General features: G+C 55.7%; 56 protein-coding genes, 1 pseudogene and 1 other annotated feature (1 of these 58 running past the window's edge). Of the genes and pseudogenes, 12 read left to right on the plus strand and 45 right to left on the minus strand.

Going from position 1 to position 57004, the window contains the following annotated elements:
- Positions 1 to 45 precede the first annotated feature (45 nt).
- The 3 genes from ACTHO6_RS15110 to ACTHO6_RS15120 all read right to left on the minus strand — a co-directional run bounded on the left by ACTHO6_RS15110 (position 46) and on the right by ACTHO6_RS15120 (position 4435).
- Positions 46 to 1344 carry a nucleotide sugar dehydrogenase gene (locus tag ACTHO6_RS15110; protein ID WP_440242621.1) on the minus strand — a complete coding sequence of 433 codons (1299 nt, stop codon included), beginning with the start codon at positions 1342 to 1344 and terminating at the stop codon, positions 46 to 48.
- Between the two features lie 300 nt (positions 1345 to 1644).
- Positions 1645 to 2055, minus strand: a complete 411-nt coding sequence (locus tag ACTHO6_RS15115; RefSeq protein WP_440242622.1) for a DUF350 domain-containing protein — start codon at positions 2053 to 2055, stop codon at positions 1645 to 1647.
- A gap of 22 nt (positions 2056 to 2077) precedes the next feature.
- Entirely contained in the window at positions 2078 to 4435 is a 2358-nt protein-coding gene (locus ACTHO6_RS15120) for an endonuclease MutS2 (RefSeq protein WP_440242623.1), read from the minus strand.
- A gap of 197 nt (positions 4436 to 4632) precedes the next feature.
- Between ACTHO6_RS15120 and ACTHO6_RS15125 the strand changes: the two genes are divergently transcribed.
- Positions 4633 to 5007, plus strand: coding sequence for a phage holin family protein (locus ACTHO6_RS15125; protein WP_440242624.1), 375 nt, complete (start codon positions 4633 to 4635; stop codon positions 5005 to 5007).
- 139 nt (positions 5008 to 5146) lie between these two features.
- Here ACTHO6_RS15125 and zapA read toward each other — a convergent pair whose 3' ends face one another.
- From zapA to pheS, 3 genes are all read right to left on the minus strand, one after another.
- The gene (gene zapA / locus ACTHO6_RS15130; protein WP_005829271.1) at positions 5147 to 5422 is read right to left on the minus strand and encodes a cell division protein ZapA; all 276 of its coding nucleotides are present in this window, start codon (positions 5420 to 5422) and stop codon (positions 5147 to 5149) included.
- A gap of 81 nt (positions 5423 to 5503) precedes the next feature.
- Positions 5504 to 7927: a phenylalanine--tRNA ligase subunit beta gene (gene pheT, locus ACTHO6_RS15135; RefSeq protein WP_440242625.1), complete on the minus strand. Its 2424-nt coding sequence runs from the start codon at positions 7925 to 7927 to the stop codon at positions 5504 to 5506.
- Positions 7928 to 7942: 15 nt separating this feature from the next.
- Positions 7943 to 8977: a phenylalanine--tRNA ligase subunit alpha gene (gene pheS / locus ACTHO6_RS15140; RefSeq protein ID WP_440242626.1), complete on the minus strand. Its 1035-nt coding sequence runs from the start codon at positions 8975 to 8977 to the stop codon at positions 7943 to 7945.
- A gap of 538 nt (positions 8978 to 9515) precedes the next feature.
- Between pheS and ACTHO6_RS15145 the strand changes: the two genes are divergently transcribed.
- A complete protein-coding gene (locus ACTHO6_RS15145; protein ID WP_440242627.1) occupies positions 9516 to 10235 on the plus strand; it encodes a DUF2225 domain-containing protein in 720 nt (239 codons plus the stop codon).
- Positions 10236 to 10305: 70 nt separating this feature from the next.
- Here the strand turns inward: ACTHO6_RS15145 and ACTHO6_RS15150 are convergent, their stop codons facing one another.
- The gene (locus ACTHO6_RS15150; protein WP_440242628.1) at positions 10306 to 10848 is read right to left on the minus strand and encodes an NADPH-dependent FMN reductase; all 543 of its coding nucleotides are present in this window, start codon (positions 10846 to 10848) and stop codon (positions 10306 to 10308) included.
- A gap of 142 nt (positions 10849 to 10990) precedes the next feature.
- Between ACTHO6_RS15150 and ACTHO6_RS15155 the strand changes: the two are divergent.
- Positions 10991 to 11107, plus strand: a pseudogene (locus tag ACTHO6_RS15155) (LysR family transcriptional regulator); the annotation flags it as partial.
- Positions 11108 to 11164: 57 nt separating this feature from the next.
- Here ACTHO6_RS15155 and rlmB read toward each other — a convergent pair.
- Both rlmB and ACTHO6_RS15165 read right to left on the minus strand, forming a co-directional pair.
- Positions 11165 to 11980, minus strand: coding sequence for a 23S rRNA (guanosine(2251)-2'-O)-methyltransferase RlmB (gene rlmB, locus ACTHO6_RS15160; RefSeq protein ID WP_440242629.1), 816 nt, complete (start codon positions 11978 to 11980; stop codon positions 11165 to 11167).
- A gap of 2 nt (positions 11981 to 11982) precedes the next feature.
- Positions 11983 to 12636, minus strand: a complete 654-nt coding sequence (locus ACTHO6_RS15165; RefSeq protein ID WP_440242630.1) for a potassium channel family protein — start codon at positions 12634 to 12636, stop codon at positions 11983 to 11985.
- A gap of 187 nt (positions 12637 to 12823) precedes the next feature.
- On the opposite strand from ACTHO6_RS15165, the gene sspI reads away from it, so the two are divergent.
- Positions 12824 to 13060, plus strand: coding sequence for a small acid-soluble spore protein SspI (sspI, locus tag ACTHO6_RS15170; protein WP_440242631.1), 237 nt, complete (start codon positions 12824 to 12826; stop codon positions 13058 to 13060).
- Positions 13061 to 13101: 41 nt separating this feature from the next.
- Here the strand turns inward: sspI and ACTHO6_RS15175 are convergent, their stop codons facing one another.
- From ACTHO6_RS15175 to ACTHO6_RS15215, 9 genes are all read right to left on the minus strand, one after another.
- On the minus strand, positions 13102 to 14253 hold the full coding sequence (locus ACTHO6_RS15175; RefSeq protein WP_440242632.1) for a GerAB/ArcD/ProY family transporter: 1152 nt from the start codon (positions 14251 to 14253) through the stop codon (positions 13102 to 13104).
- A gap of 12 nt (positions 14254 to 14265) precedes the next feature.
- Positions 14266 to 15414: a Ger(x)C family spore germination protein gene (locus ACTHO6_RS15180; RefSeq protein WP_440242633.1), complete on the minus strand. Its 1149-nt coding sequence runs from the start codon at positions 15412 to 15414 to the stop codon at positions 14266 to 14268.
- On the minus strand, positions 15407 to 16567 hold the full coding sequence (locus ACTHO6_RS15185) for a GerAB/ArcD/ProY family transporter (RefSeq protein ID WP_440242634.1): 1161 nt from the start codon (positions 16565 to 16567) through the stop codon (positions 15407 to 15409). Before ACTHO6_RS15185 ends, ACTHO6_RS15180 begins: the two co-directional genes overlap by 8 nt.
- Positions 16564 to 18099 carry a spore germination protein gene (locus ACTHO6_RS15190; protein ID WP_440242635.1) on the minus strand — a complete coding sequence of 512 codons (1536 nt, stop codon included), beginning with the start codon at positions 18097 to 18099 and terminating at the stop codon, positions 16564 to 16566. The genes ACTHO6_RS15185 and ACTHO6_RS15190 overlap by 4 nt, the downstream gene beginning before the upstream one ends.
- A 142-nt stretch (positions 18100 to 18241) precedes the next feature.
- Entirely contained in the window at positions 18242 to 19525 is a 1284-nt protein-coding gene (gene kynU / locus ACTHO6_RS15195; protein ID WP_440242636.1) for a kynureninase, read from the minus strand.
- A 166-nt stretch (positions 19526 to 19691) separates the two neighbouring features.
- Positions 19692 to 20057 carry a DUF1294 domain-containing protein gene (locus ACTHO6_RS15200; protein ID WP_440242637.1) on the minus strand — a complete coding sequence of 122 codons (366 nt, stop codon included), beginning with the start codon at positions 20055 to 20057 and terminating at the stop codon, positions 19692 to 19694.
- A gap of 3 nt (positions 20058 to 20060) precedes the next feature.
- Positions 20061 to 20678 carry a DedA family protein gene (locus tag ACTHO6_RS15205; RefSeq protein ID WP_440242638.1) on the minus strand — a complete coding sequence of 206 codons (618 nt, stop codon included), beginning with the start codon at positions 20676 to 20678 and terminating at the stop codon, positions 20061 to 20063.
- A 198-nt stretch (positions 20679 to 20876) separates the two neighbouring features.
- Positions 20877 to 22655, minus strand: a complete 1779-nt coding sequence (locus ACTHO6_RS15210; protein ID WP_440242639.1) for a B12-binding domain-containing radical SAM protein — start codon at positions 22653 to 22655, stop codon at positions 20877 to 20879.
- A 127-nt stretch (positions 22656 to 22782) separates the two neighbouring features.
- Positions 22783 to 23289, minus strand: a complete 507-nt coding sequence (locus ACTHO6_RS15215) for a MogA/MoaB family molybdenum cofactor biosynthesis protein (RefSeq protein ID WP_440242640.1) — start codon at positions 23287 to 23289, stop codon at positions 22783 to 22785.
- A 178-nt stretch (positions 23290 to 23467) separates the two neighbouring features.
- Here ACTHO6_RS15215 and ACTHO6_RS15220 point away from each other — a divergent pair, with 178 nt between their 5' ends.
- Positions 23468 to 24910, plus strand: coding sequence for a PLP-dependent aminotransferase family protein (locus tag ACTHO6_RS15220; RefSeq protein ID WP_440242641.1), 1443 nt, complete (start codon positions 23468 to 23470; stop codon positions 24908 to 24910).
- A gap of 149 nt (positions 24911 to 25059) precedes the next feature.
- Here ACTHO6_RS15220 and leuB read toward each other — a convergent pair whose 3' ends face one another.
- The 15 genes from leuB to ACTHO6_RS15295 form a co-directional block, all read right to left on the minus strand.
- Complete coding sequence (leuB, locus tag ACTHO6_RS15225) at positions 25060 to 26157, minus strand: 3-isopropylmalate dehydrogenase (RefSeq protein WP_440242642.1); 1098 nt, start codon at positions 26155 to 26157, stop codon at positions 25060 to 25062.
- 46 nt (positions 26158 to 26203) lie between these two features.
- Positions 26204 to 27739, minus strand: coding sequence for a 2-isopropylmalate synthase (locus ACTHO6_RS15230; RefSeq protein ID WP_440242643.1), 1536 nt, complete (start codon positions 27737 to 27739; stop codon positions 26204 to 26206).
- A gap of 52 nt (positions 27740 to 27791) precedes the next feature.
- Positions 27792 to 28814: a ketol-acid reductoisomerase gene (ilvC, locus tag ACTHO6_RS15235; protein ID WP_440242644.1), complete on the minus strand. Its 1023-nt coding sequence runs from the start codon at positions 28812 to 28814 to the stop codon at positions 27792 to 27794.
- Positions 28815 to 28871: 57 nt separating this feature from the next.
- A complete protein-coding gene (gene ilvN / locus ACTHO6_RS15240; RefSeq protein WP_440242645.1) occupies positions 28872 to 29378 on the minus strand; it encodes an acetolactate synthase small subunit in 507 nt (168 codons plus the stop codon).
- 1 nt (position 29379) lies between these two features.
- Positions 29380 to 31116, minus strand: coding sequence for a biosynthetic-type acetolactate synthase large subunit (ilvB, locus tag ACTHO6_RS15245; RefSeq protein WP_440242646.1), 1737 nt, complete (start codon positions 31114 to 31116; stop codon positions 29380 to 29382).
- Positions 31117 to 31719: 603 nt separating this feature from the next.
- Positions 31720 to 32871, minus strand: a complete 1152-nt coding sequence (sat, locus tag ACTHO6_RS15250; protein WP_440242647.1) for a sulfate adenylyltransferase — start codon at positions 32869 to 32871, stop codon at positions 31720 to 31722.
- A gap of 23 nt (positions 32872 to 32894) precedes the next feature.
- Positions 32895 to 33596, minus strand: a complete 702-nt coding sequence (locus tag ACTHO6_RS15255) for a phosphoadenylyl-sulfate reductase (RefSeq protein ID WP_440242648.1) — start codon at positions 33594 to 33596, stop codon at positions 32895 to 32897.
- Positions 33597 to 33743: 147 nt separating this feature from the next.
- Positions 33744 to 34103 (minus strand): 50S ribosomal protein L20, encoded by a 360-nt coding sequence (rplT, locus tag ACTHO6_RS15260; protein ID WP_440242649.1) that lies wholly within the window; start codon positions 34101 to 34103, stop codon positions 33744 to 33746.
- 91 nt (positions 34104 to 34194) lie between these two features.
- Positions 34195 to 34392, minus strand: coding sequence for a 50S ribosomal protein L35 (gene rpmI / locus ACTHO6_RS15265; protein ID WP_436709985.1), 198 nt, complete (start codon positions 34390 to 34392; stop codon positions 34195 to 34197).
- A gap of 30 nt (positions 34393 to 34422) precedes the next feature.
- Complete coding sequence (gene infC, locus ACTHO6_RS15270) at positions 34423 to 34926, minus strand: translation initiation factor IF-3 (protein ID WP_005829338.1); 504 nt, start codon at positions 34924 to 34926, stop codon at positions 34423 to 34425.
- A gap of 262 nt (positions 34927 to 35188) precedes the next feature.
- Positions 35189 to 36214: a GTP 3',8-cyclase MoaA gene (gene moaA, locus ACTHO6_RS15275; RefSeq protein WP_440242650.1), complete on the minus strand. Its 1026-nt coding sequence runs from the start codon at positions 36212 to 36214 to the stop codon at positions 35189 to 35191.
- 193 nt (positions 36215 to 36407) lie between these two features.
- The gene (thrS, locus tag ACTHO6_RS15280) at positions 36408 to 38321 is read right to left on the minus strand and encodes a threonine--tRNA ligase (RefSeq protein ID WP_440242651.1); all 1914 of its coding nucleotides are present in this window, start codon (positions 38319 to 38321) and stop codon (positions 36408 to 36410) included.
- 56 nt (positions 38322 to 38377) lie between these two features.
- Positions 38378 to 38639, minus strand: a binding site (T-box leader).
- A 28-nt stretch (positions 38640 to 38667) separates the two neighbouring features.
- Positions 38668 to 39588 (minus strand): sporulation protein YtxC, encoded by a 921-nt coding sequence (gene ytxC, locus ACTHO6_RS15285; protein WP_440242652.1) that lies wholly within the window; start codon positions 39586 to 39588, stop codon positions 38668 to 38670.
- A 182-nt stretch (positions 39589 to 39770) separates the two neighbouring features.
- Positions 39771 to 40877, minus strand: coding sequence for a cyclic dehypoxanthinyl futalosine synthase (gene mqnC / locus ACTHO6_RS15290; RefSeq protein WP_440242653.1), 1107 nt, complete (start codon positions 40875 to 40877; stop codon positions 39771 to 39773).
- Between the two features lie 152 nt (positions 40878 to 41029).
- Positions 41030 to 41248: a hypothetical protein gene (locus ACTHO6_RS15295; protein ID WP_440242654.1), complete on the minus strand. Its 219-nt coding sequence runs from the start codon at positions 41246 to 41248 to the stop codon at positions 41030 to 41032.
- Positions 41249 to 41555: 307 nt separating this feature from the next.
- Between ACTHO6_RS15295 and ACTHO6_RS15300 the strand changes: the two genes are divergently transcribed.
- Positions 41556 to 42122 (plus strand): YqaA family protein, encoded by a 567-nt coding sequence (locus ACTHO6_RS15300; protein ID WP_440242655.1) that lies wholly within the window; start codon positions 41556 to 41558, stop codon positions 42120 to 42122.
- A gap of 71 nt (positions 42123 to 42193) precedes the next feature.
- Here ACTHO6_RS15300 and ACTHO6_RS15305 read toward each other — a convergent pair whose 3' ends face one another.
- From ACTHO6_RS15305 to ACTHO6_RS15315, 3 genes are read right to left on the minus strand one after another with little or no spacing between them, the layout of a single operon-like run.
- On the minus strand, positions 42194 to 44005 hold the full coding sequence (locus ACTHO6_RS15305; RefSeq protein ID WP_440242656.1) for an acyl-CoA dehydrogenase family protein: 1812 nt from the start codon (positions 44003 to 44005) through the stop codon (positions 42194 to 42196).
- Positions 44002 to 45567 (minus strand): class I adenylate-forming enzyme family protein, encoded by a 1566-nt coding sequence (locus ACTHO6_RS15310; protein WP_440242657.1) that lies wholly within the window; start codon positions 45565 to 45567, stop codon positions 44002 to 44004. Before ACTHO6_RS15310 ends, ACTHO6_RS15305 begins: the two co-directional genes overlap by 4 nt.
- Positions 45564 to 45980, minus strand: coding sequence for a MerR family transcriptional regulator (locus ACTHO6_RS15315; RefSeq protein ID WP_440242658.1), 417 nt, complete (start codon positions 45978 to 45980; stop codon positions 45564 to 45566). The genes ACTHO6_RS15310 and ACTHO6_RS15315 overlap by 4 nt, the downstream gene beginning before the upstream one ends.
- 179 nt (positions 45981 to 46159) lie before the next feature.
- On the opposite strand from ACTHO6_RS15315, the gene ACTHO6_RS15320 reads away from it, so the two are divergent.
- From ACTHO6_RS15320 to ACTHO6_RS15330, 3 genes are all read left to right on the plus strand, one after another.
- Positions 46160 to 46582, plus strand: a complete 423-nt coding sequence (locus ACTHO6_RS15320; RefSeq protein WP_440242659.1) for a cell wall hydrolase — start codon at positions 46160 to 46162, stop codon at positions 46580 to 46582.
- A 26-nt stretch (positions 46583 to 46608) separates the two neighbouring features.
- Positions 46609 to 47028 (plus strand): spore coat protein GerQ, encoded by a 420-nt coding sequence (gene gerQ, locus ACTHO6_RS15325; RefSeq protein ID WP_429776733.1) that lies wholly within the window; start codon positions 46609 to 46611, stop codon positions 47026 to 47028.
- A gap of 123 nt (positions 47029 to 47151) precedes the next feature.
- Positions 47152 to 47466: a hypothetical protein gene (locus ACTHO6_RS15330; protein ID WP_440242660.1), complete on the plus strand. Its 315-nt coding sequence runs from the start codon at positions 47152 to 47154 to the stop codon at positions 47464 to 47466.
- Between the two features lie 48 nt (positions 47467 to 47514).
- On the opposite strand, the gene ACTHO6_RS15335 is transcribed toward ACTHO6_RS15330, so the two are convergent.
- The 5 genes from ACTHO6_RS15335 to ACTHO6_RS15355 form a co-directional block, all read right to left on the minus strand.
- On the minus strand, positions 47515 to 48663 hold the full coding sequence (locus ACTHO6_RS15335; RefSeq protein ID WP_440242674.1) for a DUF2087 domain-containing protein: 1149 nt from the start codon (positions 48661 to 48663) through the stop codon (positions 47515 to 47517).
- Between the two features lie 736 nt (positions 48664 to 49399).
- Positions 49400 to 49855 (minus strand): PilZ domain-containing protein, encoded by a 456-nt coding sequence (locus ACTHO6_RS15340; RefSeq protein ID WP_440242661.1) that lies wholly within the window; start codon positions 49853 to 49855, stop codon positions 49400 to 49402.
- Positions 49856 to 49870: 15 nt separating this feature from the next.
- Entirely contained in the window at positions 49871 to 50065 is a 195-nt protein-coding gene (locus ACTHO6_RS15345) for a hypothetical protein (RefSeq protein ID WP_440242662.1), read from the minus strand.
- Between the two features lie 336 nt (positions 50066 to 50401).
- Positions 50402 to 51844, minus strand: coding sequence for an MDR family MFS transporter (locus ACTHO6_RS15350; protein WP_440242663.1), 1443 nt, complete (start codon positions 51842 to 51844; stop codon positions 50402 to 50404).
- Between the two features lie 197 nt (positions 51845 to 52041).
- Positions 52042 to 52665 (minus strand): NUDIX hydrolase, encoded by a 624-nt coding sequence (locus tag ACTHO6_RS15355; RefSeq protein WP_440242664.1) that lies wholly within the window; start codon positions 52663 to 52665, stop codon positions 52042 to 52044.
- Positions 52666 to 52848: 183 nt separating this feature from the next.
- Here ACTHO6_RS15355 and ACTHO6_RS15360 point away from each other — a divergent pair, with 183 nt between their 5' ends.
- Positions 52849 to 53367: a DUF3231 family protein gene (locus tag ACTHO6_RS15360; protein ID WP_440242665.1), complete on the plus strand. Its 519-nt coding sequence runs from the start codon at positions 52849 to 52851 to the stop codon at positions 53365 to 53367.
- A 129-nt stretch (positions 53368 to 53496) separates the two neighbouring features.
- Here ACTHO6_RS15360 and ACTHO6_RS15365 read toward each other — a convergent pair whose 3' ends face one another.
- On the minus strand, positions 53497 to 54570 hold the full coding sequence (locus ACTHO6_RS15365; protein WP_440242666.1) for a branched-chain amino acid aminotransferase: 1074 nt from the start codon (positions 54568 to 54570) through the stop codon (positions 53497 to 53499).
- On the minus strand, positions 54509 to 54826 hold the full coding sequence (locus ACTHO6_RS15370) for a hypothetical protein (RefSeq protein WP_440242667.1): 318 nt from the start codon (positions 54824 to 54826) through the stop codon (positions 54509 to 54511). The genes ACTHO6_RS15365 and ACTHO6_RS15370 overlap by 62 nt, the downstream gene beginning before the upstream one ends.
- Positions 54827 to 54964: 138 nt before the next feature.
- Between ACTHO6_RS15370 and ACTHO6_RS15375 the strand changes: the two genes are divergently transcribed.
- A complete protein-coding gene (locus ACTHO6_RS15375) occupies positions 54965 to 55168 on the plus strand; it encodes a hypothetical protein (RefSeq protein ID WP_440242668.1) in 204 nt (67 codons plus the stop codon).
- Positions 55169 to 55323: 155 nt separating this feature from the next.
- Entirely contained in the window at positions 55324 to 55776 is a 453-nt protein-coding gene (locus tag ACTHO6_RS15380; protein ID WP_440242669.1) for a hypothetical protein, read from the plus strand.
- Between the two features lie 29 nt (positions 55777 to 55805).
- Here ACTHO6_RS15380 and ACTHO6_RS15385 read toward each other — a convergent pair whose 3' ends face one another.
- Both ACTHO6_RS15385 and ACTHO6_RS15390 read right to left on the minus strand, forming a co-directional pair.
- Entirely contained in the window at positions 55806 to 56879 is a 1074-nt protein-coding gene (locus ACTHO6_RS15385) for a DmpA family aminopeptidase (protein ID WP_440242670.1), read from the minus strand.
- 30 nt (positions 56880 to 56909) lie between these two features.
- Positions 56910 to 57004 carry the 3' portion of a dipeptidase gene (locus ACTHO6_RS15390; RefSeq protein WP_440242671.1) on the minus strand. It continues 841 nt past the right edge of the window, so the window shows 95 of its 936 coding nt (coding positions 842–936); its start codon lies beyond the right edge, outside the window — the gene reads right to left on this strand; its stop codon occupies positions 56910 to 56912.

The raw sequence follows: 57004 nt of genomic DNA on the forward strand, positions 1-57004 counted from the left end.
GTGTTATACATGAAAACAGCAAAACGAGCAAAAAGATTCCCCCGCTTAAATGCGCACAACGGTAGCGTGGCTGACCGAGTCGCGCGGAATGCGGTTTTTCGTATCGAACAAAATCGGGGAATCGGCCATTTGCGCCGCTACCTCATCCCAGTTTACGTCGGCGAATGGCTGTTGCACAGCCGTCAAAATCAGGGCGTCTGCGTCGCGAACCGCTGCCTCCAGGCTGTCTTGTTTGTGCGCGTATGCCGTCGGTACCGCCGGGTCGTACGAGCGCACCTCGACTCCTTTGGCGAGCAGCAGCCGGATGATGTCATGCACGGGGCTGACGCGGTCGTCGTTGGAGAAGTCCTTCATCGCAAGGCCCAATACCGCTACGCGGCTGCCAGCGAGCGTCTTGCCTTTTTCCTGCAGCGCTTTTTCCAGCATGCCGATCAGCACTTCCGGCACAGCGTCGTTGGTCTTTCGCGCCTGCTGCAAGATCGGCAGCGACACGCCCAGTTCGCGCGCTTTTGGCTGCAAGTAATACAGCGCATTCGGCAGGCAGAAGCCGCCGACACCAGGACCAGGGGTCAACAGGTTCACGCGCTTGTGCGTATTGGCAACCTGAATCAGCTCAAAGGTATCGATTCCGAACGCCTCGGCAAAGCGGGCGAATTCCTGGACCATCGCGATATTGACGTCGCGCTGGATGTTTTCGATGACTTTGGCGGTTTCGACGACGCGAATGTCCGAGATCGTAATTTCTGTTTCGCTGATAAAGGACAGCAGCTCTTTTCCTTTCTCGGCGCTTTCCGCGTTGATGCCGCCAAGCACGAGCGGCATGTGGATAAACTCTTCAAAAGCCCGTCCTTCAGCAATCCGCTCGGAGCAGTACGTCAAATAAAAATCGACGCCCGCCACAAGGCCGCTCACCTCTTCGAGAATCGGCTGCAGCACTTCTTCCGTGGTTCCTGGGACGACCGTGCTGCGAATCATAATCGTATCGCCCTTTTTCAGCACGCGGCCGAGCGATTGGGCACAGCTTTTCAACGGTCCGAGATCCGGGTCGCCGTTTTGCACCGGCAAACCGACGGTCACAATATAATGATCGACTTCCGCAGCTGCTTCCTCATAAGAGGTAGTCGCACGGAAACGCTTTGCTTCCAGTTGTTCTTTGAGAATCTCCGGCAAGGTCTTCCCCTGATAGGACTCCAAATGGTGGGAACGCGCCGCATTGATTTCGTCCACGACGTGAGGCAAGGCGTCAATGCCGACGACGTTTGCTCCTTTCATGGCATAGGTAAGAGCAAGCGGCAAGCCAACAAACCCTAATCCCACTACAGCTACGCGCACAGGCTGAGTCATTGCGTATCTCCTCTTTCACGTTCTCTAAGGTAAGGTCCGTGCAACCGTACTGTTGCGCGGCCAACTTGCAAATTGCTTACGACAGATAATAAATGCCCGCAGCGATAAAAACTACGCACAATCCTATGAGGACCTTGTACAACGTCTCCAAGGCTGCTCCTCCCCATGATGTAGATGATCCGGCTTTGGCCCTGTCCAAAAGGGCACGGGACCGCACCGTCCGGGAAAAACGTGCGGAACGCTCTGCCAAAACCTAATTATACTCCCGATTGAAATATCGTTCAACAAGGGGTTGTTTCCTTACCTGGACAGGCTCGCCCCGATAATATACGAAAAACCGATGGACAGGACCATTGCGATGAAGCCGATCGCCCTGTTGTCTTTGGCAATTTCCTCATCCACCTTGAACGAGGGCGTCATGAATTCAAAAATAAAGTAAGCGATCAGAAGCAAGCCAAAGCCGAATGTCCCCCAGATCAAAGCCTGCCCCAACGAAAGATTCGCCTGAATCGAATAGCGGAAAATATTGGCGATGCCAAAAATTTTTCCGCCCGTTGCCATCGCGACGGCCATGTTTCCGCGCTTCAACTCTACCCACACCCGATAGCGCGTCACCAGCTCGAAAATCGCCAAAAACAAAATCATCGCCAGTCCGGTAACGGTAAAGTAAGCGGCAGTTGCAAAATAGGGATTGTGCAAAAGGCCTGCCATGAAATCTCCTCCCGCGCTCTCTCTATTTCAGTTCGACAATGGTCGCGCCAACGCCGCCTTCCCCTTGTCCGCCCAGGCGGAAGGATTTGACGTTGCGGTGGCGTCGCAAATATTCATGCACACCTTTGCGCAAAACGCCCGTGCCGTGTCCGTGAATGATGGAAACCGAGTGCAGTCCGGCCAAAAGCGCATCATCGAGAAACTGGTCAATTTCCCGGATGGCGTCCTCCACGTTGTATCCGCGCAGGTCGAGGTCCATTTTGATGCTGGCCGTTCTGCGCTTGACAGAAGTGTACGGCGCGGCTTGCGGCTTCTGTGCCATCGCGTTTTGCACGTTCATGTCTTCGCGTCTGACCTTCATTTTCATGATCCCGATCTGGACGAGGAATTCGTCGTTGTTGACCTTTTCCAGCACGGTTCCTTTTTGGCCGAAGCTGGTGACCATGACTTCATCGCCCACCTTGATCTGGGTGGCGCGAACAGCCTTGGCCGGCTTTTTCACCTTTTCCTTCTCCAGCTCAAGCACGGCATTGCCGAGTCGTTTTTTCGCCTCGATCAGCCGGTGCTCCTTGATCTCCACACCTTCGTCTCTCATCTCGCGCAGCTCGCGAATGATCGTCTCGGCCTCTTCTTTTGCCAACTGCACGGCGATTCGCGCCTCGGCCTCGGCCCGCTCCAAAAGCTTGTTTTTCTCCTCGGCAAACCGGGCGCGTTCCTCCTCCAGCTGACGGCGCAATTCCTCCGCTTCTTTTCTCGCCGCCGCCGCTGCCTGTCTGTCCGCTTCGGCCGATTTGCGATTGCGCTCCAGTGACGCGATCATGCTCTCCACCTGGTTGTCTTCCTCGCTGATGGAACCGCGCGCTACCTCGATGATCGCCTCAGGCAGTCCCAGTCGTCTGGCAATGGCAAAAGCGTTGGAGCGTCCCGGCACGCCGACGAGCAACCGATACGTCGGTCGCAGCGTTTGCACGTCGAACTCCACGCTGGCGTTGATGACTTCCGGCCTCTCGTAGGCATACGCCTTCAGTTCGCTGTAGTGCGTAGTAGCGACCAGTCTGGCCCCGGAATCAATCACGTGGTCGATGATCGCCATGGCGAGCGCAGCCCCCTCTGTCGGGTCGGTCCCCGCTCCCAGCTCGTCGAACAGCACGAGGCTCTTCTCGTCCATCTTTTCCAGGATCGAGATGATATTCGTCATATGGCTGGAAAACGTGGACAGGCTTTGTTCGATGGACTGCTCATCTCCGATATCGGCGAACACGGAAGAAAACACGGTCATCTCGCTCTCTTCCTCCGCCGGGATGTGCAGACCCGACATGGCCATCAGCGACAAAAGCCCGATTGTTTTCAGCGAAACGGTTTTCCCGCCCGTATTCGGACCTGTCACGACAATCGCCTGGTACTCTCCGCCCAGCTCGACGTCGACGGGAACGACCACTTCGCGCGGGATCAGCGGATGGCGCGCTTTTTTCAGCTGCAAATAGCCGCGGTCGTTCAGCTTGGGACAGACGGCTTTCATGCTCCAGGCAAGCTGGGCCTTGGCAAACATGAAGTCAAGCTCGGCCAGCGCGTCGATATTCTCGACGAGCGCTTCCACGGCAAAAGCGACCTGCTCGGTGAGCACGTACAAAATCCGCTCGATCTCGCGCTCTTCCCTAAGCCGCAATTCGCGCAGCTTGTTGTTCATCGATACGATCACTTCCGGCTCGATGAACAACGTTGCTCCGGAAGCGGACTGATCGTGGACGATCCCGCCGAACACGTGGCGGTATTCCTGCTTCACGGGAATGACAAAGCGATCGCCGCGAATCGTGACGATGCTTTCCATCAGCATTTTTTGGTAAGAGGAGGAGCGCGTGATCTGATCCAGCTTTTCCCGGATGCGCGACTCCACCTGCCTGATTTCCTGGCGAACCTGGCGCAGCTCCATGCTGGCGCTGTCCATCACCTCTCCGTTTTCGTCCAGACAGCGGCGAATTTCCATTTCCAGCTCACGCAAGCCTTCGATGCGCTCGGCCTGCTGCTTGATGAGCGACAGGTCGTGGTCCTCGCACAAGTCCAGCAAAAACGTCTTCAACCGGCGCCCCGCCATGACTGTGCTGGCGATGTCCAAAAGCTCCATCGGCGCGAGCATCGCATTCAGCCTGGCTCGCTGCACGGAAGCGCGGATATCGCGAATGCCGCCCAGCGGAACGCTTCCTTTCAACCGCAGGACAGTGGCAGCCTCCTCGGTCTGTTGCTGGGCGATTTTGACTTCGTCCAGCCGCACGAAGGGGGTCAGTTTCGCTGCTTTTTCTTTTCCATAGGAGCAAGACGCCTTGTCCACTAACAAGGCGATGATTTTATCGTATTCCAGTGTTTTCACTACCCGTTGTTCCACTGTATCCTCCTTGTTTCCTCAGCGGCGACCGTCGTCAGCGCGGAAGCGGACAACGATCTGAACTTCAATCGCTACGATTTCTTCATTATATCATGTCAACCGGCCCAAGGATAATTTTACACGCGCCCGCTTTGGCATAGTTCAGCCCTGAAAAAGCCAGAATGAAACTGAACCCATTAAAAAAAGGAGGAGTCTACATGACGATCATGCGTCATCTCGTCCGCTTTGTCGTCGCCGCCGTCGTTCTGATGTTCGTCGGCTTTCTGGTACCCGGGTTTTCCGTAAGCAGCTTCTGGACTGCTTTTCTTGCCGCCGTTGTCATTGCCCTGTTGGGCTGGGTTGTTGAAGCCATGTTCGGAGATCGTATTTCCCCATACAATCGCGGAATCATCGGCTTCCTCGTCAGCGCTGTCGTGATCTACGTGACACAGTTTATCGTCTCCGGTTTCCATGTCACCGTCATCGGAGCGCTGCTGGCGTCTTTGGTCATCGGGATCATCGACTTGTTCATCCCGATCAAGACGCATATGGACATGCGCAATGGAGATGCCGGAAACCGCCAAGAGAGCTAAGCTTGCTGGAAGCGAAAAGAGCCACCCCGTCCTAGGCGGGCTGGCTCTTTTTCAGCTTGACTACTCCGTTGCCCCTCCTTTTTGGTCCAAGCTTTTGCCGTACAACGCGAAAAGAGAGGCCAGCGCCCCTCTTTTCTCCTTAATCTATCGGCTTGTCATTTGCATCTTCCTGAAGGATCTTCAGCAGTTCTTCGTACTCCTGCCGCAAGCGGAAGTATTCATCCGCAATGTTTACCGCAGAGAGTACGGCAATTTTAGCCGTGTCCAGTCGATGGTTGCCGTTCGCGATTTCGTTCATCTTGTCATCAACGAAACCGGCCACCATGCGTATGTGATTGACACTTGCCTTGCCACTGAGCCGGTATTGTTGGCCGAAGATATCCACCGTCAAACGATTTTTCCCATCACCTTGCACGAGGGGTTCCTCCCTACTGCGACCTTTGCTCTACTGTATCCTTTTTAGGTTACTGAAAATGTCAGAGTTCGTCAAGCCATCTTACATCCGCAGTTCGGCACCCGTCCGGTTTTTCAACGCTTCGACGACAGCGGTTGTCACCTGCTGGATTTCTTCATCCTGCAAGGTGCGCTCCGCGTGACGGAACACGAGCGCGAACGCCATGCTCTTCTTGTCCTGGGCGATCCGCTCGCCTGTGTACACATCGAACAGGGTCAGCGATTCCAGCAGCTCCCCTGCCGCTTCGCGAATGGTCGCTTCCAACGCCCCCGCAGGCACGCTGCGATCCACGACCAGCGCCAGGTCGCGGGTGACGGCCGGGAACTTCGGCAGTTGGCTGTAGTGTCCGACCTCGGCAGCCGCCTCGATCAGCGCGGCCACATCCAATTGGAACACATACGTTTCGGATAGGTCGTACGCTTTTTCCGTAACGGGGTGAACTTGCCCCAGATAGCCCAGCCGTTGGTCGCCTGCCCATACTTCCGCTGTACGGCCCGGATGCATGCCGGCAATGTCCGCTGCCGCTTTGTACTGCGCGGTGCGGATGCCGAGGCGAACCAGGAGCGAATCGACGATCCCTTTCACCTGGTAAAAATCGACAGGCTGTTTGGCTCCCATCCAGTTTTGCGGCAGCAGTTGCCCTGTCAGCGCACCCGCCACGTACAGACGCTCTTCCGGAAGCTGCGTTAGCGATTCTTCGGAAGTCAAGAACACGCGGCCCAGCTCAAAAATGGCGACGTCGTGATTTTGGCGGTTTTTATTGTACGCGACGGTTTCCAGCAGGCTAGGAACGAGGCTGGTGCGCAATGTGCTGCGCTCCTCGCTCATCGGCATCAACAGCGACACCGGATTGACCTTCTCCTGGTGCAAACCGGCTACTGCCTCCACGCGGTCCGGGTGTACCAGCGCATAGGAGATCGCCTCGTTCAAGCCGATGCCGATCAGGTGGTGACGAATCGTGCGGCGCAGCTTTTGCTCGTGCGTCAGTTGACCTTGCGTCGTCGTGCCGGCTGGCAGACTGGTCGGGATGTTATCGTAGCCGTACAGACGCGCGACTTCCTCCACCAGATCCTCCGGCAGCGTAATGTCGCCGCGTCTGGTCGGCACCGTAACGGTCCAGCTGTCGCCTGCTTGTGTGAACGGGAATTGCAAGCGCGTAAAAATCGGAGAAACGTCTGCGGCGGACAGGCTCGTTCCCAGGTGCTGATTGATTTTGTCCAAGGTCACCGATACGACTGCTGGCTTCGCTTCGCTTACGACTGCGGAGCGGACGCCCTTGGACACAGTGGCCCCGGACAACTGCTGGATCAAAGCCGCAGCGCGCTCTCCTGCTTCCTGCACGCGCGCCTGATCGACGCCTTTTTCCCAGCGGACGCAGCCTTCCGTGCGCATGCCCAGTGTGCGTGCTGTACGGCGTACTGTTTTTGGCGTAAACCAGGCGGCTTCGAGGATGATCTCGCTCGTTTCATTCGTAATCTCGGAGTTGGCGCCGCCCATCACTCCTGCAATCGCCAAGCCTTTTGCCGGGTCGGCGATCAAAAGCGTCTGCTCATCCAGCTCGCGCTCCTGGTCATCCAACGTAACGAGCTTTTCCCCAGCGTTCGCCAGGCGGACGACAATCGTGCGGTCCTGAACTTTCGCCGCGTCAAATGCGTGCAGCGGCTGCCCGTACTCCAGCAAAACGTAGTTGGTGACGTCGACCACGTTGTTGATCGGACGAATGCCTGCTGCCATCAGGCGGTTTTTCAACCATTGCGGGGAAGACGCGATTTTGGCATTCGTGAAGTGACGGCCGTGGTACTGGTAGCATTCGTTTTCGGCAGCGATCGTGACTTGCAGCGGGTTCTCGCCGCCGTCTTCCGTCAGTTCGATTTGCGGCAGCACCACTTCCTTGCCCAAGATAGCGGCCACCTCGTAGGCAACGCCGAGCATGCTCAGGCAGTCCGAGCGGTTTGGCGTCAGCCCCAGCTCCAGCACGTAGTCGTCCAGGCCGAGGTAGGAGATTGCATCCATCCCGATTTCCGCATCGTCCGGCAGTACCATGATCCCTTCCTGCTGGTCTTTTGCCAGCAGCTTGTCGTTTAGGCCCAGTTCTTTTGCCGAGCAGATCATGCCTTGGGATTCCACGCCGCGCAGCTTGGAGCGCTTGATGTTCAAGCCCCCGGGCAGCTTTGCGCCGATCGTCGCTACGAGCACCTTTTGCCCTTTGTCCACGTTGGGCGCACCGCAGACGATTTGCAGGTCTTCGCCTTGCCCGACATCGACCACGCAGACGCTCAGACGATCCGCGTCCGGGTGCTTGCTGCGTTCCTTGACATATCCGATCACGACACCGGAAACACCAGCGTTGCGCGATTCTACCGCGTCTACCTCAATCCCGCTGCGAGTCAGCTTCTCAGCCAGCTCCTGGGGCGTCGTTCCACTCAGATCGACGTATTCGGATAACCATTGATACGATACCTTCATCTTTGCCTCTCCTCTCTAGCCTCGGTTGAACTGACGCAGGAAACGAACGTCGTTGGTATAAAAATGGCGGATATCCTCCACTCCGTATTTGAGCATCGCGATGCGCTCTACCCCCATGCCAAAGGCAAAGCCGCTGACTTCTTCCGGATTGTAGCCGGCCATTTCCAGCACGCGCGGATGCACCATGCCGGAGCCCAAAATCTCGATCCAGCCCGTTTGCTTGCACACGCGGCAACCGTGACCGCCGCAGTTGAAGCATTGCAGATCGACCTCCGCGCTAGGCTCGGTAAACGGGAAGAAGCTCGGACGCAGGCGGATTTGCTGGTTCGCCCCGAACATTTGGCGGGCAAATGTCAGCAGAATCCCCTTCAGATCGCTCATGCCGATGCCTTTGTCGATCACCAGACCCTCGATCTGCGTGAACTGGTGGGAGTGGGTCGCGTCGTCATCGTCGCGGCGATACACTTTTCCGGGACAGATGATCTTCACCGGTGTCTTGCCTTCTTTTTTCAGCATCGTGCGCGCCTGGACCGGAGACGTATGGGTGCGCATCAAAATTTCGTCGGTCACGTAAAACGTATCCTGCATGTCGCGCGCCGGATGGTCTTTGGGCAGGTTGAGCATTTCGAAGTTGAAGTGGTCCATCTCCACCTCTGGTCCTTCTGCCACCTCGAAGCCCAAGCCGATGAAAATGTCTTCGATCTCCTCGATGATGCGGGAGAGCGGATGCATCGTTCCGGCAGGCACCGGACGCCCTGGCAAGGTGACGTCTACCGTCTGGGACGACAGCTTCGCATGCAGCGCCGCTTCCTCCATCGCCTGCTGTTTGGCGGAAAAAGCGGACTCCAGCGCTTCCCGCACTTCGTTGACCAGTTGGCCGACGACCGGGCGCTCTTCGGGGGACAGACTGCCCATTCCGCGCAGCAGTTCGGTCAGTTCGCCCTTTTTCCCCAAATATTTGACGCGCAAATCCTGAAGTTGTGCAGCTTCCGTCACCTGGCTGATTTGCCCCAGGGCGGACTCCTTCATTTCTTGCAACCGAGTTTGCACTTCGTATCGCTCCTTTGTTTCTGTGGATTCGAAAACGCGGGCTGCGCCAAGCATGGGCATAGCCTTCGTTGTCTTTTGACCGGATAAGAATTTTTTTTATTCTTATCTGGATAAAAAGAAAAACCCGCCCCCAAAAGGGACGAGTTACTTTTTTTCTCGCGGTACCACCCTTGTTAGACAGACAGCTCGCCTCGTGACAAAACGGTACCCCTATCACGAAGAACGCGCAAGACTTCTGTCTCACTTCCGTTCATTGGTAACGGGAATGACCCGGCTGCTCCTACTGCGCCAAAAGCGGTTCAGAGTGCGGCTTTGGAGGGAATTCGGCAGCTATCGTGCTAAAGATGCTTGCAGTCTGTGGCACCTTCTCCCTGAAAAACAGATAGGACCTGCGTACTAGTCTCCGTCATCGCTTTGGGTTATAATCGAGATGTAAACGATTATAGCGCACCAAGAGAAAGTTTTCAATTCTCCAAATGGTACATATCGCGCGTTCGTCCTAGTTCGATTTTCGCAAATCCGAAAGGGGACTTTTGACATGATCGAAAAGGTTACCGCCCTTTATGATAAGACATGCATCTGTCGCCATTGCCAAACGGCCTTCTCTACCAAACGGATCAGAAGCGGCGCTCTTACCATGATTCACCGCGACAGTGACTTCTATACGACGTTCAAGGAGCAGTCGCTGAATCCGATCTTGTATACCGTCAACGTATGCCCGGCATGCGGCTTTGCCTTCACCGATCCGTTCACAAGCAAGCTCGCTCCGTGGCAAAAACAGGCGGTCGCGGAGCATATCTCCTCGAAGTGGAAGCCAAAAGACTTCGGCTCGATTCGCAAAGTGCCGGAAGCGATTGTCAGCTACAAGCTGGCGATTTACGCCGCCGAGTTGACGGATCAGCCGCACTCGGTCAAAGCCGGCCTGTACTTGCGGCTCGCCTGGCTGTATCGCTACCAGGACAATCTCCCGGAAGAGCTGCGCTTCATCGCGATGGCGGTCGACGAGTATGAGAAGTCGTACATCCACTCTGATTATGCGCGCGGCGACAAGGAAATGTCTGAGGTCAGACTGCTGTACCTGATCGGCGAGCTGTATCGCCGTCTGGAAAAATTCGATCGGGCCATCCGCTATTTCGGCAAGGCGCTCGCCTTTCGCCATCAGACGATCGAGAGCGGCATCATCCGCATGGCGCAGGACCAGTGGCAGTTGGCGCGCGAGGAATCCAAAGCGAAAAAAAGCGAGCAAAAGATCGGCTGACAAAAAGAGCAGGCATTTCAACCACGTTGAGATGCCTGTTTTCTGTCGCGAGCTGGTGCAGCAGCGGCATTTATCGTAACGTTTTTAACGCGCCGCTCCACGCAATCACTTCATCCAGCATCGCGTTTATTTTCTCCACATGCAATTCTGCCGGTTTGAATGTTTGAAAATTTTCGAAATCGGCAAAGAGCGAAAACGTTGGATGCGCACGGACGTCGGCCACGAGCAGCTCACCCAAAATTCCCCGCAAATGCTCGGCGGCGCGCGCTCCGCCCGTGGAGCCATAGCTGACGATGCCGGCAGCCTTATGGTTCCATTCGTTGCGTGCGGAATCCAGGGCATTTTTCAAAGCGCCCGTAATGCTGTGATTGTATTCCGCGACGATAAATACGAATCCGTCCAGGCTGGACAGCTTGTTGGCCCAAGCGGCCAAGCCAGGCTCCTGGCCCGTGCCTTCTCCGAAAAAAGGCAGTCGAAACTCGGCGATGTCGACGATTTCGTACGTGGCGTCTCCCCGCGCGTCGGCAATTTCCTTGACCCAATTCCCTACCTGCGGACTTACCCTTCCTTGACGCGTGCTGCCCAAAATAATCCCAATGCGCAACGATGTCATCCCAACATCCTCCCATCCATTCTGATTCGTTCGCTCCACCAAAACCAGCCTATGCGCGCAGGCAAGGCCCCAAGAACCAAATCAAGCAAGTAGCGACATTCGTGTTGTATGCCTGTATGCTTTATTTTACAATCACTTACATCCCGCTTGCCAGCGCCATTTTCAGCTTGTTTGGCACGAGAAGCGGTACCTCTCCCACGCCGCACACAAGTTTCGCGACTTTCTCATCACCTATTTTGCCGAATCGGCGGAAGCGGGCCAGCACGCTCCAAAAAACAGGGACACGGGATGTTGGCCCCGTATCCCTCGTTGGGTGTTACCGCCTTCTGCTGCGCTGCGCCTCATACACAAAAATTCCCGCCGCCACTGCGGCATTCAACGACTCCGCTTTGCCGTACAGCGGAATGTGTACGAACTGGTCGGCGCACGCCAGCATCTCTTTGGACACGCCTCGCCCCTCGTTGCCGATGACGAGCGCGATCTTGCCGGAGTAGTCCGCCTGATCGTAGGAGACGCTGTCTTGCGCCAGAGAAGAGACGAGGACACGACCGCCGCGCCGCTTCCACTCGCCTGCCGTAGCAACGAGCTCGCGCGAAAAGACAGGCAGGCGGAACATCGCGCCCATGGTGGCCCGCACGACTTTTCCGTTGTAGATGTCGACGCTGCCTTTGCCCAGCACGACCCCATCTGCGCCGGCGGCCTCTGCCGTGCGCAAAATCGTGCCCAGATTGCCCGGGTCCTGAATCTCGTCGAGAAACAGGAGCAGGGCCTTGTCTTTTTCAGCCAGCCTGCTTATCCATTCATCCCAGTCGCTTGCCGTCTTTTTCACTTCCGCCACAATTCCTTGCGGCGACTTTGTTTCCGAGAGCTTGGCCAAAACAGCAGCAGATGCCGCTATCACCTGTGTCGCCTGGGGGTCGTTAGCCAATGCCCGTTGGCAGGCAGGATCGAGGCTTCGCTCCTGATCGTACAGGATGGTCGTCACTTCTGCCCCGCTTTTCAGCGCTTCCTCCACCAGGTGCGCGCCTTCGACCAGGTAACGCCCCTGCTCCTCCCGGCCTTTTTTCTCAAGCAGCTGGTACAGTCTTTTCACCAGCGGATTTTGAACCGAAGTAATGATTTCATGTGCCATGGTTATGCCCGCTCCTCAAATGCTTTCAAATCTTTGTTGTTTCCGATGACCACCAGAACGTCTCCGTGCTGGATCACTTCATCCGGGCTCGGGGCGATATTGAATTTGTCCCCGCTTTTGATCGCGATGACGTTGACCTCGTACTTTCTGCGGATGTCCAGCTGCCTCAGGTTTTGCCCCACCAGCTTGGACGACGCAACCACCTCGGCCACGCTGTAGTCCTCCGCCAGCTCGATAAAGTCGAGAACATTGGCCGAAATGAGGTTGTGCGCCACGCGGACGCCCATATCCCGCTCCGGGAAAACGACCCGGTCCGCCCCGACTTTGTACAGGACTTGTCCGTGCCGCTCATTTTGCGCCTTTGCGACGATTTTTTTCACGCCCAGCTCCTTGAGCGTCAAGACAGTGAGGATGCTCGCCTGAATGTCTACCCCGATCGCCACGACGACCACGTCGAAGTTGCGGATGCCGATTTCCTTCAACGCGCGCTCATCTGTGGAATCAGCCGCTACGGCGTGGGTGACGTACTGAATATTTTCGTTGATGCGCTCTTCGTTTTCGTCGATGCCCATCACTTCGTAATCCATCTCGTACAACGTCCGCGCCACGCTGGAGCCAAAGCGTCCCATTCCGATAATGGCAAACTGTTTTGACATGGTGATCTTCTCCTTCGTTCCTATCTCGACTATCATGCATTATAGCACTAGACCACGCCGCTTTGCACAGACGAAACCAAAAGATCCGTACAGGGAAATTCCCCGCGACAAAGGGAGTATGAGCAATCCGGCCGAGACAAATACTAACGGATGAATTCATTCTCACAAGAGAGGTGCTGGCTACGGTATGAACATTGCCTCGCTCAATTTGCGTCAAGCGATCATGTACAAAATGCAAGGCTCGGATTCGGCAGCGGTAGAAGAGACGATCACCGATGCGATCGCAAGCGGCCAGGAAAAAACCTTGCCTGGTCTGGGGGTCCTGTTTGAAGTGTTGTGGCAAAACAGCGATGCGTCCGCCCGCCAGGAGATGGTCCAGACAATCGCTTCCCATCTGCCCGCCCAAGCGGAAAAGCCGATGTAACGGCAAAACCAATCGAACGAAAGCAAAAGGGAGAGACGAGGCTACGTCCCTCCTTTTTTGTGTTCGGCCACCTGATGCGAAGAGTGCGAGCGAATCCAGTGAATCACAGCCAGCAAAATTGGAAAAAGCACGGTTGGCAAATAGCTGAAATACGTCAGCTTCTGGGTATAAGCAAAAAATTCGACGATGTTTTGCGGCCACAGCGAGACGTAAAACAGCGGGACGATGAACACGAGCGCAATGATGCGCTGAAACCGGATTCCCTTCTTCAGCCACAGCCGCGTGGCGTAAATCATGGAGTAGTACATATTGCCGAACGTCGTAAAAACCGACGCCATCCAGATGGTGAGAAAAGCGGACTCCATCCGTTCCAGAAACCAGCCGGTGCGTTGCGCCGTCTTGACCATATCCAGCGTCGGCCAGATCAGATGCTGCAACTCTTCGTAGCCAAATACCACAATGCCCGCTGCGGCAGTAAGCACATACGACACAAGCGTGAACGCAAAGCCGCTCCAGGTCGCCAGCGAAATGCGCGCTCCCGGCATGGCCAGCCCGAAGTAGATCATCATCAGTTCGAACCCCGAATATACCGTAAACGTTCCGATCGCGGTACTGACAACTCCCTGCCATGAATCGATGTGCAACGGTAGCAGATTGTACCAGCTCGCGCTACTGATCGTCACGTACGGAATGATGAGGATCGGAACAAACATGATGGGAAACAAAAGCTCATTGACCCTGACCAGCACCTCGACTTCGTGCATGCACAAAAACAGGACGATCGAGAACAGCGTCAGCAAAATGACCTCAAGAGGCGTTTCCAGCAACACAGACGTGACAATTACCTCGCCGAACCCGCGCGCGACCATCCCCGTATTCAAAAATTGAAACAAGAGGTACAAAAGAACCCATGGCGCATGGATCATTTTGCCTAATCGCTGATGACGCCGGCCGCCAAAGACGAGCGGACCGTATTCCACAAAGGTGAGCCCCGGATACTGTCTGCCGAGGTAGCTGATCGCCATAAGCGGGAAGACCGTAATCACTCCGGACAGGAGAGGACCCAGCCAGCCCACCTCCTGTAGTTCCGTGCTGGCTGTACGCGGCAAGGAAAGAATGCCCACGCCGATCATCGAGCTAATGAGGATCGCGATAAGTTGCCATGTACTGATGTTGCCCCTTTGGTTTTCCATCTTCATCGGCTCCTATTGCATTTCCATCCCTAGACGGCGAATTTTGATCGTGTAGTCCACACCGATCGGAAACTGTTTAAAATCCTTCACCCAGTCGTGCGTCTCCCAGTAATCCCGGTAATGGTGCGCCCGGAGTGCGAGTCCGAGCTTCAAGATGTCGCTGTTGTATTCTTTTTGCAGCTGGTATATCAGCTTTTTCGCCCGGTCATCCATCTCTTTTTTAATCAGCCGCTGCATGTTCTGAATGAATGCTTCCGGGGACATTTTCGTGTTGACGGTCAATTCGACGATATCGCCCTGCAACTCACAGAAAAACGTCGCGGCATGCACCCCTTTGCTTTTGCTGCTTTTCAGCTCCAGTCTCGTCTTGACAAAATGGGGGCGGAATGTCACGTAGCCGTTCTCCGTATTCGGCAGCGGAATGACGACATCGCCTCCGCGCTCTTCGTTTCTCAGCTGCAAAAACGACCACGACTGCACTTCGTTAAGCGTGCCTACCATTTTGTGACCGCGAAAGACAGCCACCCCTCGCCAGCGCACCTCTGTCGCACTCGCCTGGACGTAGTTGAGAAACGCTTGCATCGTTTTGTTGGAGGTCTGGTTGAAGTAATCGCCCAGCGTCTGATCGGGAATCGTTCCCATTTTGGCTCCGTTTTCGATCAGGTCCATCAGAAACACGACGGGAATTTGCGCCAGCTGGGGCTTGATTTTGAGCAAGGTGGCCGCTTCCCCCTTCACGACGATCGGCCACATTAAGCGACGGATTTGCGGCTCCCGGCGAAAGCTGTCCATAATATCGCCGATGCCTTTTCTCGCTACTTCTTCACTGACGGCAAGCACACGGGTATGGCCCAAAAACAGCTTCTGGTTCAGTCGGCTTTGCAGATTGTTGTTGGCATCGAGAATCGTCCGCCCCGTTACGCTCATGATTTTGACCGCATCGGCATTCCCGCCGCCGCCCTGTCCGCTGCTTCCGGCGATTTTGATCGGGATGGGAATTTGCACCGTCAATCGGTACAATTCTTTTTCTTCGCCCTCCACCATATCTACCGCAATGGCCAGTACGGAAGTGCGCTCCTCCAGTTCTCTTCTGTCCCAGCAGCCCGTCAAAAGAGCGACGCACACGCCCAGCACTGCCAAGCCAAGCCATCCTTTAGCCATCTGCATTCCTCTCCTTTTGTGTTCGCCCCAAGCCCCGGAGAAACAGGATCGTCAGATAGAGGAAGGGAACCCCCAGATTGAGGATGAGGCTGTACATGCCCAAATAGGAGCTGATCCGAAACATTTCGACGGTGTTTTGCGGCCACAGCGCGACAAAGTACAGCGGGATGAACAGGATGGCCGAGAGGATTCGCTGAAAGGCCATCCCGCGGTTGAACAACTGGCGCAACCCGTATATGACAGCGTAATACGCATTGGCCACCGTCGTAAAAACAGCGGTTACCCAAACCGCCAGGAAAGCCGATTCCAGCCTTTCCAGGATCAGTCCGGGCACTTGTGTCGTCTTGACCAGCTCCAAAGTCGGCCAGGCCACCCGTTGCAGTTCCTCGTAGCCGAATACGACAATGCCCGCCACGACAATCAGCGTGTAGATGACCATCGTGATGGCGATTCCGTAAAAACCCGCCTTCACCTTGCCCTTGTTTTCACGCGCGTAGGCGAAAAAAATCAGCATGATCTCGTAGCCGGAAAACGAGTAGATCGCTTCGTAAGCCCCCCTGAACAGGGAAGAGCCGCTCGCGCGAAAGAACGGCAGCAAATTGTTCCAATCCGCCTTTTGAAAGGAGGCGAGAGCAATGAACAGTACCGGAAGCAACACCATCGGCAGCAACAGCTCGTTGATGCGGGCCACGACTTCCAGCTCGTGCAGAGAGAGGATGAATGCCAGCAAAAACATGGTGATAATGATGACTTCCAGCGGCGTATCGAGCAACACGGAAGTCACCACCACTTCTCCAAAGATGCGGGAAACGACCGCGGTAGAAACGTACATGAAGCCGAGGTAGGCCATGATCCAGGGAAGGCTGAGCCACCTGCCCATGCGCGAATGTGGTTTGGCTCCCCAGACGATGGCGCTGTACTCGATAAAGGTCATTCCCGGGAACCGTTGGCTGAGCTTCGCAATCATCCACACGGACACAAAGGCAACGACGGAGCCGAACACAGGTGACATCCATCCCGCTTCATACAAGATGGCCGAGGTGGAGCGCGGCAATGTCAAGATGCCGACCCCGATCAGCGTACTGGTAATCAAGGACGTCTGCTGCCATAAGGAAAACGTCTGGGTTCGGCTGCTCACGTCCTGCCTGCTCACGGTCTTTCATCCTCTCTCATGCGGATTTTATCTTGGACATGAAACATCGTCGGACGTTTTGTCATAAGAAAATGGGGGGCCCGGATTAACAAATCCTTCATGCCGTTCAGGTTCAGCGGGCTAAGCGGCGACATGTAGGGCACCCCGAACGACTTGAGCGATGACAAATGAATCAGGACGACAATCAGGCACAGCATGATCCCGTACAAACCGAACATCCCGGCAAGGATCATCACCGGAAAACGAAGCATCCGGATGGCGATAGCCGCACTATAGCTGGGCGAAGCAAAGGAACCGATGGTCGTCACCGCCACGATGATGACCATGACAGGGCTGACCAGACCGGCAGAAACAGCGGCCTCCCCCACGACCAGCGCTCCGACGATCCCGATGGTAGGCCCGATCGGCCCCGGCAACCGGACGCTCGCTTCCCGCAATATCTCGATCGCCAGCTCCATGAACAGCGCCTCCACCAGCGATGGAAACGGCACTGTCGATCGGCCGGCCGCCATGGCGATCACGAGCCGGGACGGAATCATCTCCGGGTGAAAGGCGCTGAAGGCGATATAGAGAGAAGGCAACAGCAGGGCAATGGTCATGCTGATGACGCGGATAAACCTTAGCAAGGTCGCGATGTAAAACCGTTCGTAATAATCCTCCGGGCTTTGGTAAAACTGGGAAAACACCGCCGGGGCAATCAAGGCAAAAGGCGTCCCGTCCACCAGAATCCCCACCTTGCCCTCCAACAGGTTCGCCACGACTTTGTCCGGCCGCTCCGTATTTTGAATCTGCGGAAAGGGCGACCATCTGCGATCCTGAATCCGCTGCTCGATGTAGCCGCTCTCCAGAATTGAATCGACGTTGATTTTCTCCAGTCGCTCCAGCACTTCTTGCACCATCGGCGGGTAGGCCACGCCCTCGATGTACATGATGTACACATCCGTCTGCGTTCGCTGGCCGATCACCATATGGCGAACCCGGAGATTCGGGTCCTTCAGCCGAAACCGGACCAAAGCGGAATTGACGCAGAGCGTCTCGCAAAAGCCGTCCCGCGGGCCGCGCACGACGGATTCTGTCTGCGGCTCGTCAACGCCGCGGCGGTCCCAGCCCCGCGTGTTGTTCAAGTACGCTTTGTTTTCGCCGTTGCGGAAGAGTACCGCGCTTCCGGACAGGATGTTGCGAATGACCTGTCTCAGCCCGTCCGTCGATTCCAGCTCATTGGAAGCCGGGAGATGATCCGGGATTGTCGGATTGGCCATGTACGCAATGATGTACTCGCTGATGACGTTGCGATCGACCATCCCGTCGAGAAAAACAATCGCGCATTCCGTATCCTGCTTGTCCCGGAAGCGACGCACGACCAGGTCGTCGCATTTTCCCAGCTCTTTCTCGATCATGACAATATTTTCGTCCATTTCCAACGACAGCTCTCTATCCGATACACGTTCCATGCTTCTGACGGTATGATGCTGTAACGCCTTCTCCTGAAGGGTTTCCTTCCGCTTTTGCCACGCTTTCCAAAATTGGCTCAACGCTTTCCCCTCCTAGACCGTGGGCATGCGATTTCGAGTACGGATAGTGTGCCCAAGAAAGGAAATGAAAACCCAAGTTAGGCGAAGAAACGAAAAAGGCCCGACCATTGTCGGACCCCACACCCTCTTTTTGCACAAGCGCCTAGGCCACTACCCCGCGCTTGCTTTCGAATTTTTCGTACCGTTTTTCGTGCATGATCGCTTTCAGCGTCTGCACGCTTTCCCATACCTCCGTGTACGTATTGTAAAAAGCAACCGGAGCCAGGCGGATGATGTTCGGCGCGCGGAAGTCGGGAATGATTCCGGCTTCCTTCAACGCCTTGCAAATCCGCACGGCTTCTTCATGCTCCAGACTGACGTGACCGCCGCGACGCTCGTCCTCCTGCGGATTGGCAATGACAAAGCCCATGCCTGCCAGCTCCGCTTCGATCAGGTCCATCATGTAGCGAGTCAGCTTCAGCGATTTTTCCCGCAGCTTCTCGATCGTCACTTCCTGGAACATGTCCAGCGAGCCGATCAATGGCGCAAGGCTCAACAGGTGCGGTGTGCCCAATTGATAGGCGCCCGCCGTCTCGCATACATCGAGCGTGTGCCCCATGTCGAACTGTTTGTCTTTTTTGGAGCTGAACCAGCCGGTGAGGCCGGGCACTCTGCCAAAATGCTTGCGATTGACATACAGGCTGCCGACGCAGCCAGGTCCGCCGTTGACGTATTTGTAGTTGCACCAGTAGGCGAAGTCCACGCCCCATTGGCTGAAGGCATGCGGGATCGCCCCTACCGAGTGGCAGCCGTCAAAGCCGATGAGGATGCCTTTTTCGTGCGCCGCCTTGGTCAGCCGCTCGATATCGAGCAACTGTCCGCTGCGGTAGAGCACGGTCGGTAGGATGACGAGCGCCACGTCCTCGGTCATGGCGGCGATGATGTCCTCTTCCTCGATCAGGCGGCCATCCCGGGAAGCGATGCGAACCAGCTCTTCCTCTGCGTTCAGACCGTGCAGCTTGATTTGGCTTTGCAAGGCGTAAATGTCTGTGGGAAAGTCCAGTTCCGTCGCGATGATTTTCGTTCTGCTTCCTTTCGGCTGATAAAAGGTGGCGGCCAGCTGGTGCAAATTGACCGTTGTCGAGCCGGTTACGATTACTTCCTCCGGCTCCGCCCCGACCAGAGCCGCGCTTTTTTCGCCCAATTTCTCCGACAGAAAAAACCACGGATGCTGGCCTGTTGTCCAACCGTCAATGCCCAGCTCTTTCCACGACTGCAACATGTCCTGCACGCTCTTCTCCGCTCGTCTGGACATCAGCCCCAAGGAATTGCCGTCGAGGTACAGCGAAGGCAGCAAGTAAAATTCGTCCCGGTATTTCGCCAGCTCGTCCTGGGCATCCAGCTGCTGCGCGTAGGTTTTCGTGAGTGGAACGGATGATTGCGACATCGTAACCTCCTTGAAATGTCCGTTACAGAGAACGGGAATAATGGTGATCCCCTCTCTCTATGATAGGCTGGATTCTTGAAATACGCGATAGAAAATTCAGAGTTTTCCGTTCGCAATCCGTCAAAAAAAGAACCTCGCGCCGTTGCTCGCGAGATTCTAGGAGATTTTATCTGTATAATCGCCCTATCCAGATGACGAGCGCGATTTGCAAGAGCGCCAACAGGGGGAGCCCAAAGCGAAAGGTGGCATGCCGGGTCTTGTGGCTATGAATCAGCATTCCCGCCCATGCGCCTGGTGCCCCGCCGAGAAAAGCGACCAAGAACAGGCTGGCTTCGGGAATCCGCCAGCCGTTTCTTTTCGCCAGACGCTTGTCCGCCCGCATCAGAAGCCAGGCATAGCCGTTCAGCACGAGGGCACCCGCAGCCACGACGAACGGCTCATAGCTGAAATAACCTGCAAGGACGAGGAGCCCTCCTGCCGCAAGCACCCCATGACGATGGCGTCGGTGGGTTGCCACTTGCTCATTTTTCATCCCTTACTCTCCTTTTGCCCGAAACGCCCGATTGCTGACGATGAGCTTGCGCACGATCAGCCAGGCGGAGAGCGCGACCACGATGACCAGCAAAGCGTAGAACCCGTACTGGCGAATCATCCCGATAATCGACTCTACGTTGTTTCCGAACACATAGCCCAGGAAGTAAAAAGCGATGGTCCAGATCAGCCCGATCGGATACGACAGCAGCGCATAGCGGCGGTAGTTCATGCCCCCCAGCGCCACCAGATACGGAACCACGTGGCGAACGACCGGAAAGAGATAGCTGATGCACAAAGCGGTCGTCCCGTATTTCTCCAGGAGGCTCGTCGACCGCTCTACGGCGTGCCGCATCTTTTCGCTCTTCGACAGCCATTGCAAGATCGGCTTTCCGAAGGATTTTCCCAGTAAAAAGCCTATGGTCAATCCAGACGCAACTCCCATGTACCCGGCCAAAAACGAGTAAAACGGGTCCAAAAGTCCGATCGAGGCGAGGAAGCCTCCTGTCGCCACGACCAACTCATCAGGAATGGGCAAGCCGACGATTCCCAGCCAGAGCAGGAAAAAAATCGCGACGTACCCGTATTGCTCTATGATCGACATCAGCAGGTTGATTTCCATGAGGTAAATTCCCCTATCTTCGCCACTGGCGACAGAATCTTGCGCAGGCTGGCAGCGGCTCTCGTGCAATCTGTGACCTTCTGTTGATAATACGTACAACCCCGTAAAAAGGTACTTGTCTATTTTGCAATAGATGAGCCAGCTTTATCAAGCGAAGAAATGACGAACAGAAAACAACGCGCTACAGCTAGCATGCCCTCAGCCGGCGGCGTGAACAGCCTGATTCACGACAGTAAAATCGTTGCTGTCTTCCTTTTTATACGGATAGTACACGACCAGCGAAAAATCGCCCTCGATGACTTCGCCTGTTCGGAGCCACGTCTCGATGTCAAACGTTACCTTGGTCGTCACGGTGTGTTTGAAGTAGTCTTTTTCCAGCGCGGCATGCGCGGCAAAATCTTCACGCAGTCGGTCGCGCTGCTCGTAAACGGCGGCGTACGTTTGGTGCATCGCCTCCTTGTCCAGAACATCCGTCCACCACAGCTTGCGCGGACGATGCTTCTGGTTGCGCAAGTAATCGAACTTCATCAGGCTTTGCACATGCCCAAGCCCCTCCACGTTCTCGTGCTGCAAAAAGGCGAGCAAGCGCAGGAACAAATCCTCCAGCTGATGGCCGATGCGGCTCCAGCCCTGCTGTTCCCAAAAGTCGCCGAACGTCTGGAAAAAATCAAACGGCGTCTCGAACTGATTCGCCAACAGCCACTCCAGCGTAAGATCCATCCGGTGCGCGTTCCAGTATTTTTCCAGGACGTCTTCCACCCGCTTGATTTTTTGCATGTCCGCAAACGAGAGGACGTTGTTGCCCAAAATCTCGTACGGTGCTTCATCCATAAACACATAGCCGTGGTTGGCGGCGCGCGCGCGTACCCCGGTTCCGCGCAGCATTTTCAAAAAGCCAAGCTGCAACTCCTCCGGGCGCAGGGCGAACACATCGTTGAACGTCTTGCGGAACGACTGGTAGTCTTCCTCCGGCAATCCGGCGATCAGGTCCAAATGCTGCGCAATCTTGCCCGATTGCTTGATCTGCGTCACGGTTCTGGCCAGACGGTCGAAGCGTTGAATCCGCTGTACGAGGCGGTTTGTCTCGTCGTTGGTGGATTGGACGCCGATTTCGAAGCGAAAAATGCCCGGCGGTGCGTTTTCGGTCAAAAAGTCGAGCACGTCCGCCCGCAAAATATCGGCCGTAATCTCAAATTGAAACACCGTTCCATTGTGGTTGTCGATGAGGAACTGGAAAATCTCCATCGCATACTTTTTATTGATGTTAAACGTGCGATCCACGAATTTAATCGTCTTCACCCCGTGGCGAATCAGCCGCAGCAAGTCTTCCTTGACCCGCTCCAGGCTGAAGTAGCGCACGCCGTCTTCAATGGAAGACAGGCAGTACTGGCACTTGAACGGACACCCCCGGGATGCCTCGAAATAGACGACACGATTGTTCAGTTCGTCGAGATGATCCGCATACGGCGACGGAATGGTATCCATCTCTTCAATCTGCGCTCTCGGCATGGAAAAGCGCACATGTGCGTCGTCGCGATAGGCGATTCCCGCGACATCCCGCAGGCGAGGAGGCTTCCCCTCCGCTTTCGCCTCCTGATACACGTGCAATAGCTCCAGAAAAGTCTGCTCCCCTTCGCCGATAGCGATCACGTCAATCTCCGGATGCTTTTTCATCCACTCGTCCGCGTCGTAGGTCACTTCCGGCCCGCCGAGAATGACAGCGACGTCAGGGCATACTTTTTTCAGATTGCGGATCACATCGAGCGTCTCGCGAATGTTCCAGATATAACAGGAAAAAGCGACGATATCGGGCTGTCGCTTGTAGATGTCTGCGACGATGTTCAGCATCACATCGTTAATCGTGTACTCCACCAACTCGATCCCCGGAAAAGCTTCCCGGGCGTAGCTGCGCAAATAGCGCAAGGCCAGCGAGGAGTGAATGAATTTGGCGTTTAAGGTCGATAGTACAATCTTCATGGATGGGTCTACTCTCCTTGCACAAAATCCGGCGACGCATACAACCATCAGCCGGGCGATTCACTCGTAACAGTACCATACGAGGCCGGAGCACGGCAAATTTCGCTCGGCCCGGCTCCGCCCCGCTTTAGCGATTCAGTTCGCGCACGACGTGCCCCAGTTCAGGCACAATCAGCCGATTCATCGCGAGCTTGACCGCTCCTGTCGAGCCAGGCGTGGAAAAGATCATTTTTCCCCCTCTGGTGCCCGCCACAGCGCGGCTGAGCATGGCCGCCGAACCGATGTCCTCGGTATAGCTCAGCATCCGAAACAGCTCGCCGAAGCCGGGCATTTCCTTTTCCAGCAAACCGGAGACGGCTTCAAACGTGTTGTCTCGCGGCGAGATGCCTGTCCCGCCGTTAAGCAGGATGACTTGCACCTCCGGATGCGCGATTCCCGCTTCAATCGCCGCGATCACCTCGGCCGGCTCGTCCTTGACGATCTGGTAGAGGGCCACGCGATGCCCTGCCTCGATGACGAGTTGCTTCATTAATTGTCCGCTCTTATCCGTCTCTTCGGTTCGCGTGTCGGAAACGGTAATGACCATGCACGTCACCTGCTTCGGTGACAGCGCCTTGTGCTCCTGGGTGCTCATTTCGCGATTTCCCTCTCTTCCTGCTGGCTTCTTTCTCTCATTCTACCATTTTCCCTCGGCAAGGTACTTGCCAACCATCCTTTTGCAACGATTTCTTCCCTTCTTCTACCCCAGACGACGCTGTTTTCGATATAATGCTGGTGACAGTTACTTTTGACAGACAAGGAGGCGTACCCGGATGGCAGAACGCCCGTTTTTTTCGTTTCATTTTCACAAACAATCCCACACGCCGATTTATGTGCAGCTAGCCGATCAACTGAAAACGGCTATTCTGCGCGGGGCCTTTCTTGTAGACGGACAACAATTGATCTCGCTTCGGGACATGAAAACGGTCAGCGGCTGCTCGCTGGAAACCGTGAAAAAAGCGTACGACCATCTCGCCCTGGAAGGCTGGCTGGAGGCCGTTCACGGCAAAGGCTACTACCTGACGACGCTCGCCAAGGAAGCGCGTCTGGAAAGCCGCTTGCCCCTGACCGACATCCCGATCGCCTCGCTGGCTGACTCCTCGCCCCGCCCTGGCGAAGAACTGGTCAATCGGCTGCGCGGCGCGTTTTACGAGAGCTTGACCGTTCTGGACGAACCTTCTGCCCAGAAGAAGATCAGACGGACTCAAGCCGCCAAAGTTTTTGCCGATCACCTGCATCGACGGGGCTTGCCGCATGCGCCGGAACGCGTGCTGTTGTTCAACCGCAGCACCAGCGGCTTTGCTTTTCTCGCGCAGCGCGTCATGAATCCGCGCGATGTCGTCTACGTAGAGGAATACAGCTATCCTGTCTTTTTGCGCCTGCTCAGCCAGTGCGGGATTACCGTCCGCCCCATCCGCCTGGATGAACAAGGAATCAGCATCGAAGCGCTGGATGCGGAACAGGAACACTATCCGGCCAACTGGCTGTTAATCAATCCGCATTACCATTTCCCGACAGGCATCAGCTACTCGCCCAAGCGCAAGGAGGAGCTACTCGCCTGGGCCGAGCGCCACAGCGTGCGTATCGTGGAAAACGACCACTACGGCGACCTCTGGTTCGAGGAGCCGAGCCAGCCGCTCTACGAGATGGCTGTGCAGCAAAAAAGCCTCGTCGAGGTGTACTACCTGCACTCGCTGTCGAAAACATTGGCGCGCGATCTCCAGCTAGGGGTTCTGATGCTCCCTTCCCATTTTGCCGAAGAGGAGTTGGAACGCTACCGCCAGATTGTCTCCATGACGGGAGCGGAGCCGTCCCTGCTGGTCGTCGAGGCAGCGGTGCGCCTCCTCGACGATCCCTGGTTTTCCGAGGTGTATTTGGCAGATCGCCGCGCCTTGTTTCAATCCCGGTTTTTGCGGCTGTGGAAGGAAAAGCACCAGGCGCTCCCTGCCCACGCGCGCATGTATCCGATCACGGGCGGGCTTAATACGTGGATCGAATGGGGCACGCCGACGGCCCATGCGACCGAGCAGGAAGAACGAGTCGTCGCCATCCTGCGCGAGGAAGGACTGGAGTTGACCTGCGGCCATGCGTTCCGCGTAGCCGACGAGCCTGCCGACACGAAGCGCCGTCCGGCTGTGCGCTTTCCGCTCGCCCCTCTGGAGGAACGAGAGCTGAAGCATTGGCTGTATCGTTTGGGAGCCGCTCTGCTGCGGTAATCGTTTCGGGGCCAGACGGTACGCCCGGATGCCCAAGCGAAAGCAGAAGGCGTATGTTTGCTCGCCAACTGGCACAATCACCTCCGCTGAACAGACGAAAACCCTGCCGCTGTCCATCTGGACGCTGCGGCAGGGTTCTTTCTGTTTGTTTACTGCGGTTGCCATTGTTTGGACAGCTCGTCGCGCACGAGTTGGCCCATGGCTACCGTGCCAATCGCCTGGCTCGGGTCTGCCGCGATATCGCCTGTGCGATGTCCGGCTTCGAGGACGGACCAGACGGCGTTTTCTACTGCCGCGGCAGCCTCATCCATGCCGAGCGAGAGGCGGAGCATCATCGCCACAGAAAGGATCGTGGCCAGCGGATTGGCAATGCCTTTTCCGGCGATGTCAGGAGCGGAGCCGTGCACCGGTTCGTACAGCCCGAAGCTGCCCGCTGCCAGGCTTGCCGAGGCCAGCATGCCGATCGAGCCTGTCAGCATTGCGGCCTGGTCGCTCAAAATGTCCCCGAACATGTTCTCCGTCACGATGACGTCAAACTGCTTGGGAGCGCGCACGAGCTGCATCGCGCAAGAATCGACCAACTGGTGGGACAGCTCGACATCCGGGTAGTCGGCCGCTACCCGCTCAGCTACCTTGCGCCAGAGGCGGGAGCTTTCCAGCACGTTGGCCTTATCGACAGACACGAGACGCTTTTTTCGTTTGCGCGCAATCTCAAAGCCTACCCGGATAATCCGCTCGACTTCCGCTTCATGATAGATGCACTGGTCTTCGGCCACTTCACCGTGTGGGCCGTCGTAGCGTTTTTTCTCCCCGAAATAAATCCCTCCGGTCAACTCGCGCACGACGATCAAATCGACCCCGGACACCACTTCCGGCTTGAGCGACGAAGCATCGACGAGCGAGCTGTGCATGGTCGCCGGACGAATGTTGGCAAACAGCCCAAGCTCCTTGCGAATGCCCAGAAGCCCTGTTTCCGGGCGAAGGTGCCCCGGATTTTGATCCCACTTCGGTCCGCCGACGGCACCAAGCAGCACGGCGTCGGCTTGCTTCGCCAATTGGACGGTTTTTTCCGGCAGCGGAGTGCCATCCGTGTCGATGGCGATTCCGCCGATCCGGCCTTCCTCACACGTAAAGGTGACGCCTTCCCGCTCTCCGACAAGCTGAAGGACTTTGACTGCTTCCTGCATGATCTCCGGTCCGATGCCGTCACCAGGCAGGACGGCAATGCGATAGTTTTTCTTCCTCATCGTTTATCCCGCTTTTCTTTTCTGGAATGGTTTTCGTTCCTTACCTCTAGTTCGCAGCAACTGGCACGGACTCCCCGCGGCGCTCCAAAATTTTGTTGACGGCGCGCACATAGGCGATTGCGCTCGCTTCCAGGACGTCTGTGCTGACGCCGCGGCCCGTGACGGTCATCTCGCCTTGCTGGAGGCGGACGAACACTTCGCCGAGCGCGTCCTGTCCATGCGTAACCGAGAGAATTTTGTAATCGGTCAAGATGACTTCTTCCCCTGTGGCCCGGTCAATCGCCTTGTAGATCGCGTCGACGGACCCATTGCCAATCGCCGCTTCCTCGACCACCGAGTCGTCAGCCCGTTTCAGGCGAACGCTTGCGGTCGGCACGGAAATATTGCCGTAGGAGAGCTGCACCGATTCGAGTTGGAACGCTTCCGCGCCACGCACGATTTTCGTATCGATCAGGGCGAGAATATCGTCGTCCGTAATTTCTTTTTTCTTGTCACACAACGACTTGAACGCTGCAAATGCCGCATTGACTTCCGCTTGGTCGAGGTGGTAACCCAGTTCCACCAGCTTTTCCTTGAACGCATGGCGGCCCGAGTGCTTCCCGAGAACCAGTTTGTTTGACTTGAAGCCGACCGACTCCGGACGAATGATTTCGTAGGTGGTGACTTCCTTCAAGACGCCATCCTGGTGAATACCGGATTCGTGGGCAAAAGCGTTCGCCCCCACGACGGCTTTGTTGCCCGGTACGATCATTCCGGTCAACCGACTCACAAGCTGGCTGGTCCGCGCGATTTCCTTCAGATGCAGCTTGGTTGTCGCCTGATAGTAGTCTTTGCGGGTCTCCAGGGCGAGCGCCACTTCCTCCAGCGCCGCGTTCCCTGCACGTTCGCCGATCCCGTTGATCGTGCCCTCCACCTGGGTAGCTCCCGCCTCCACCGCAGCCAGGCTGTTCGCCACGGCCATGCCCAGGTCATCGTGGCAATGACAGCTCAGGCGAATTCCTTCTGTCGCTGGCACGCGTTTTTTCAGCTCGCGGAAAATGTTGCCGTACTGGTAAGGCGTCATGTAGCCGACGGTATCGGGAATATTCACCGTTGTCGCACCCGCCTTGATGACCGCCTCCACTACCTCGGCCAAAAAGTCGATCTCTGTCCGTGCCGCATCCTCTGCGGAAAACTGTACTTCCGTGAAGTATTTTTTCGCATAGGTGACCGCCTCCACCGCGCGCTCAAGGACTTGCTCCTTGCTCATGTTCAGTTTGTACTGGCGATGGATGGGAGACGTGGCCAGAAAGACGTGGAGTGAGGCATTTTGGGCGTTGCGCAGCGCTTCGTACGCCTTATCCATGTCGTCTTTGACGGCACGTGCGAGACTGACGATGGTGGAGTTTTTCACCCGCTTCGCCACTTCGGCCACAGACTTTTGGTCGCCGGGGGAAGCTGCTGCAAAACCGGCCTCGATCCTGGTTACGCCCAGCTTTTCCAGTTGAAGCGCGATCTCTACCTTTTCATTCGTGCTGATGTTGACGCCCGGAGACTGCTCTCCATCGCGTAAGGTCGTATCAAAAATTTCAATGATTCGCATGAACGTTCCCCTCCACTTTTTCCTGCATGGGTATGTCTCTTTCTACAGGTCCTTATTGACCGATTTTCGCTTCCTCTTTTTTCGTTTCCTTGTTCAGCCAAGACATCATGCCGCGCAGCTGCCGGCCGACTACCTCGATGCCGTGTTCCGCCTCCAGACGGCGACGGGACGTAAAGCCAGGGCGGTTCGCCTGGTTTTCCAGGATCCAGTTGCGCGCGAATGTGCCGTCCTGGATTTCCGCCAGCACCTTTTTCATTTCTTTGCGCGTTTCCTCCGTGATGATGCGGCGTCCTGTGCTGTAGTCGCCGTACTCGGCCGTGTCACTGATGGAGTCGCGCATGCGAGCCAGGCCTCCTTCGTACATCAGGTCGACGATCAGTTTCAGTTCGTGCAGACACTCGAAGTAAGCGATCTCCGGCGCGTATCCGGCTTCGACCAGCGTATCGAAGCCCGCTTTGACCAGCTCGCTCGCTCCCCCGCACAACACCGCTTGCTCCCCGAACAGGTCTGTTTCCGTCTCTTCACGGAACGTCGTTTCGATCACGCCTGCTTTTGTGCAGCCGATTCCGCTGGAGTAGGCCAGCGCGAGGTCTTTGGCATGGCCTGTCGCATCCTGGTAAATCGCGATCAGGCCAGGTACGCCAAAGCCTTCCTGGTAGACGCGGCGAACGAGGTGACCCGGGCTTTTCGGAGCGGACATGATGACATCAACGTCTGCTGGCGGCACGATTTGCGCGTAGTGGATGTTGAATCCGTGGGAGAAGCAGAGCGCTGCACCGGATTTCAGGTACGGTGCAATTTCGTCACGGTATACCTGCGCCTGGCGTTCGTCTGGCATGAGGATTTGTACGACGTCCGCCCGTCTGGTTGCTTCTGCCACTGTCAACACTTCAAAGCCGTCTTTTGCCGCTGCGTCCCAAGACTTTCCTGGGCGCAGACCCACTACTACTTTATAGCCGCTGTCGCGCAGGTTTTGTGCCTGTGCATGGCCCTGGCTGCCGTAGCCGATGATGGCGATTGTCTTTCCGCGCAATACCTCTTTGTTTACGTCCGCTTCATAATACATTTTCACCATGTGTATAGCCTCCCTAAAATTATGTTTAGTTTGAACCGCTATTCTGAATTTTTCAATTTAAACAGTGGCTACAGCCGCTGTCGGAACAATACTGCGCGCCATCGCCACCGATCCTGTTCTCGTCAGTTCGAGAACCCCGTAGCTTTGCAAAAGCACAAGCAGCGCGTCGATTTTTTCGGTATCACCCGTGACTTGGACAATCAGCGAGGTCGGAGCCACATCGACGATTGCGGCGCGAAACGGCTCGACAATCCCGTTCAGCTCGGCCAGCTGGCTCGGCGATGCGTTCACCTTGATAAGCGCCAGTTCCCGGGAAACGTACGGGTTTTCGCTGAGGTTCGTCACCGAGATGACGTCGATCAGCTTGTGCAGCTGCTTCATCAGCTGTTGAATCTGGCGGTCGTCCGCTCCGGTGGTAATAATCATCCGGGACAGCCCTTGTTCTTCTGTTCCCCCCACCGTGATGCTGTCGATGTTGTAGCCGCGTTGCCCGAACAAGGTCGCGACTCGGGTCAAAACGCCGGGGTGATCGTTGACGAGTACGGCAAGCGTATGGGTTTGCATCCTAGTCGTCCCCCAATTCCATTTGATCTAAAGTGTTGCCTGATGCCACCATTGGATACACGTTTTCCTCCTGCGCGACGCGGAAGTCCACGACGACAGGTCCATCATGGCTGAGCGCTTCCGCCCAAACGGCCTCTGCTTCCTGCAAGGTGGTCGCCCGCAAGCCTTTGACGCCATACGCTTCCGCCAGCTTGACGAAATCGGGGCTGCACGTCAGGTCGATCTGGCTGTAGCGATTATCGTAGAACAGCTCCTGCCATTGGCGAACCATGCCCAGGCACTGGTTGTTCACAATCGCGACCTTCACCGGAATGTTGTACTGGCAGACAATCGCCAGTTCCTGGCTGGTCATCTGGAAGCCACCGTCGCCAACGACAGCGATCACCGTGCGATCCGGGTGGGCGATCTGTGCGCCAATCGCTGCCGGAAAGCCAAAGCCCATCGTGCCAAGACCGCCGGAAGAGATGAACGAGCGCGGGTGCTTGAACTTGTAGTATTGCGCGGTCCACATCTGGTGCTGTCCAACGTCTGTCGTGATAATCGCTTCCCCGGCCGTGGAGCTGTACAAAAGCTCAATGACCGCTTGCGGCTTCAGTACGTTGCCCGCTTTTTTGTACTTGTACGGGTACCGCTTCTGCCATTCCTTCAACTGGCTGATCCACGCTTGGGAATCGCAGGCGCGGGCAAGCGGAATCGCCTTGGTCAGGGTGCTTTTCACATCGCCCGCCACCGTGACGGCCGTCTCGACGTTTTTCCCCAGCTCGGCCGGATCGATGTCGACGTGGACGATGCGGGCTTTCGGAGCAAACTCCTTGGTGCGTCCCATCGTGATCCGGTCATCGAAGCGAGCGCCGAGGCCGATGACACAGTCCGCATTGAGCAGCGCCTGGTTGGCTGTGTAGCTGCCGTGCATGCCCGGCATGGCCAGCGCCAATTCGTGCGTGCCTGGGAACCCGCCCAGCCCCATGAATGTGTTGATAACCGGGATGCGCGTCTTCTCGGCAAAAGCGAGCAGCTCCGCCTCGGCTTTTGCGGCGATGATGCCCCCGCCTGCCAAAATGACCGGGCGCTTCGCTTCGCCAATCGCGTCAACAAATGCCCGCACCTCTTCGTCCGTCGGAACAAGCGTGTCGCGGTAGCCGCGAATCTCGACCTTGTCCGGGTAGGCGAACGGTGCCTTCGCGTTGGCCACATCTTTGGGAATGTCGATGAGGACCGGGCCCGGACGACCTGTGGAGGCGATGTAGAACGCTTCCTTCACGATGCGCGGCAGGTCGCGGACATCGCGGACGAAGTAGCTGTGCTTCGTAATCGGGATGGTGATTCCGGTAATGTTCGCTTCCTGGAACGCGTCGGTTCCGATCAGCGACTGGGCTACGTTTCCGGTGATGCACACCAGCGGAACCGAATCCATCTGGGCTGTCGCAATTCCCGTGACGAGGTTGGTCGCCCCCGGACCGGAAGTGGCGATGCATACGCCCGGTTTGCCGGTTGCGCGGGCGTACCCGTCTGCTGCGTGGATCGCGCCCTGCTCATGGCGTGTCAGGATATGCTTGAAGTAGCTCCCGTACAAGGAATCGTAGATTGGAAGCACCGCTCCGCCCGGATAGCCGAAAATGTATTCGACCTGCTCCAGGATCAGACAGCGCAGAAGCGTTTCTGCTCCTGTCACTTCCTCCCCGAACCGGATCGGTGGAATGCCGTTCTTTTTCTGCAATTCGGCCATTTCAACACTCATTTTCCTCTCCTCCTCCCACTTCTTACAGCCGCTATAAAAAATACCTATGGGCACATAGAAAAACCCTTTCGCCCCGACACGGTTCGATTGCCATGTCTTTTGGGGCGAAAGGGTTCGCGGTACCACCCAACTTCATCGGCGCCTCGCGGTCAGCCGATCTCAGTCAGTCCCACCAATGGAGACTGTAACACGCTAACGGGTGTCAATCGGTTTTCCCTACTTTTTGCACAGGGCAAATTTCAGCAAAACAGCTCGGAGGTGAGCAGTGCAGCGTACCCTATGCCCGCTTCTCAGCAACCGGGGCTCTCTGTAAAAGGGGAGACGCGCACCATCCTCGTCATAGCCTGCTATTATAGCAATATTTCCAATATTGTTTTTGTCAGAAAATAAGGGTTACGTCTGATTATAGTCAGGCACTTTGGGGGTGTCAACGAAAACAAAAAGATTTTTCCATACTTTTGTCCGAACGAATGCTCAGTAGAAAAGCGCGAAACGGCGCGGTTTTTGCATGTAAGCGAATACATTTTTTCGCCGGCTTGTCCTCCTTTTCGGACAAGGAAACGGACCGGCAATGCCCGCCCTTCCTTTTTTGCGCGAACGGTTTTACCGCTTGTCGCGAAGTCCCTCGATCAACACTTCCGCCACCTCGGGACGGGTAAATTCCGGCGGAGGGGTCTGGCCGCTTTTCAACAGCTCGCGCACTTTTGTCCCGGACAGCGTCAGATGCTCGCTTGCCGCGTGCGGGCACGTTTTCGCGGTCGCCATTCCCTGGCAGGCGGTGCAGTAAAAGCTGTGTTCGAAAAACATTAGCTCGATGCCCAGCTCCTCTGGCGCGAAAGCAGAAAAGATATGCTGCGCGTCGTACGTCCCGTAATAATCGCCCACGCCCGCATGATCGCGGCCCACGATGAAATGCGTGCAGCCGTAGTTTTTGCGGACGAGCGCGTGAAATACGGCTTCCCTCGGTCCCGCGTAGCGCATGGCCGCCGGAAATGCCGCGAGCAGCACGCGCTCTTTCGGATAGTAGTTTTCCAGCAGGGCGAGGTAGCTTTTCATCCGCACCTCCGCGGGAATGTCATCCGCCTTGGTCTCTCCCATCAGCGGATTGAGGAACAGCCCATCGACAATTTCCATCGCCGCTTTTTGGATGTATTCGTGCGCCCGGTGAACGGGATTGCGCGTCTGGAAGCCGACGACGGTTTTCCAGCCGTTTTGGCGAAAAAGCTCTCTCGTCTCGCGCGGCGTCAAGTAGTACGCGGCAAAGCGCTCGGGACGGGGCCGCTTGCGCACATGCACGGGACCGCCCAAATACAGCCCCGGCTTTTCCATCAGCTTTTTCACTCCCGGATGCGCCTGGTCCTCTGTCCGAAACACCTGTCTGGCTTCCCGCGCCTTATCTGGCTGGTAGCGGCTTTGCACCTGGAGAATGGCGTAGTTCTCGCCATCTTCCCCGCGCAGCCATACCGCCTCCCCCGGCTCGATATCCGCATGCGCTGCTGCATCGACTGCGAGCGTCACGGGCAACGGCCAAACGGTCCCGTCTGCGAGCCGCATCCGCTCCACGACGGAATGGTAGTCGTCCTCGCCGAGAAAACCTGTCAGCGGGGAAAAGGCGCCAACAGCGAGACAATCGATGTCGGACAACGTCCATTTGTCAACCGTGATCGCTTTGGAAATATCGGCTTCGGTAATTGCTTCCGGCTGAATCTCCAGCCTGTCAACGAGCGTCCCACCGTGTGGCGAGATCGTGTGCATCGCGTGTCCTCCCTCCTGTTCCCTTACTTGTGCAGACCGCATTCGGTCTTGTCAAAGCCAGCCCAGCGTCCTGCGCGCGGGTCCTGCCCTGGCTGGACAGGCTCGGTGCAAACTTGGCAGCCAATGCTTGGATAATGACGGTCGTGCAAGGGATTGTAGGGGACATCGTTCGCATGTATATAAGCCCACACCTGGTCCATCGTCCAGTCCGCGAGCGGGTTGAACTTCACCAGCTTGAATTTATCGTCCCATTCCACTTTTTTCGCGTTCGCGCGCGTAGGCGCCTGATCGCGGCGAATGCCGGTAATCCAGGCGTCGTAGCCGGACAACACCCGTGTCAAAGGCTCTACCTTGCGGATTTGGCAGCACAGATTCGGGTCTGTCTCCCACAATTTGTCCCCGTGGCTCTTCTCCTGCTCGGCCAGGGTCATCTCGGGCAGCACCTGGATAAATTTCGTCTGGTACCGCTCCTGTAGCTTGTCGCGCGTCTCGTACGTCTCGGGAAAATGTTTGTTCGTATCGAGATAAAAGACAGGGATCGTCGGAGCCAGTTTGTGCAGCATGTCGATCAGCACGACATCCTCGGCGCCGAAGCTTGAGGCGAGGACGAGGCTGCCTGCGAAGTGTTCCACTGCCAGAACAAGCACATCCTGCGGGGATTTGGCTTCCATCCGGTACGCCCACACTTGTAGCTCTTCGTCCGCCATCCTCTGGCGATTGCTCATCAGCGAAACTCCTTTCCTGCTAGGATTCCCCCACCATCATATGTCGAGAGGCAGGAAGTGGCGATTCGTCCCGCTGACAAAACCCGGCAAGCAAAAAAGCCGACCTTCCCCTACGGAAAGATCGGCTTTTGCTCGCGACGTATGTGATTACGCGTTCAGTTTGCTTTTTGCAACGGTTGCCAGTTCGTTGAACGCAGCTTTGTCGTTCACAGCCAGGTCAGCCAGCATCTTGCGGTTTACTTCGATGCCAGCTACTTTCAGGCCGTGCATCAGACGGCTGTAGGACAGACCGTTCAGGCGAGCTTGCGCGTTGATACGGGTGATCCACAGTTTGCGGAAGTCGCGTTTCTTTTGACGACGGTCACGGTATGCATAAAGCAGGGATTTCATTACCTGCGCATTAGCGGATTTAAACAGGCGATGCTTGGAACCGAAGTATCCTTTCGCCAGCTTCAGGATTTTTTTATGACGACGGCGTGTAACAATGCCACCTTTTACTCTTGGCATACTAAACTCCTCCTGGTCTTTCCAGCATGGCGGCCAACTGCTAGGCGCTTAGGGAGCTCATGCTGCGTAATGTGTGTAGTGATACAAAAACTTACAGGTAAGTGAGCATTTGCTCAATACGTTTTTGATCGCCTTTGGAAACGAGTGCAGCTTTGCGCAGGTGGCGCTTTTGCTTCGTCGATTTGTTGGCGAACAAGTGGCTACCGAATGCGCGGTCGCGCTTCAATTGGCCGCTTCCAGTCTTTTTGAAACGTTTCGCAGCAGCCTTGTTGGTTTTCATTTTAGGCATTTGAAAAATCCTCCTGTCTACACTACTATCTTACTTTTCCGCTTTCGGAGCCAGAATCATGATCATGCTGCGGCCCTCGATCTTCGGTTTACGCTCAGGCGTAGCGAGATCTTCACACTGGGCAGCGACACGCTCCATAACGCCAAGTCCGATTTCGGAGTGGGTGATTTCACGTCCGCGAAAACGGATCGTACACTTCACCTTGTGGTGATCCTCCAGGAACTTGCGGACGTTGCGAAGCTTGGTTTGAAAATCGTGTTCTTCGATGTTTGAAGAAAAACGCACTTCTTTCAGCTCGATGATCTTCTGGTTTTTCCGGGCTTCTTTCTCCTTCTTCGCCTGCTCGTACTTGAACTTTCCGTAGTCCATGATACGGCATACAGGCGGCTTGGCTGTCGGAGCAACGTTTACCAGATCCAGTTCGGCTTCCTGGGCAATGCGCAACGCTTCCCTGAAGGGTACGACTCCCAATTGGCTCCCGTCAGCACCGATCAAACGGACTTCACGGGCACGAATCGCTTCGTTGATTAACATTTGGTCCTTGCTAATACTTTCCACCTCCGTCAATTTCGAGAAGGAACAAAAATGTGCGAACGCAACTGCGCCCGCACATATCTCACCTAAGCAATTTCATCAGATCCAAGGATCCTTGCATAAGAGTTACCTGTCAACAGTCGTGTCGGACGTCGACCCAGGTGAGAAGCTGGGCGCCTCTGCTTGTTCTCGAAGTATGAAGTGTTTATACACGCAACCTATGATACAAGGTAGAGTTGTCTTTGTCAAGGCTTATCGCCCTTCATCCTCCAATGTGGGACATTTCTACCTTCGGACGCTTGCGAAGTCCCTGCGTGTGGTCCAGCCGCTCTTCCGAATAGCGCTCGTCGCGCTTTTCCCAGATCGCGCGAATCAGCTCGCGGATTTCGTCGTCGCTTCGCCCGGAACGCAGCGGCTCGCGCAAGTCTTCTCCGGCGGAGGCGAACAGACAGTTGTACATTTTCCCCTCCGCCGACAGCCGCGCGCGGGTACAGGTCGAACAGAAGGCTTGCGTCACCGACGAAATCAGGCCAATCTCTTGCTCGCTGCCCTCATAGCGGTAACGCGAAGCGACCTCGCCAAAATAGTTCGCCTCGACCGGGACGAGCGGCATTTCTCGGTGGATCATCTGGATGATTTCGCTTGCAGGCACAACCTGATCGAGCTTCCAGCCGTTGCTGTTTCCGACGTCCATAAACTCGATGAAGCGCAGCGTATGCCCCTGCTCGCGGAAGTAGCGGGCCATCGGCAAAATGTCCTGGTCATTGACGCCGCGCTGGACGACCATGTTGATTTTCACCTGGAGCCCCGCTTCCGCCGCCGCGCGAATCCCGGCAAGCACGCCTTCCACCGGATAGCCTCTGCCGTTCATCATGCCAAAGCGCTCATTGTCCAGGCTGTCGAGGCTGACGGTGACGCGATCCAGTCCGGCTTCCCGCAAGGCTGGAGCGTGACGGACGAGCAGGGAGCCATTGGTGGTCATGGCGATATCCTGGACGCCCTCTATGTTGCGGAGCATGCGAATGAGTACAGGCAAATCCTTGCGCATCAGCGGTTCCCCGCCCGTAATCCGGACTTTCCGCACGCCAAGCTGGGTGAATAGGTTGGTCAACCGGGCGATTTCTTCGAACGACAGCAGCTTGTGCTGAGGCAAAAAGGCAAAATCCGGTCCGAAAATTTCAGCTGGCATACAGTATCGGCAACGAAAATTGCATCTGTCTGTCACGGAAATGCGCAGATCACGGAGAGGTCGATGTCGTGTGTCACGTACTGGCAGCTGCTCTGGCACTGGCGGTCACTCTCCTTTTGGCGTCCGACTTACGATTCCGGTTTTTTATTAGCGTACCATATTCCCCCTGCAAACGGCTGCTTTTTCTGCACGTTTCGCCGCTGACAAGCTGAAAGCCGTGCTGGACCGTACCCGGCCGCGCCAATCAAAAGGGCAGCTGCCCACCGCTTGCGTGAGAGCTGCCCTTTTGGCTTTACTTCATTTCGTTGATTTCTGCGCGGATTTTTTCCACGAACTCATCCACTGTCATCGCGCCTTCATCGCCTACCCCGCGTCTGCGCACAGACAGGGTGCCGTCGTTCACTTCTTTTTCCCCAATGACCAGCATGTACGGGATTTTTTGTACCTGGGCTTCCCGGATTTTGTAGCCGATTTTCTCGTTGCGCGCATCCAGCTCCACGCGGATGCCGGCTTGTTGCAGCTTTTCTTTGACTTGCTCGGCGTACGGAATGTGCACTTCGCTGATGTTCATCAGACGTGCCTGGATCGGCGTGAGCCATACCGGGAACGCGCCTGCATAGTGCTCGATCAGGATGCCGATGAAACGCTCCATGGAGCCGTACATTGCACGGTGCAAGACAACCGGACGATGCTTCTCGTTGTCTTGGCCCACGTAAGTCAGGTCGAACTTCTCCGGCATCTGGAAGTCGAGCTGGATGGTGCCGCATTGGTGACGGCGTTTCAGCGCGTCGGTAATCTGGAAGTCGATCTTCGGTCCGTAGAACGCGCCGTCGCCTTCCTTGATCTCATACGGCATCTCCAATTGCTCCAGCACCTTTTTCAAGGAGCTTTCCGCTGTTTCCCACAGCTCGTCGGAGCCCATGGAATCTTCCGGACGAGTCGAGAGCGCTACGCTGTATTCAAACCCAAACACTTTGTAGATTTTGTCGATCAGCTGAATCATGTTTTTGATTTCGCTCTCGATCTGGTCAGGACGGACGAATACGTGCGCGTCATCCTGGCAGAAGGTGCGAACCCGGAGCATTCCGTTCAACGCGCCGGAATATTCGTGGCGGTGAACCTGGCCGAATTCGGAGTAGCGAATGGGCAGGTCGCGGTAGGAATGCATCGCGTTTTTGTAAATGAGCATGTGTCCTGGGCAGTTCATCGGCTTCAAGGCGTACGTCGCGTTGTCTACCTCAGAGAAGTACATATTTTCCTTGTAGTGATCCCAGTGCCCGGATTCTTTCCACAGACGCTCGTTCATGAGGAACGGCGAGCGCACCTCTGTGTACTGGGCCAGCTGTTGCAGGCGGCGGGAGAATTGCTCCAGCTCGTTGCGGACCGTGAAGCCCTTCGGCAGGTAGAACGGCATGCCGGGCGCTTCCTCGGAGAACATGAACAGCTCCAGCTCTTTGCCCAGCTTGCGGTGATCGCGCTTTTTCGCCTCTTCGATGAAGTGCAGGTATTCGTCCATATCCGCTTTTTTCGGCCAAGCGGTACCATAGACGCGCTGCAGCACCTGGTTTTCCGCTTTTCCGCGCCAGTAGGCACCGGCCACGCTCATCAGCTTGAACGCCTTGATGTAGCCAGTGGACGGCAGGTGCGGACCGCGACAGAGGTCGAAAAACTCGCCCTGCTCGTACAGGGTAATCGTCGCATCTTCCGGCAGCTCGCGGATCAGCTCCAGCTTCAGATGGTCGTTGAGGTTTTGGTAAATTCTGGTTGCTTCATCGCGGCTGACGACTCTGCGGCGGATCGGCAAGTCTTCCTTCACGATTTTTTCCATTTCCGCTTCAATCTTGGCCAGGTCCTCCGGCGAGAGCGAGACCGGAATGTCCATGTCGTAGTAGAAGCCATCCTCGATCACCGGACCGATTCCGAATTTGACTTCGCTGCCGTAGATGCGTTTTACCGCCTGGGCCAGCAGGTGGGCGGTACTGTGACGGTACACTTCCAATCCTTCCGGTGTATCGAGCGTCACGATTTCAATCGCGGCGTCATCCTCAAGCGGAGTGTACAGATCCACGAGTTTGCCGTCTTTTTTGCCAGCTACTGCTTTTTTCTTCAGGCTCGCGCTGATGGAGCCTGCAATCTCTTCGATGGTAATCCCAGCTTCGTACTGGCGGACTGCTCCATCCGGGAACGTTACGTTGATTTGTGCCACCTTGGATTCTTCCTTCCTGTTTGTTGGTTTTGAGAAAATAAAAAAACACCCATCCCAGAAGGGACGAGTGTATTCTCGCGGTACCACCCTAGTTCAAGTCTGTCCAAAATCCGGGCCGCTCCAAACGGATGCCCAAACAGACTCCTCATTCACCTCGTAACGGTACAGGACCGGCAAGCCGTTACTAAAAGCATGCGCTTCGTTCCCGGCTGCTACTCGAAGGGGGTAGACCCATATGATCTCGCAGCAAGCTTCCAGCCAAGGCCTGCCTCTCTAGAGCGATCTCGATATCGTCCATGTCCTTCTCATCGTATTTGTACGCCATATTCACACTTGTTGTTCCTCATTATAGTGTAGTCGGATTGTTCCCGTCAAGTATGCGTCTTTGTCCGAGGCATAGCGAACAGGAATGGCACGTAATGAGCCTGCTGTCGAAAATGCTGCGGATCGTTTGCACCAATCCCGGCTTTTCCCCGGCCATGTGCAGAACGATGCTCTCAGGCGCGAGCGTCACCAGCGCGCTGACCAAATAATCCTCATCCCGGCATGCTTGCTCGTCCATGCCAAAGACCGCGTCCAGTTGCTCCAGCCAGAGACGATCTCCCTTTTTGTCATAAAGATGGAAAGGTTTGTCCACACTAGGAATAACATGGACCACTTCCTGCTTGACTTCCTGCACGGCGATAAAATACCGCAGAAGCTCGACGAATTCCTGGTATTGCTTGTCTTCCAAATACTCGTCGATACCGGATTCCACCAGCTCGAACAGCTCATTCCAATGTTCCTGTAGCCGGAACCTGACAAACCCCAATACGTTGATGGTACGCTCCTGCTCCAGATAGAAAAATGCCTTGCGATACACGTTTGCCTTGCGAGTCGTAGCGGCCAAAAGCTCCCGGCCGTCCTGCTCGATCTCCAGGCACATGCGCTCGATGTAAGGAAACACTTCCGCCCATTCTTCTTCCAACTGTTCCGCCGCCAAAAGATCGGTCGCCATTTCCTGCAAAATCTCCGGCTCCTTGACCTGCGCCACCCATTCGGCCAAGGTCAAGGCCACAAAAGCTCTCGCCCACTCTATCGTCTGCGCATCGTATTCCTCTTCGCACCAGCTCTGAAAAAGGAACGTGCAGTAGTCGTCCTGTTCCTGCTCCTTGTATGTAATGCGCACCGGGGCAGTATTGACCCGCTCCATCATCTCATTGACGATCACGCGATACGTGCCACTATGCTCAGGGACATTCTCCAGCAAGACGCGATACGTTTGCATTTTCATCCCCCCCAACCGCCATTGTAGTTACAGTATATGTCCCTTTATAGGCGATATACTTTTAAACGATTGGAAACCGGGGGAGGAAAAGGGCCTGCCGCGAAGCAAAAAACACGCTGCCTGCTCGTCTTTCGCTTGTGCGACATGACGAACAGGCAGCGTGCTGCCGAACGTTTTTTCCTTTAGTTTTGCATCACAAAATCTCTCTCCGCCATTTCGCCGTCCTTGAACACGCGCAGGATCTCGTACTGGGTGTTGCGCTGCGCCGGAATTTTGCCCGCGCCGCGGATCAGTTCGAGAATCTGGTTGGTATTCACCTTATAGGTACATGCGGCAGCCGAAACAACGTTTTCTTCCATCATGGTCTGGCCGAAATCGTTTGCTCCGTAGGAGAGAGACAGCTGGCCGTACTCCGGACCCATCGTCACCCAGGAAGCCTGGAGATTTTTGAAGTTGTCCAACATCAGCCGGCTGATCGCCAACGTCTTGAGATATTCCTCCGGCGTATTGTTCACGGCTTTCATGTTCGTGTTGTCCGGCTGGAACGTCCAGACGATAAACGCTTTGAAACCATTCGTCTCATCCTGCGCTTCCCTAATGCGCATCAGAGACAGCACGCGCTCCTCCATTTCCTCGCCAAAGCCGATGACCATCGTCGCCGTACCCGGCAAGCCGATGCGGTGGGCGGCTTTTTGCGTTTCGATCCACTCTTTCCACGAGCCTTTCAGACGGGAAATTTTGCGGCGGGTACGGTCGTCGAGAATTTCGCCGCCTGCTCCCGGCAAGGAATCCAGCCCCGCGGCCTTCAATTCCTTGAGCACGTCCTCGACCGTCATGTTGGAAACCTGGGCGATCTTGATGACTTCCGCTACCGACAAGGAGTGCATCGTAATTTGCGGGAAGCGCTGCTTGATCGCACGCAGCAGGTCGGTAAAATAATCAATTTTCAGATCCGGATTGGTTCCGCCCTGCATCAAGATTTCCGTACCACCGACGTCGATTGTCTCCTGAATCTTTTGGAAAATAACCTCTCTGGGCAGGACATAGCCTTCGCTTGAGCCGGGACGACGGTAAAAGGCGCAAAAGCGGCAATACGTATCGCAAATGTTCGTATAGTTCACATTTCGGCTAATGACAAACGTGGCAATGGGTTCTGGATGGTGCTTTTGCATCACCAGATTGGCGTAGTGTCCGATCTTTTCAATTTCATTGCTGGCAAACAGAGCAAGGCCGTCTTCCAGACCCAGTCGTTCTCCGGCAAGGGCACGTTCCAATATCGCATCGATCATAAGGATCACTCCTCGTACCTTACGTAAATTCCATTCCACATGATATCACAATCCAGACCTAACGGCTACAGTTCGGGGTGCTGGCACAATCAGGGCACAGACGCAAAACAGCCCCGCTATCAGCAGAGCTGTCCGTTTTTTCCGCGATGGGCTCATTCAAATCCAATCTGCTCATACACTTCCGGTTCCCAGTAAATCACCGTTTGCGCAAGCGGCAGATTCGTTTCGCGCGCGCCATTCGGCTGCCCGTTAAAGTAAATGATCTCCGTTACGGCTACCCGATCTCCGCGTACGTCGATTTCTCCCGTCAACTGCAAACTGGCTCCATCCGGCGCATAAAAAACCACTTTCCCCGATCCCAATGTCTTCATGGGTTCCTCCCGATGCTGTCTGTCCTTTTTTTCTCTATTTTCTATACTAATGGACATTCTTTCCTAGCGTCAATGAAAAACAAAAGGTCTTTCTTCCCATGCCCGTGGCATTTTCGGGCGACTCGCGCAGGACAAACCTCCTCAAAAAGAAACAGAATCCGGGAAAAACGTAACCCGCTGGCGTTTACCGTCGTATTCCCTCCAACAGGCGGTCTGTGTTTGGGCCTGGCCGCATATCCTAGCTACTGAAAACCGATTTTTTCCTGTATAATGAAAACCCGAGAGGAAATGTCCTAAGGAGATGCTCATGCTCGATCAAATCACACAACTGTTCATGCAATATGGAATATGGGGACTCTTTGGCATGGCATTCTTGGATTCGTTCATCAGTCCAATTCCTCCCTTTTTTATGCAAATCGCGATGAGCTTGCTCGATCCCGGCTCCGCCCTCCGCTTTGCAACCGTGGCCTTTACCGCCTCGATTCTCGGCGCGCCGATTGGCTTTTTGCTGGGCAAATGGCTCGGCAAGCCGATTTTGCAGAAGCTGCTGCCGGAAAAATGGGTCGTAGTCGCCACCGAGAAATTCGCCAAAAACGGGGATGCTGCCGTGTTGATCGGTGCGTTTACGCCGATTCCGTTCAAAGTGTTTACCGTGCTGAGCGGCGTGTTCAACTACTCGCTGACCAAGCTCATGCTGTTTGCCATCGTCGGCCGCGGTCTGAAATTTTTTCTGATCGGAACCTTGTTTCACTTGTACGGCAAGCACGCCAAGGTGCTTTTGGACGAATACCTGGAAGTCACGCTGCTGGGTGCCGCTGCGCTGGTGGCGATCGGCTGGTTCATCTGGAACAAGCGCCGCAAACGCGATGCCTGAAAAGCTTTCGTGACAACAAAAAACGCCCGGGGGTGCCAATTGCAACTGCCCGGGCGTTTTTTCGCTTGTTTTCAGGTAGCGGAAGCAAAGGCCGGCTGCTGCTTGAGCGCTTCCACCGGGATCGGCTCGCAGTCCACCAGCTCCCGGAAAAACTGGACGTCCAGCAGTTCGTCGCCTTGAATGCCGCGCTTCGCTTGTGGCGTCAGGTGCTTTTTCGCGTACAGCTTCGCCAGCACGTATTTGCGGGCGTTGTTGTCGGTTGCCACCTGGTCCTCCGCTTCGCTGACGATGCAGGAGAGCGCGTACAGGTCGATCATGTGGTCGGCGAGCGCCTTCAATTTATAGGTCACGTAATCGGGCGGCTGCCGGAAAAGATAGGCGATATTTTCTTCCAGGATCGCCAGTTCCGCTTGCAAAAGCTCCGCAAACGGCTGCGAAAAGGCGTGTCGCCAGCTGTCGATGCGGGAGCGCAGCAGCCGGGTGAACACGACGTGGCTGTTTTCTTTTTGCATGACGCGCAAAATGTCCAGGGCGAGGATGTTGGACGTGCCCTCCCAGACTGTCAAGACCTGGGCATCGCGCAGCAGGCGCGGCGTCACGTACTCCTCGATAAAGCCGTTGCCGCCGTGAATCTCGATCGCCGTATGGGCGGCTTCGACGGCTTCCTCTCCGGTCCGGTATTTCAACAGCGGAATCAGCAGCCGCATGAGCGCCATATCTTCGCGGCTTCCCCTGCCGTCCTGGAGGCGGTCGTACACGGCAATCATGTCAAACACCGCGCCCGTGCTCACTTCCGTATCGAGCAGCAGGCTGACCAGCATTTCTCTGACCAGCGGATACTGGTCGATCGGGTTCTGGAACGCCCGCCGCCGGCTCGCGTAGTATGTGGCCTCGTACAGCGCCCTGCGCATGATGCCGATGGAGGCCACCGCATTGCAGATGCGCGACAGGTTGAGCGCTTCCGCCATGTATTTGAAGCCGTTTTCCGGCTGGCCGATCAAATAGCCTTCCGCGCCATGCAGAAGCACCTCCGCAGACGGCACCGCGTTCACGCCGAGCTTCTCCTTCAGGCGCCGCACCTCGATCTGGTTGCGCGTCCCATCCGGCTTGAGCCAGGGGACGAGAAACAGTCCCAGCCCTTTTGTCCCCGGCTTGCTCTCGTCGATTCGCGCCAGCACAGTGGCGACCATCGCCCCCGCATTGCTCGCGAAAAACTTTTCGCCCGTCAGCCGATAGACGCCAGGCTGTCCCTCCACGGGCTTCGCCACCGTGAGATTCGCGCCGACATCCGATCCGCCCTGGCGCTCCGTCAGCCAGGTCGCGCCCTCGTACAGCCGGGCGCGTTCCCGCGAGGTAAGTCCGCTGAGATACTGCTGTTTCTGCTCGTCGCTGCCGTAGCGGTCGATCAGGTACGCCGCCGACATCGTGAGCGTGACAGGGCAATAAAAGCCCGGCTCGGTCTGGCTGACGAGATAGCCCATCAAAAACGAATAGCTGTAGGGCGCCTTGCGCCCAAGCTCCGGAATATCGTGGTACAAATAGCTGACAATCCCCGCTCCGTATACCTCCGCCACCGTTTCCTTGTAGCCTTCGTTGGTGATGATTTCCGAGACGTCCTCGCCCAGCCGGTTGTATTTGCGCAGGCGCGGCTTGCCTTCCCGATCCGTATAGGCCGCCCGCTCCTCCATTGGCCCCGCCGCTTGCGCTCCCAGCCAATGCAGTTGCTGCGTCGCCCACTCGTGCATGGGGGCAGGCAAATAGCGTTGGAGCAAATAATGAAGGTTGGGATCGGCGGCGAAAAAGTTTTGCTCGCTGCCCGAACGCGGATGCGGGATGTTGTCACTGTACTGGCGCTGGTCGATTTTCGCTTGCAGCTCGCTCATGTTAGCTCCACTTCCTTTGCCGAGGGAGACTCGCGCAAGACGTGCTTGAGCACTTTTCCACTCGTATTTCGCGGCAGCTGCGGAATGACTGCCACTTGCCGCGGCAGCTTGTAGTCGGCAAGATGACCGCTTAAAAAGCCGCGCACCTCCGCGAGCCAATCGCGCTTCGCGTCTACATCCGGGCAGAGCACCAGATAGGCGGTCACCGTCTCCCCCCATTCCGGGTGCGGCACGCCTACGACAGCCACTTCAGCAATCGCCGGGTGACGCTCCAGCAGCTGTTCGATTTCCTTCGGGTAAACATTGACCCCGCCTGTAATCATGACATCTTTTTTCCGGTCGACGATCCACAGAAAGCCGTCCTCGTCAAAGCGTCCGATGTCTCCCGTGTAAATCCAGCCGTCGCGAAGCGTCTCTCTTGTCGCCTCCGGGTTGTTGTAGTAGCCCTTCATCGAGCCTTCGCCGCGCACGCGCACTTCGCCAGGAGTGCCCGGCGGGACGGGAAGGCCGTTCTCATCGACGACTTCCACTTCGGCAAACAGCACGCCGCGGTTCCCGACACTGCCCACCTTGTCCGGGTGCTCGCGATGCAGCAGGCACGTGCCAGTAGGCCCTGCTTCGGTCAGGCCGTACACGCACGCCAACTTGTCCCGGCCGTACGCTTGCTCCAGCTGGACAGCCATCTCCCTGGACAGAGGAGCGCCGCCGTACATCCAATATTCCACGGACGACAAATCGTACTTGGCAAACTCGGGATGCTTCATCGTCAACAGATACGCGACGGGTGCCCCGAAGAAATGCGTAATCCGCTGCTTTTGCACGAGCGACAGGAGCAGCTTCGGGGAAAAGGTGAGCGCCATCACCTGCGTCGCCCCCACCATCAGCCCCGAGATGAAGAACAGGTGCAGCGGCGCGGAATGGCTGAGCGGCATGAGCTGGAGAATCCGCGAACGATGCTGGATCGACAGCTCGATCGCCATCATCTTGGCGACGGTCAGCAAGCTTCTGTGCGTATACAGCACACCTTTTGGCCGTCCGGTCGTGCCTGAGGTGTACAAGATGCTGACCTCGCTGTCTTCCGTCACATCGGGAGCGTCGGGATTGATGCCGAATTCCTCCAGCCGCACGTCTTCCTCCGCATCCCAGGCCGCGGTCCCTTGCCACGCTCCCTGACTGTTCCCTGTCTTGATCGCGATTAACCCTGGTTCCTCTTCGATCCATTCATGGACGGCATGGACGAGAGCCTCGTGAACGATCAGCGCTTTTGCCTGCGCGTGCTGGCAAATGTAGCGTACCTCTTCCTTCGTCGATCGCGCATTGATCGGCACGACAAGCGCATGGCAACGAATGACGGCTATGTAAAAAAAGGCAAACTCCGGGCAGTTCGGCAGCATCAGTACGACGCGATCCCCCGGCTCGACCCCTAGCTGTCTCAAGCGGTAGGCCCACCTGCTTGCGATCTCGTTCCACTCGGAAAAGGTGACGGCCACCTCTTCTGTGACAAGTGCAGGCTTGTCGGCGTATTTGCGTCCGTTTGCAGCGAGCAAAGCTGATACGTTCATCGTTTTCCCTCCCCATGTTCTTCCAGCAGTTTTTGTTCGAACCCTTGCTTGAAGGCGAGAATGTCTTCCCTCAGTTCTCCCAGCTCCCTGATTTTTTCATCGATCTCCGCGAGCTTCCGGTTGCCGTAATCGATGGCGCGCAAAAGCTGGGCGCGTCCGCTGCGGTCTTCGCCAAACAGCTCGATCATCTCGCGGATTTGATCCAGGGAGAACCCGAAGCGCTTTCCCCGCAAAATCAATCGCAGCCTGGCCCGATCCTTACGGCTGTAGTGCCTGATTCCCCGCTCCGTCCGTTCCGGCAAAATCAAACCGACTTCCTCGTAATAGCGGATCGTTCTCGTGCTGACATCCAGTTCTTGAGCAAGATCAGAGATCGACCATGACGTTCGCTTTTCGTCGCCTCCTCGGTTCATGTACCCCTGCTCCTTTTGCAACTCTTTTCAATTTTCAGAAAGTATTGACTACCCATATTTTACCGCCTGTTTACGTTAACGTCAACGGAAGCTTTCCTGCCCAAAAATTCGCGGAAGCATTCACCGATCCGGCATACGCCCATATATTGTCATTGTGAGTTTTAGGAGGAGGTGAAGCAATGGCCGTCATCAAAGCGAACAGTAATGACGTCGATTTGCTTGCCCGATTAATCCGCGCTGAAGCGGAAGGAGAAGGCGAGCTGGGGATGCTTATGGTCGGCAACGTCGGAGTCAACAGGATTCTCGCAAACTGCCTTGACTTCCGAAACATTCGGACGATGCGCGATATGGTGTACCAATCTCCCGGCGGGTATGAAGCCGTCCAAAAACCGTATTTTTACCAGCGCGCCCGCGATCGGGAAAGACGTTTGGCCCAGCGCACGATTAATGGGGAGCGAACCCGTCCCGCCACCAATGCGCTTTGGTTTTACCGCCCTACCGGAAACTGCCCCCCTACCTGGTGGAATCAGGCGAACTCCGGTCGTTACAAGGCGCACTGCTTCTTCGTTCCGGCACGAGAGGATTGTCCGCGCGTTTACTAGCAGATAGATAAAGGAGCGAGTTCATCATGAGTCAGCAAATACCCTACCAACCTTATCCATACGGGTATGACATGTATCCTTCCACCCAATATCCTTTCGGCATGCAGCAACAGCAGCCACAGCTGGTTCCTATGCAGCCAAGCGGTGCGCTCATTCCGGGCCCGCCTTACACGCCCGGCCAGGTCGTAGAAGAGTCGTATGTCGAGAACATTTTGCGCATGAATCGCGGCAAAGTCATTACGGTGTACCAAACGTTTGAAAACAACAGTCAATGGAACGCGAAAATTTTCCGCGGCGTGCTGGAGACAGCCGGGCGCGACCACATCATCCTCAGCGACCCGCAAACAGGCAAGCGCTACTTGCTGCTCATGGTCAATACCGACTACATCACGGCAGACGAAGAACTGAACTACATTCCTCCTTCCCTCCCGCCAGGAGTGCGCTAAGCTTTGGTTGCAAACCCAAAAAGACAGCTTCCGTCTCGCGCCGGACAGAAGCTGTCTTTTTGTTATAATAGGGGGAACGACCAAGCTGGCGAGCCGGCTGGAAAAGAAAGAGGAGGAGACTTCGTGGCATTTGGCATTTCACGCGCCGAGTTGAACCAATGGAAACAGACCGTACAGCGCGGGGAAATCGCTTTTTTGACCCATTACTGGCTGGACCCGCGCTTTCCCGGGATGAAGACGGTGACGAAGGTAGGCTGCGCCGACACGCAAAAGCTGGCGGACTGGTGCACCGCCAACGGACTGAATCCCGCCTATATCCACCATCGCCAGCCATTTCCCCACTTTGACCTGATCGGCCAAAAGCAAACAGAGATTTTGCAGCAGGCAGGACTGCGCAACCATCTGGAGCGCTTTCACCTGCTCGATTCCCGTACATGACAGCAGCAGGCCGCCCGCAAACAGGCAGCCTGCTGCTGATTAACCGGACTACATCCGTTTTTCCTGATGATAGCCGCGCTCGTTGTACGGGGCCAGCTTTTCTATCCATTTTTCTTCCAGTTTTTCCAGCGCATCTTTGGCATCAAAATAAGGGTCGTCTTTTGGTTTCAGCACTTCCAGCACCTCGAACGCGAACGCATCCGCTCCCAGTTCGTTCCATTCCTTTTGCAGTTCCCGGTTGGGATGAGAGCCGTGCTGGAGCATAAATTTTTTCCCGTTGATCGTTTTCAGGTTCAGGCTGCTCGCCACCAGGACCTTGCCGTTCACCTTGTTGCGGATTTGGTAGACACCCGCCTCGCTCTTGACTTCTTTATACATTTGCTTCAGTTCTTGCTTGCGATTCACCGACCTCTCCTCCTGTTCCTCTTCGTTGTTGTCCTTGCCCGTGCGCCAATAGGCACTGCCGTCTGCCTCTCGATCCAAAAACCCGTAGTCAATCAAATACCGTCGCAGTGTGACGTAATCGGTACAGACCGCTTCCAGCATGTCGTTGACTTCCCGTTCGGTGTACATCTTGTCCGGCGCAAAGCGCTTGGCGACTTCGCGGCAAATGACGAGCCTGTGCTTGTGCTTGCGCGGAATCCGGACGAGGGCGTCGCTTGGGCCCTGCGGGAAATATTTTTGCAGGATGGCTTCATATTCGGCGGACCCTGCTTCCACCTCTGCCGCCTCCGGCTTACGCGGCCTTGCTTTGTCCGCTGAGGCAGAAGAGCTGTTCTTGTCGGCCTCCCGCAACAGCTCCATCAGCGTCAAAAACACCTTGGCCTGCCGCTCCTTTTCCTTTAACGCGAAGCGATGGTTGCGAATGGTAGACGCGCTGCCAATGCCCAGCTCCGCCTGCACCTCGGCATCCGTCTTGCCGGCAAAAAACAGGCGCAAGAGACTTGCCTGATGATCGGACAGCCCGGTCAGGCGTTTGTCCAGCCCGCTCAAATAGGCAAACACCGATTCATGCTCCTGCTCGATATGGTAGCGCATATAACGGGACGCTTCGAACAGGACACCGTCGACCGGATAGACAATGCCTTTTTCCACTTCCGCCCCGCACAGCAAGCACATATACGTGTGCGGCCGCTCTACATATCCTTGCTTGGCTTCCTCCAAGGAAGCGCTCCAGAACTGCTCCATCACGCCCAAAATAAACACACCACCAATTCGTTTGTTTTACTATAGACAATTTAACATTACGTTTGCTTTATGTCAAAAGAAAAAAGCCCCGTTTTCGCGCATGTGCGCAAACAACGGAGCTGTTTGTCTATCGTTATGTTTTTGTCCTGTACTGTATGTTATCGGGACCCTCCATTTCTTTTTCCAAAAATAGATAAAAGTGTACCAGTCAATAGAAAGAATAGCCCTACATACAAAGGTAGCCTCCCCACTTGATCCATAATGGAATCAAATGGATGTGGCCCCCAATGAGGACTTAAACTATGAATTGCCGCTGTAATATATTGAATTCCGATTAACGTCACACCAATAAAACAAAACATGGTTCCTGTAGTTCTGTCCATAAACCAAAACCACCCTTTATATCCAAAAAATTTAAATAAAACATTTTATATAGAAATATGAAATCCTTTATGATGAAAATCTTGATCCTAGAGTAACATTAGATATAGTTGATGACCCTCGACGTTTACATTCCGTATCATAATGGCTTAGAGAAGCGCGGATACTAAAAACCCCCCCTTTAATAGTGAGGGGGGTCTTGAAGTAGACTGGCATACTTTTCAGAAGCATAGTAAAACATGGGACGAGTACATGACACGGCATCTCTTATGGTAGTCTGCTCCTCTTCCCATGTCGTAAACAGGGGGTGGGAATATGGCAATTACACACGAAACACTGACCCTTTTGATTTAGTTTGGTGGCCTTATTGGCTGGCGAGCGCCAGCTCCTGCAAAAATGCTTGCCGATCGCCCTTCCAGTAGCATCCCTCTGTCGCCCCCCGATTGTGCCGATAGCGAATCGCCAGCCGGTTCACCAATCGATTGACCTCCTGATGCTGGACTTCATCCATGGTGAAGCGAACGCCATATTCATAGTACACTTGCTCCCATGACTGCGAGCGCACTACATGTCCGTACATTTTCAGCGGCTCCGCGCACAGCTCTGTCTCAAACTGCAGGACGAGCTGGTCGCTGGCAGGCAGCTTGAGATGGGACAGAAAACGCAGTCCCCCTGCGCTGATATCTTCCACCAGTACCTTGGCACTGCCAATTTCCAGCTTTTTCCCTTTGACCAGAACAATGGTCATGTCTGCACAGAGGGGATGCTCCAGCTTCAGCCGGAAGTATTCGCGCTGATGACCCTCTGATCTGCCTGCCATTGTCCTCACCTTCCTTTACCCTGATGGCCGCCTCTCTTCTTTTTTCTGCTTCTCGTACCGCATATCCTGCAACTTCTTATCAAATGGTTCCCACAGCTCTCTTTGGTCATACACGATGGAGTCGCGCTTATCCAAACGGAAAAGGAGCTTGATCACAAACCAGACGACCAACAAAAACGCAAAAAAGATGACAAGCGTGAGGTAAATCATAAACTTTGCCCCCTCCCCTTTTGTTAACAACATATGGGAAGGAGCAAAACAAGATACCCAATTATGGCAAAATCGTGACAATTTTCAGGTGAAAAAGCTGTCATACTCGCCGATTTCTGCGAGTCTAAAAAAATTTTATAGAATCAGCGTGGGAAATGGCAACAGATTTTTGTATATGGTGGAACATTTCATGGTAGCGGCTTCTGGCTGCGGGTCACAGACTGTTCATTTGTAGCAAATGACAAGCTTGCAAAAAGTCGGCTACCCCACAAGGATGGTGGCAGCCGACTTTCTGTAATGCCAGCAGCTCATTAGCTGCTGGCCCCCTTGATCGGACTATTGGTGGTTCGCCGCCTGCTGCTTTTGGCTTCTGGCGATCAACAGCGACAGCAGGAAGCAGCCTGCGGCAATCACAAGAGTGCCTGTGAAGACGGCGTGAACGCCGGAGGCAAGCACATCGCGGATCGCTGCCAGCTCCCCGGCAGGGATGGAGCCTGTTTCAAAGGAAGCGCCAAGGTTCTCATGCCCGCCCGCTACCGTTACCAGGTTGAACAGCATGCCGAAAACGGCCGCGCCGAACGTTTGGCTGAACGTACCCGTAAAGGTGTTGAGCGCGACGGCTGTGCCGCGTTTGTCCACGGGGACCGCCGCCTGGATTTTGACCATGACGATCGGGCTAATCAGCCCCATGCCGAGGCCGATCAAGCCTACGGCCACGTAAATCAAATAGCCGACCGAATGCGAGGACAGGATCGTCAGCAGCGTGGCGGCAACGGTCAAAATGGCGGTCCCGCTCGTAATCAACTGCTCGGCGCGCAGCTTGCCCAGCAGGTTGCCGGACAGCACCGAGCCAATCGTCCAGCAGACCGGCATCGGCGTCAGGACGAAGCCCGCCATCGTCGCGCTTTCGCCCAGCACGCCCTGGCTCCAGATCGGCAAGTAGACGACCATGCTGATGACGATGCCGTTCGTGAGGAAGGTGAGCATGTTCATCATTGTGACATTGCGGTTCGTCAACAGCGAGAGCGGAATCAGCGGCTCCGGCGATTTCTTTTCCACCGAAACGAACACGAGATAGGTCGCTGCCGCAAAGACGATCAAGGAAATCGTCACCGGACTGGTCCAGGACTGATGTTGGCTGCCCGTCAACAGCGCGTACAGCAGCGCGATGGTACCGACGGTGAAAATCAGCGCCCCCGGATAATCAATGTGACGCTTCGCTTTGGCCAAAAGCTTCTCGCGGTAAAACCCGACCAGCATAAAAAAGGACACGAGTCCAAACGGCACATTCAGGAAAAAAATATAGCGCCAGGAAAGCGTATCGACCAAAAAGCCGCCGACCAGCGGCCCGGCGACACCCGACAGACCCCAGACAGCGCTGATCCAGCCCTGCGCCTTGGCCCTCGCCGTCTGCTCGGCATACAAGTCGCCGATGATCGTCATCGTAATCGGCATGACGGCGCCAGCCCCCAATCCTTGAATCGCCCGGAAAACGATCAACTGCCCCATCGTCACTGCCACGCCGCATAGCGTGGATCCGAGCAAAAAGAGGCCAATCCCGATCAACAGGACATTTTTGCGTCCAAACAAGTCAGCGAGCTTTCCGTAAATAGGCGCGGACACGGCTGTCGCCAGCATGTAGATGGCGTAGACCCAGCTCACGAGCGCAAATCCCGACAATTCACTGGTAATGCGCGGCACGGCTGTACTCACAATCGTCCCTTCCATGGCGGCCAGGAAGGTTGCGAGCATCAGCGCGACCATGATCTTTCCTCTCATCTCGTTCTCCTCTCTGTCTCTGCACATGATCTCGATTCACCCCAAGCATGGGGATCGGCCCGCCAAGCATTGCTTACCTACGAAACCAACATCGCGCGAAGCCACTTGGCGATAGCGCCATGCAGACGCCTCTGCCGTCCCGCCGCAAGCAAGCGGAAAAGGAGGCGGTGCTTTGTTGCCAGCCCTGCCTCCTGCCCCTATTCGCTCCAGCTTTTGATGGCGCGAATCACGGTCTGGTAATAGTGCGCTTCATGGGGAACAAAAGCGCTCTGGTCCACTTGCACAGTTGTCTCACGGCGGTTCCCCGTCTCATCGGTCCAAAATCCTTGCGCCTGCACATGCACAAGCTCGCCCGCAAACAATCGCTCCAACTCGCGAAGCTTCACCCAGAACAGCCCGGTGACCTCCTCTGCCTGCAAGCGATACTCCAGAAGCGGCTGATCGCAAAGAGTGGCAAAAACGTGGCACAGCTCCTTGTCGATGACCCCTGGCACAGTCTTCACATCGCGAATCACGCCGATCTGGCGCAGCTCTTCCCAGGATACAGCAAGCCCCAGCTCCTCCTGCAATTCGCGCACCCCGTCACACGGCTGCTCGCCTGCGAGCAAATGGCCTGCCGAGGTAATATCCAGCAGATTCGGACACGTATCCTTTTGCGGATGTCTTTTCTGGAACAAAAGCTCTGCCTGTCCCGAACACACCCGATACACCCAACAGTGAAACGTTTGGTGCCAATAGCCGACGCGGTGCACTTCGCTGCGCGGTTTCACGCCGATCGGATTGCCCGAATCGTCAATAATATCCAGAAGCTCTTCCTTCACTTTCTCCACCTCATTCGTGCATCGGTTTCCTCGTCTCTCCCACCTTACCAGTTCGAGGGGGAAGCTGGCTAGCGGATTCTTCGTGACTATAATTCCCACGATGAATTTTTCCGCCGTGGAGAATCTTATCAGAAGGTGGGGAGAAAACAGTCAGACCTGCCAGGATCAAAGGAGGGACAAGCAATGGGACTATTTGGCGGAAATCCACAGCATGAGCCGATGCATTACGGCGAAGTATTTGGCGCCTGGGTGTATGTAGCGACAAGCAAAGCGCTGCTGGCTGGTTATCAGACCGCGATGAACCATGCTGGCGATGCGGATTTGAAAGACTTCCTCGAAGATCTCATGCAAACGATGAAAAAAGAAATTCACCGTCTGGAGGATTTGCTCAAACTGGCTGGCGTCGCCTTGCCGCCCAGCCCTCCGGATCGACCTGTCGCCGACCCGAACAGCATTCCCGTTGGCGCCCGGCTGAACGATTCCGAGATTGCGCTTGGCATCTCCCGGGATATCGCAGGAGGATTGCTGACGTGCAGCCAGATCATGAGCCAGTCCATCCGCGAAGATATCGGCATGATGTTCGGGGAGTTCCACGTGACAAAAGCGCAGTCTGGCTATCGACTGCTGCGTCTTCTCAAGGAAAAAGGCTGGCTGATTTCTCCGCCCCTTCACACGCAGGCTCCCGAGCTTGCTCACGTCTAATCGTTCTGGCGGGTAAGCGCTGCACTGTCTTTTCGGGGGCAGTGCTTTTGGGTGCTTCGATTCGAAAAAGAGGCATGGCCCCTCTTCGCCAGAGCGAGAGCGCCGTGCCTCTTCGTGTTCTGTTCCATCCTATTCCGTTACTTCTACGGACCAGCCGAACTTGTCTTCCTGCTCCCCGTACTGAATTTGGGTCATCGTTTCATACAGTCTGGTCGTCAACGGGCCTGTTTTCTCCCCGTTGATAATCATCTGATGGCCGTTCCAGTTCAGATCGCCCACCGGAGAGATGACAGCGGCCGTCCCTGTGCCGAACGCTTCTTCCAGTTGTCCGTTCATGTGCGCTTCATACAAGTCTTCGACGGAAATCCGCTTTTCCACAACCGGGATACCCCAGTCCCGCAGCAGCTGGATCGTCGAATCGCGGGTAATCCCTTCCAGAATGCTGCCATTCAATGCCGGGGTCCACACTTCGTCCCCCACCTTGAAGAACACGTTCATGCTGCCGACTTCTTCGATATATTTATTTTCTACGCCGTCCAGCCAGAGCACTTGCTCGTAGCCTTTTTCCTTGGCTTCTGCCTGTGCTTTCAAGGCGCCTGCGTAGTTGCCCGCTACTTTTGCGTTCCCCGTTCCGCCCCTGACTGCGCGGACGTACTTGCTTTCCACGTAAATTTTCACCGGCTCCATGCCATTGGCATAGTAAGCGCCGACGGGAGACAGGACGATCATCAGCTTGTACGTGTGCGAGGCGCGCACGCCAAAACATGGCTCTGTCGCAATGACAAAAGGACGAATGTAGAGCGACATGCCGCTTTCTGCCGGAATCCACTCTTTTTCAAGCGCTACCAGTTGTTTCAAGGCACTGACCATGAATTCCTCGTCGACCTGCGGCATGCTCATCCGCTCCAGGGAGCGATTCATCCGTTTGAAGTTTTGCTCCGGGCGGAACAGAAGCACCCTGCCTTCCTTGTTGCGGTATGCCTTCAGCCCTTCAAAAACCGCTTGTCCATAGTGGAAGACCATTGCTGCCGGATCAATCGACAGGGGAGCATACGGGACGATTTGGGGATCGTGCCATCCTCTGCCTTCCGTGTAATCCATCGTGAACATGTGATCGGTAAAATGTACGCCGAACCCCAGTTTATCGCGTGCCGGCTTCTCTTTTTTCTGCTCTGTCCGGATAATGGTTACCTGACACTCCATCCTCTACATCTCCCTTAGTTGGAAAAATTCTATCTTTTTGAAACTGCGTTTCTCTATTTAAAATAGCAACTATTTCGAATGATTTCCAGCGTAACTTTCTTCTTGCAAGGAGACGGCTGCCCAGCATGGACTCTGCCCCGATCAGCGGCAAAAGGATGGCGATTTTTTCTTGCCCTTCCTCGAACTTACTTTCTGATCCCTGCTTCCGGTTTTCTCTGCAAAAATGGTATGATGAACCATATCCTTCCTTTTTCAAACCATACGATCCCGTTTTCCGCTTCTTCAAGTGCCTGGGTGCAAAAGAGCTTGAAAAGCTTCCCTCCCGGATCACTCGCTACAGCGCTGATCTGCACGGGAAGCCTCTATGTCTGAAACCGAGCGGAGTGAATTTGTCATGAGTGAGATTACGATTATCGCGATTCCTTTGGTGTTGGGGATTGTTGGTTTTGTTTACCTGCTGCTTGGGTTGTTCGGGTACCACCCCAAGCCGATTCGCCTCCACCTGACCATTTCCGGCATTTGTTTTTTCCTGTTGTTCACGTATCTGATTGTCGGTTATTTTTACACGACTCCATCTGTTTCCTTGCCCTTGTTTTGAGGTAGCGCGTTCGCTTTCCTGCACGGTCGTTCATTCCATACAAAAACAGTCGGAATTATGGTTGAGATTTACAGCTGCCATGCTTATACTAGACAGTAGCGTGCCATGACGACTTTTTACGAGAAACCACCCGGAAAGAACAAGGAGGGCTGTTCATGTCTACGTCTACAGTCAAGCTGTCCCAATGGGAGACGATGCTGCTTGAGGCCGCACGCGCCCACGGGCTGGTCGATGAAGAAATCATCCACAAGCTGAGAACGGGCGATTCGCGGCCTTTTGCGGATGTGGAAGGCGGCAGGTACGATTACGCTCCCCTCTTTGAGCTGTACCAGAACGATTCCGCAGCGCTTGAGCAGGCGATCCGCGATGGCTATCAAATCAAGTTCACGACGTTGAACGGAATCAAATTTTTGCTGAACAAGCGCTACAACCTCCAACCCGAACAGGACTATCAGGTAGAGGAGACCGCGCTGGACCAGGTTCGCCTGTCTGACGAGGCGCTGCGCTGGATGCGCCAGACCGTCTCGAAAAACTGGCGGATTGTCGAGCAAGAAAAGCTAGCTGCCAGCAAGGAAACCGTCGTCCGGTTCGAGCTGGCTGCCTTCTGACCGGATGAAACCCCAGACGTGCTGCCCGCTTATCGCAGCGGAAGCGGCATGGCGTGAACCGTCCGCCCTTTTCGGCCTGCCGTCGTCACTGCCTGAGAAAGAGAGTTGTAAATCGCTTCTTCGGTCACCTCTGCGGCTGCGGCAAACAGTTCGTTCATCACCGGATGGTCCTCGCGAAGCTGTACGCGCGTCTCCGTAACCGACTCCGTCCGGTGCGGGATCTTGTACGCGGTGGAAAAGGCAATCACGATGTCGCCGCTGCCGTGCCCGAAGTGGCTCCCGGTACGGCCGAGGCCGATCCCTGCCCGCTTGGCGACACGCAGAAGCTGGCGGTCGGAAAGCGGCGCGTCCGTCGCCAGCACCATGATAATCGAGCCGTCCTCTTCCTTCTCGACTGCCTCTGCGACCGCCGACTCGCCAGTGGCACAGGCAAACAGCCTGTCGCCCAGAAAGTCGTCCTTGTTGCCGAAGTTGGATAGCACCAGCGCGCCGAGCGTGTACGTATGCCCGGAGGCGGACACGACGCGCGAGGACGAGCCGATTCCGCCCTTGTAGCCGAATGCGACCATCCCTGTCCCTGCTCCGACCGCGCCTTCCTCTACGGCGTGCTCCGCTGCGTTTTCAATCGCCGCCACCGCGTCTTCCGGCCGCACGATGCAGCGGCGGATCGAATTGAGGTGGCCGTCGTTGCACTCCCCGACCACGATGTTGACCGTTCCCGTCGTATCGCCGATCTCTTCATTCGTCGCCAGCATGTATTCCAGCGTGCCCTGCGTGACCGCCGGGACGGAAAACGTATTCGTCAGCATGATCGGCGACTCCAGCAAGCCCAGCTCGTTTACCTGGACGAGCCCTGTCGTCTTGCCGAAGCCGTTGATGACGTAGCTGGCTGCCGTCACCTTTTCACGGAACAGGCTGCCTCCGTGCGGCAAAATGGCAGTCACTCCCGTACACGCACACTCCCCGTCTTCCAACTCATGATGAATGGTCACATGGCCGACGCGCACTCCCGGCACATCGGTCAGATCGTTTTTCGCTCCTGTGGGCAGCTTGCCGACCACTACGCCCAACTCGCGGATTTTCCCTTTTCCGGTACGCTTCATGACAGCTTCCTCCTCTTCTGGTCGTCTCCCCTACACCGGGCGATTGCGCAAAAAGTTTTCATAGGCAAATCCGCGCACCTCGTCTTCCGTGTAGCGCTTGAGCAGCTCGTTGATGAGGTTCTGGC

This window comes from Brevibacillus sp. SAFN-007a (assembly GCF_051967035.1).
In the GTDB taxonomy this organism is placed as follows: domain Bacteria; phylum Bacillota; class Bacilli; order Brevibacillales; family Brevibacillaceae; genus Brevibacillus.

Coding starts and splice junctions, on each gene's coding strand:
- ACTHO6_RS15110 (WP_440242621.1), bottom strand. CDS start 1,344: ATGACTCAGCCTGTGCGCGTAGCTGTAGTGGGATTAGGGTTTGTTGGC.
- ACTHO6_RS15115 (WP_440242622.1), bottom strand. CDS start 2,055: ATGGCAGGCCTTTTGCACAATCCCTATTTTGCAACTGCCGCTTACTTT.
- ACTHO6_RS15125 (WP_440242624.1), top strand. CDS start 4,633: ATGACGATCATGCGTCATCTCGTCCGCTTTGTCGTCGCCGCCGTCGTT.
- pheT (WP_440242625.1), bottom strand. CDS start 7,927: ATGAAGGTATCGTATCAATGGTTATCCGAATACGTCGATCTGAGTGGA.
- ACTHO6_RS15145 (WP_440242627.1), top strand. CDS start 9,516: ATGATCGAAAAGGTTACCGCCCTTTATGATAAGACATGCATCTGTCGC.
- ACTHO6_RS15150 (WP_440242628.1), bottom strand. CDS start 10,848: ATGACATCGTTGCGCATTGGGATTATTTTGGGCAGCACGCGTCAAGGA.
- rlmB (WP_440242629.1), bottom strand. CDS start 11,980: ATGGCACATGAAATCATTACTTCGGTTCAAAATCCGCTGGTGAAAAGA.
- ACTHO6_RS15165 (WP_440242630.1), bottom strand. CDS start 12,636: ATGTCAAAACAGTTTGCCATTATCGGAATGGGACGCTTTGGCTCCAGC.
- sspI (WP_440242631.1), top strand. CDS start 12,824: ATGAACATTGCCTCGCTCAATTTGCGTCAAGCGATCATGTACAAAATG.
- ACTHO6_RS15175 (WP_440242632.1), bottom strand. CDS start 14,253: ATGGAAAACCAAAGGGGCAACATCAGTACATGGCAACTTATCGCGATC.
- ACTHO6_RS15180 (WP_440242633.1), bottom strand. CDS start 15,414: ATGGCTAAAGGATGGCTTGGCTTGGCAGTGCTGGGCGTGTGCGTCGCT.
- kynU (WP_440242636.1), bottom strand. CDS start 19,525: ATGTCGCAATCATCCGTTCCACTCACGAAAACCTACGCGCAGCAGCTG.
- ACTHO6_RS15200 (WP_440242637.1), bottom strand. CDS start 20,057: ATGAAAAATGAGCAAGTGGCAACCCACCGACGCCATCGTCATGGGGTG.
- ACTHO6_RS15205 (WP_440242638.1), bottom strand. CDS start 20,678: ATGGAAATCAACCTGCTGATGTCGATCATAGAGCAATACGGGTACGTC.
- ACTHO6_RS15210 (WP_440242639.1), bottom strand. CDS start 22,655: ATGAAGATTGTACTATCGACCTTAAACGCCAAATTCATTCACTCCTCG.
- ACTHO6_RS15215 (WP_440242640.1), bottom strand. CDS start 23,289: ATGAGCACCCAGGAGCACAAGGCGCTGTCACCGAAGCAGGTGACGTGC.
- ACTHO6_RS15220 (WP_440242641.1), top strand. CDS start 23,468: ATGGCAGAACGCCCGTTTTTTTCGTTTCATTTTCACAAACAATCCCAC.
- leuB (WP_440242642.1), bottom strand. CDS start 26,157: ATGAGGAAGAAAAACTATCGCATTGCCGTCCTGCCTGGTGACGGCATC.
- ACTHO6_RS15230 (WP_440242643.1), bottom strand. CDS start 27,739: ATGCGAATCATTGAAATTTTTGATACGACCTTACGCGATGGAGAGCAG.
- ilvC (WP_440242644.1), bottom strand. CDS start 28,814: ATGGTGAAAATGTATTATGAAGCGGACGTAAACAAAGAGGTATTGCGC.
- ilvN (WP_440242645.1), bottom strand. CDS start 29,378: ATGCAAACCCATACGCTTGCCGTACTCGTCAACGATCACCCCGGCGTT.
- ilvB (WP_440242646.1), bottom strand. CDS start 31,116: ATGAGTGTTGAAATGGCCGAATTGCAGAAAAAGAACGGCATTCCACCG.
- sat (WP_440242647.1), bottom strand. CDS start 32,871: ATGCACACGATCTCGCCACACGGTGGGACGCTCGTTGACAGGCTGGAG.
- ACTHO6_RS15255 (WP_440242648.1), bottom strand. CDS start 33,596: ATGAGCAATCGCCAGAGGATGGCGGACGAAGAGCTACAAGTGTGGGCG.
- rplT (WP_440242649.1), bottom strand. CDS start 34,103: ATGCCAAGAGTAAAAGGTGGCATTGTTACACGCCGTCGTCATAAAAAA.
- rpmI (WP_436709985.1), bottom strand. CDS start 34,392: ATGCCTAAAATGAAAACCAACAAGGCTGCTGCGAAACGTTTCAAAAAG.
- infC (WP_005829338.1), bottom strand. CDS start 34,926: ATGTTAATCAACGAAGCGATTCGTGCCCGTGAAGTCCGTTTGATCGGT.
- ytxC (WP_440242652.1), bottom strand. CDS start 39,588: ATGCAAACGTATCGCGTCTTGCTGGAGAATGTCCCTGAGCATAGTGGC.
- mqnC (WP_440242653.1), bottom strand. CDS start 40,877: ATGATCGATGCGATATTGGAACGTGCCCTTGCCGGAGAACGACTGGGT.
- ACTHO6_RS15295 (WP_440242654.1), bottom strand. CDS start 41,248: ATGAAGACATTGGGATCGGGGAAAGTGGTTTTTTATGCGCCGGATGGA.
- ACTHO6_RS15300 (WP_440242655.1), top strand. CDS start 41,556: ATGCTCGATCAAATCACACAACTGTTCATGCAATATGGAATATGGGGA.
- ACTHO6_RS15305 (WP_440242656.1), bottom strand. CDS start 44,005: ATGAGCGAGCTGCAAGCGAAAATCGACCAGCGCCAGTACAGTGACAAC.
- ACTHO6_RS15310 (WP_440242657.1), bottom strand. CDS start 45,567: ATGAACGTATCAGCTTTGCTCGCTGCAAACGGACGCAAATACGCCGAC.
- ACTHO6_RS15315 (WP_440242658.1), bottom strand. CDS start 45,980: ATGAACCGAGGAGGCGACGAAAAGCGAACGTCATGGTCGATCTCTGAT.
- ACTHO6_RS15320 (WP_440242659.1), top strand. CDS start 46,160: ATGGCCGTCATCAAAGCGAACAGTAATGACGTCGATTTGCTTGCCCGA.
- gerQ (WP_429776733.1), top strand. CDS start 46,609: ATGAGTCAGCAAATACCCTACCAACCTTATCCATACGGGTATGACATG.
- ACTHO6_RS15340 (WP_440242661.1), bottom strand. CDS start 49,855: ATGGCAGGCAGATCAGAGGGTCATCAGCGCGAATACTTCCGGCTGAAG.
- ACTHO6_RS15345 (WP_440242662.1), bottom strand. CDS start 50,065: ATGATTTACCTCACGCTTGTCATCTTTTTTGCGTTTTTGTTGGTCGTC.
- ACTHO6_RS15350 (WP_440242663.1), bottom strand. CDS start 51,844: ATGAGAGGAAAGATCATGGTCGCGCTGATGCTCGCAACCTTCCTGGCC.
- ACTHO6_RS15360 (WP_440242665.1), top strand. CDS start 52,849: ATGGGACTATTTGGCGGAAATCCACAGCATGAGCCGATGCATTACGGC.
- ACTHO6_RS15365 (WP_440242666.1), bottom strand. CDS start 54,570: ATGGAGTGTCAGGTAACCATTATCCGGACAGAGCAGAAAAAAGAGAAG.
- ACTHO6_RS15375 (WP_440242668.1), top strand. CDS start 54,965: ATGAGTGAGATTACGATTATCGCGATTCCTTTGGTGTTGGGGATTGTT.
- ACTHO6_RS15380 (WP_440242669.1), top strand. CDS start 55,324: ATGTCTACGTCTACAGTCAAGCTGTCCCAATGGGAGACGATGCTGCTT.
- ACTHO6_RS15385 (WP_440242670.1), bottom strand. CDS start 56,879: ATGAAGCGTACCGGAAAAGGGAAAATCCGCGAGTTGGGCGTAGTGGTC.